This window comes from Variovorax sp. J31P207 (assembly GCF_030316965.1).
Lineage (GTDB): Bacteria > Pseudomonadota > Gammaproteobacteria > Burkholderiales > Burkholderiaceae_C > Variovorax > Variovorax ginsengisoli_B.
Window position 1 is genome coordinate 1 of sequence record NZ_JASZYN010000016.1, and the last position, 56,306, is coordinate 56,306.

Annotated in this window: 53 protein-coding genes and 1 pseudogene; 28 read left to right on the plus strand and 26 right to left on the minus strand. The window is 63.2% G+C overall.

Annotated elements, in window-relative coordinates:
* On the minus strand, window positions 1–879 hold an 879-nt coding region (locus QTI68_RS33835; RefSeq protein ID WP_286528182.1), incomplete at its 3' end, for a UxaA family hydrolase.
* Window positions 791–1,441, minus strand: a complete 651-nt coding sequence (locus tag QTI68_RS33840) for a UxaA family hydrolase (protein WP_286528184.1) — start codon at window positions 1,439–1,441, stop codon at window positions 791–793. The genes QTI68_RS33835 and QTI68_RS33840, both read right to left, overlap by 89 nt.
* A 129-nt stretch (window positions 1,442–1,570) precedes the next feature.
* Between QTI68_RS33840 and QTI68_RS33845 the strand changes: the two genes are divergently transcribed.
* Window positions 1,571–2,455, plus strand: a complete 885-nt coding sequence (locus tag QTI68_RS33845) for a LysR family transcriptional regulator (protein ID WP_286528186.1) — start codon at window positions 1,571–1,573, stop codon at window positions 2,453–2,455.
* A gap of 128 nt (window positions 2,456–2,583) precedes the next feature.
* On the opposite strand, the gene pdxR is transcribed toward QTI68_RS33845, so the two are convergent.
* Window positions 2,584–4,074, minus strand: coding sequence for a MocR-like pyridoxine biosynthesis transcription factor PdxR (gene pdxR / locus QTI68_RS33850; protein WP_286528188.1), 1,491 nt, complete (start codon window positions 4,072–4,074; stop codon window positions 2,584–2,586).
* Window positions 4,075–4,197: 123 nt separating this feature from the next.
* Between pdxR and gabT the strand changes: the two genes are divergently transcribed.
* The 6 genes from gabT to azu all read left to right on the plus strand — a co-directional run bounded on the left by gabT (window position 4,198) and on the right by azu (window position 10,800).
* Entirely contained in the window at window positions 4,198–5,466 is a 1,269-nt protein-coding gene (gabT, locus tag QTI68_RS33855) for a 4-aminobutyrate--2-oxoglutarate transaminase (protein ID WP_286528190.1), read from the plus strand.
* Complete coding sequence (locus QTI68_RS33860) at window positions 5,463–6,986, plus strand: NAD-dependent succinate-semialdehyde dehydrogenase (RefSeq protein ID WP_286528192.1); 1,524 nt, start codon at window positions 5,463–5,465, stop codon at window positions 6,984–6,986. The genes gabT and QTI68_RS33860 overlap by 4 nt, the downstream gene beginning before the upstream one ends.
* Before the next feature lie 621 nt (window positions 6,987–7,607).
* On the plus strand, window positions 7,608–9,203 hold the full coding sequence (locus QTI68_RS33865) for a flavin monoamine oxidase family protein (protein ID WP_286528193.1): 1,596 nt from the start codon (window positions 7,608–7,610) through the stop codon (window positions 9,201–9,203).
* Window positions 9,204–9,225: 22 nt separating this feature from the next.
* Window positions 9,226–9,696 carry a c-type cytochrome gene (locus tag QTI68_RS33870; protein ID WP_286528195.1) on the plus strand — a complete coding sequence of 157 codons (471 nt, stop codon included), beginning with the start codon at window positions 9,226–9,228 and terminating at the stop codon, window positions 9,694–9,696.
* Window positions 9,697–9,784: 88 nt separating this feature from the next.
* Complete coding sequence (locus QTI68_RS33875; RefSeq protein ID WP_286528197.1) at window positions 9,785–10,321, plus strand: RidA family protein; 537 nt, start codon at window positions 9,785–9,787, stop codon at window positions 10,319–10,321.
* A gap of 8 nt (window positions 10,322–10,329) precedes the next feature.
* Window positions 10,330–10,800 (plus strand): azurin, encoded by a 471-nt coding sequence (gene azu / locus QTI68_RS33880; protein ID WP_286528199.1) that lies wholly within the window; start codon window positions 10,330–10,332, stop codon window positions 10,798–10,800.
* Between the two features lie 192 nt (window positions 10,801–10,992).
* Here the strand turns inward: azu and cuyB are convergent, their stop codons facing one another.
* Window positions 10,993–11,781, minus strand: coding sequence for a cysteate racemase (cuyB, locus tag QTI68_RS33885; protein ID WP_286528201.1), 789 nt, complete (start codon window positions 11,779–11,781; stop codon window positions 10,993–10,995).
* A gap of 254 nt (window positions 11,782–12,035) precedes the next feature.
* On the opposite strand from cuyB, the gene QTI68_RS33890 reads away from it, so the two are divergent.
* The 14 genes from QTI68_RS33890 (at window position 12,036) to QTI68_RS33955 (ending at window position 27,035) form a co-directional block, all read left to right on the plus strand.
* Window positions 12,036–12,944: a LysR family transcriptional regulator gene (locus QTI68_RS33890; RefSeq protein WP_286528203.1), complete on the plus strand. Its 909-nt coding sequence runs from the start codon at window positions 12,036–12,038 to the stop codon at window positions 12,942–12,944.
* Between the two features lie 276 nt (window positions 12,945–13,220).
* Window positions 13,221–14,156 (plus strand): ABC transporter permease, encoded by a 936-nt coding sequence (locus tag QTI68_RS33895; protein ID WP_286528205.1) that lies wholly within the window; start codon window positions 13,221–13,223, stop codon window positions 14,154–14,156.
* Complete coding sequence (locus tag QTI68_RS33900) at window positions 14,153–15,067, plus strand: ABC transporter permease (RefSeq protein ID WP_286528206.1); 915 nt, start codon at window positions 14,153–14,155, stop codon at window positions 15,065–15,067. The genes QTI68_RS33895 and QTI68_RS33900 overlap by 4 nt, the downstream gene beginning before the upstream one ends.
* 35 nt (window positions 15,068–15,102) lie before the next feature.
* Complete coding sequence (locus QTI68_RS33905; protein WP_286528208.1) at window positions 15,103–16,674, plus strand: ABC transporter substrate-binding protein; 1,572 nt, start codon at window positions 15,103–15,105, stop codon at window positions 16,672–16,674.
* A 23-nt stretch (window positions 16,675–16,697) separates the two neighbouring features.
* Window positions 16,698–18,158, plus strand: a complete 1,461-nt coding sequence (locus QTI68_RS33910) for an amidohydrolase family protein (RefSeq protein WP_286528213.1) — start codon at window positions 16,698–16,700, stop codon at window positions 18,156–18,158.
* Window positions 18,155–19,933, plus strand: coding sequence for an ABC transporter ATP-binding protein (locus QTI68_RS33915; protein WP_286528215.1), 1,779 nt, complete (start codon window positions 18,155–18,157; stop codon window positions 19,931–19,933). The genes QTI68_RS33910 and QTI68_RS33915 overlap by 4 nt, the downstream gene beginning before the upstream one ends.
* A gap of 281 nt (window positions 19,934–20,214) precedes the next feature.
* Entirely contained in the window at window positions 20,215–20,862 is a 648-nt protein-coding gene (locus tag QTI68_RS33920) for a flavin reductase family protein (RefSeq protein WP_503011788.1), read from the plus strand.
* A complete protein-coding gene (locus tag QTI68_RS33925; protein WP_286528217.1) occupies window positions 20,859–21,794 on the plus strand; it encodes an N-carbamoyl-D-amino-acid hydrolase in 936 nt (311 codons plus the stop codon). Before QTI68_RS33920 ends, QTI68_RS33925 begins: the two co-directional genes overlap by 4 nt.
* A 19-nt stretch (window positions 21,795–21,813) precedes the next feature.
* Window positions 21,814–23,310 (plus strand): dihydropyrimidinase, encoded by a 1,497-nt coding sequence (hydA, locus tag QTI68_RS33930; protein ID WP_286528219.1) that lies wholly within the window; start codon window positions 21,814–21,816, stop codon window positions 23,308–23,310.
* Entirely contained in the window at window positions 23,310–23,960 is a 651-nt protein-coding gene (locus QTI68_RS33935; RefSeq protein ID WP_286528221.1) for an aspartate/glutamate racemase family protein, read from the plus strand. The genes hydA and QTI68_RS33935 overlap by 1 nt, the downstream gene beginning before the upstream one ends.
* A 28-nt stretch (window positions 23,961–23,988) precedes the next feature.
* Window positions 23,989–24,936: a bifunctional Delta(1)-pyrroline-2-carboxylate/Delta(1)-piperideine-2-carboxylate reductase gene (gene lhpI, locus QTI68_RS33940; RefSeq protein WP_286528223.1), complete on the plus strand. Its 948-nt coding sequence runs from the start codon at window positions 23,989–23,991 to the stop codon at window positions 24,934–24,936.
* Between the two features lie 46 nt (window positions 24,937–24,982).
* Complete coding sequence (locus QTI68_RS33945) at window positions 24,983–25,339, plus strand: RidA family protein (RefSeq protein ID WP_286528224.1); 357 nt, start codon at window positions 24,983–24,985, stop codon at window positions 25,337–25,339.
* A 37-nt stretch (window positions 25,340–25,376) separates the two neighbouring features.
* Window positions 25,377–26,063, plus strand: a complete 687-nt coding sequence (locus tag QTI68_RS33950) for a DUF1028 domain-containing protein (protein ID WP_286528226.1) — start codon at window positions 25,377–25,379, stop codon at window positions 26,061–26,063.
* Window positions 26,064–26,126: 63 nt separating this feature from the next.
* On the plus strand, window positions 26,127–27,035 hold the full coding sequence (locus tag QTI68_RS33955) for a LysR family transcriptional regulator (protein ID WP_286528228.1): 909 nt from the start codon (window positions 26,127–26,129) through the stop codon (window positions 27,033–27,035).
* Between the two features lie 19 nt (window positions 27,036–27,054).
* Here the strand turns inward: QTI68_RS33955 and QTI68_RS33960 are convergent, their stop codons facing one another.
* The 11 genes from QTI68_RS33960 to argH form a co-directional block, all read right to left on the minus strand.
* Window positions 27,055–28,050, minus strand: coding sequence for a Bug family tripartite tricarboxylate transporter substrate binding protein (locus QTI68_RS33960; protein ID WP_286528230.1), 996 nt, complete (start codon window positions 28,048–28,050; stop codon window positions 27,055–27,057).
* 32 nt (window positions 28,051–28,082) lie between these two features.
* Window positions 28,083–29,123 (minus strand): isopenicillin N synthase family dioxygenase, encoded by a 1,041-nt coding sequence (locus tag QTI68_RS33965; RefSeq protein ID WP_286528232.1) that lies wholly within the window; start codon window positions 29,121–29,123, stop codon window positions 28,083–28,085.
* A 446-nt stretch (window positions 29,124–29,569) separates the two neighbouring features.
* Complete coding sequence (locus QTI68_RS33970) at window positions 29,570–30,337, minus strand: class II aldolase/adducin family protein (RefSeq protein WP_286528234.1); 768 nt, start codon at window positions 30,335–30,337, stop codon at window positions 29,570–29,572.
* Window positions 30,334–31,161, minus strand: coding sequence for an ABC transporter substrate-binding protein (locus QTI68_RS33975; protein ID WP_286528236.1), 828 nt, complete (start codon window positions 31,159–31,161; stop codon window positions 30,334–30,336). The genes QTI68_RS33970 and QTI68_RS33975 overlap by 4 nt, the downstream gene beginning before the upstream one ends.
* Window positions 31,162–31,193: 32 nt before the next feature.
* Window positions 31,194–32,576 (minus strand): MmgE/PrpD family protein, encoded by a 1,383-nt coding sequence (locus QTI68_RS33980; RefSeq protein ID WP_286528239.1) that lies wholly within the window; start codon window positions 32,574–32,576, stop codon window positions 31,194–31,196.
* Entirely contained in the window at window positions 32,573–33,469 is an 897-nt protein-coding gene (locus tag QTI68_RS33985; RefSeq protein ID WP_286528241.1) for a polysaccharide deacetylase family protein, read from the minus strand. The genes QTI68_RS33980 and QTI68_RS33985 overlap by 4 nt, the downstream gene beginning before the upstream one ends.
* Window positions 33,466–34,335: a polysaccharide deacetylase family protein gene (locus tag QTI68_RS33990; protein WP_286528243.1), complete on the minus strand. Its 870-nt coding sequence runs from the start codon at window positions 34,333–34,335 to the stop codon at window positions 33,466–33,468. Before QTI68_RS33990 ends, QTI68_RS33985 begins: the two co-directional genes overlap by 4 nt.
* Window positions 34,332–35,150, minus strand: coding sequence for an ABC transporter substrate-binding protein (locus QTI68_RS33995; RefSeq protein WP_286528245.1), 819 nt, complete (start codon window positions 35,148–35,150; stop codon window positions 34,332–34,334). Before QTI68_RS33995 ends, QTI68_RS33990 begins: the two co-directional genes overlap by 4 nt.
* Before the next feature lie 33 nt (window positions 35,151–35,183).
* Window positions 35,184–35,948 (minus strand): amino acid ABC transporter ATP-binding protein, encoded by a 765-nt coding sequence (locus QTI68_RS34000; protein WP_286528247.1) that lies wholly within the window; start codon window positions 35,946–35,948, stop codon window positions 35,184–35,186.
* A 9-nt stretch (window positions 35,949–35,957) separates the two neighbouring features.
* Window positions 35,958–36,845 (minus strand): amino acid ABC transporter permease, encoded by an 888-nt coding sequence (locus tag QTI68_RS34005; RefSeq protein WP_286528435.1) that lies wholly within the window; start codon window positions 36,843–36,845, stop codon window positions 35,958–35,960.
* Between the two features lie 2 nt (window positions 36,846–36,847).
* Window positions 36,848–38,290: an argininosuccinate lyase gene (argH, locus tag QTI68_RS34010; RefSeq protein WP_286528248.1), complete on the minus strand. Its 1,443-nt coding sequence runs from the start codon at window positions 38,288–38,290 to the stop codon at window positions 36,848–36,850.
* A gap of 118 nt (window positions 38,291–38,408) precedes the next feature.
* Here argH and QTI68_RS34015 point away from each other — a divergent pair, with 118 nt between their 5' ends.
* A complete protein-coding gene (locus QTI68_RS34015) occupies window positions 38,409–39,314 on the plus strand; it encodes a LysR substrate-binding domain-containing protein (RefSeq protein WP_286528250.1) in 906 nt (301 codons plus the stop codon).
* Here QTI68_RS34015 and speB read toward each other — a convergent pair.
* Entirely contained in the window at window positions 39,302–40,261 is a 960-nt protein-coding gene (gene speB, locus QTI68_RS34020; RefSeq protein WP_286528252.1) for an agmatinase, read from the minus strand. The genes QTI68_RS34015 and speB overlap by 13 nt on opposite strands.
* Window positions 40,262–40,378: 117 nt before the next feature.
* Here speB and QTI68_RS34025 point away from each other — a divergent pair, with 117 nt between their 5' ends.
* The gene (locus tag QTI68_RS34025) at window positions 40,379–41,323 is read left to right on the plus strand and encodes a 2-hydroxyacid dehydrogenase (protein ID WP_286528254.1); all 945 of its coding nucleotides are present in this window, start codon (window positions 40,379–40,381) and stop codon (window positions 41,321–41,323) included.
* A gap of 320 nt (window positions 41,324–41,643) precedes the next feature.
* Here QTI68_RS34025 and QTI68_RS34030 read toward each other — a convergent pair whose 3' ends face one another.
* Window positions 41,644–42,414, minus strand: a complete 771-nt coding sequence (locus tag QTI68_RS34030; protein WP_286528256.1) for a hypothetical protein — start codon at window positions 42,412–42,414, stop codon at window positions 41,644–41,646.
* A 54-nt stretch (window positions 42,415–42,468) separates the two neighbouring features.
* Between QTI68_RS34030 and QTI68_RS34035 the strand changes: the two genes are divergently transcribed.
* The 3 genes from QTI68_RS34035 to QTI68_RS34045 all read left to right on the plus strand — a co-directional run bounded on the left by QTI68_RS34035 (window position 42,469) and on the right by QTI68_RS34045 (window position 46,423).
* Complete coding sequence (locus tag QTI68_RS34035) at window positions 42,469–42,879, plus strand: hypothetical protein (protein ID WP_286528258.1); 411 nt, start codon at window positions 42,469–42,471, stop codon at window positions 42,877–42,879.
* Window positions 42,876–43,832 (plus strand): ATP-binding protein, encoded by a 957-nt coding sequence (locus QTI68_RS34040; RefSeq protein WP_286528260.1) that lies wholly within the window; start codon window positions 42,876–42,878, stop codon window positions 43,830–43,832. Before QTI68_RS34035 ends, QTI68_RS34040 begins: the two co-directional genes overlap by 4 nt.
* Before the next feature lie 1,532 nt (window positions 43,833–45,364).
* Window positions 45,365–46,423: a hypothetical protein gene (locus QTI68_RS34045; protein ID WP_286528261.1), complete on the plus strand. Its 1,059-nt coding sequence runs from the start codon at window positions 45,365–45,367 to the stop codon at window positions 46,421–46,423.
* Between the two features lie 119 nt (window positions 46,424–46,542).
* Here the strand turns inward: QTI68_RS34045 and QTI68_RS34050 are convergent.
* The 3 genes and pseudogenes from QTI68_RS34050 to ocd form a co-directional block, all read right to left on the minus strand.
* Window positions 46,543–46,914, minus strand: a pseudogene (locus QTI68_RS34050) (LysR family transcriptional regulator); the annotation flags it as partial.
* 98 nt (window positions 46,915–47,012) lie between these two features.
* The gene (gene ctlX / locus QTI68_RS34055; RefSeq protein ID WP_286528263.1) at window positions 47,013–48,023 is read right to left on the minus strand and encodes a citrulline utilization hydrolase CtlX; all 1,011 of its coding nucleotides are present in this window, start codon (window positions 48,021–48,023) and stop codon (window positions 47,013–47,015) included.
* A gap of 22 nt (window positions 48,024–48,045) precedes the next feature.
* Window positions 48,046–49,095: an ornithine cyclodeaminase gene (gene ocd, locus QTI68_RS34060; protein WP_286528266.1), complete on the minus strand. Its 1,050-nt coding sequence runs from the start codon at window positions 49,093–49,095 to the stop codon at window positions 48,046–48,048.
* Between the two features lie 121 nt (window positions 49,096–49,216).
* Here ocd and QTI68_RS34065 point away from each other — a divergent pair, with 121 nt between their 5' ends.
* Window positions 49,217–49,639, plus strand: coding sequence for an Lrp/AsnC family transcriptional regulator (locus QTI68_RS34065; RefSeq protein ID WP_286528267.1), 423 nt, complete (start codon window positions 49,217–49,219; stop codon window positions 49,637–49,639).
* A gap of 19 nt (window positions 49,640–49,658) precedes the next feature.
* On the opposite strand, the gene QTI68_RS34070 is transcribed toward QTI68_RS34065, so the two are convergent.
* The 6 genes from QTI68_RS34070 to QTI68_RS34095 all read right to left on the minus strand — a co-directional run bounded on the left by QTI68_RS34070 (window position 49,659) and on the right by QTI68_RS34095 (window position 55,603).
* Window positions 49,659–50,480: an ABC transporter permease gene (locus QTI68_RS34070; RefSeq protein WP_286528269.1), complete on the minus strand. Its 822-nt coding sequence runs from the start codon at window positions 50,478–50,480 to the stop codon at window positions 49,659–49,661.
* Window positions 50,477–51,331, minus strand: a complete 855-nt coding sequence (locus QTI68_RS34075) for an ABC transporter permease (protein WP_286528271.1) — start codon at window positions 51,329–51,331, stop codon at window positions 50,477–50,479. The genes QTI68_RS34070 and QTI68_RS34075 overlap by 4 nt, the downstream gene beginning before the upstream one ends.
* A 58-nt stretch (window positions 51,332–51,389) precedes the next feature.
* The gene (locus QTI68_RS34080) at window positions 51,390–52,412 is read right to left on the minus strand and encodes an ABC transporter substrate-binding protein (protein ID WP_286528273.1); all 1,023 of its coding nucleotides are present in this window, start codon (window positions 52,410–52,412) and stop codon (window positions 51,390–51,392) included.
* Window positions 52,413–52,439: 27 nt separating this feature from the next.
* Window positions 52,440–53,618, minus strand: a complete 1,179-nt coding sequence (locus QTI68_RS34085; RefSeq protein WP_286528275.1) for an amidohydrolase family protein — start codon at window positions 53,616–53,618, stop codon at window positions 52,440–52,442.
* Complete coding sequence (locus QTI68_RS34090; RefSeq protein ID WP_286528277.1) at window positions 53,615–54,763, minus strand: ABC transporter ATP-binding protein; 1,149 nt, start codon at window positions 54,761–54,763, stop codon at window positions 53,615–53,617. Before QTI68_RS34090 ends, QTI68_RS34085 begins: the two co-directional genes overlap by 4 nt.
* 246 nt (window positions 54,764–55,009) lie before the next feature.
* Complete coding sequence (locus QTI68_RS34095) at window positions 55,010–55,603, minus strand: flavin reductase family protein (RefSeq protein WP_286528278.1); 594 nt, start codon at window positions 55,601–55,603, stop codon at window positions 55,010–55,012.
* 169 nt (window positions 55,604–55,772) lie between these two features.
* On the opposite strand from QTI68_RS34095, the gene QTI68_RS34100 reads away from it, so the two are divergent.
* On the plus strand, window positions 55,773–56,195 hold the full coding sequence (locus QTI68_RS34100; protein WP_286528280.1) for an Lrp/AsnC family transcriptional regulator: 423 nt from the start codon (window positions 55,773–55,775) through the stop codon (window positions 56,193–56,195).
* The last annotated feature ends 111 nt before the right edge of the window (window positions 56,196–56,306 follow it).

Sequence of the window (56,306 nt, forward strand, 5' to 3'; positions counted from 1 at the left end):
GGGGGCCCCGGGGGTGGGGGGGGGTTGTCTCTCTTCGCCCGCAACAACCCCCCCCGGCCCCCGACAGTCCATGTCGTCCGCCATCCGTTCGAACATGGCAGTGTTGGTGGCCAGCTTGATGGACGGGACAGGCTTGGAACCGAAGACGCTGCCACGGCCCGTCGTGAAAGCGACGAGGTTGCAGCCGCCAGCGATCTGCCCTGTGACTTGGACCGGGTCGTAGCCCGGCGCATCCATGAAGACGAAGCCTTTTTCGGTGACAGGCTCCGCGTACTCCACCACCTGGCGCAGATTGGTGTTGCCCGCCTTTGCCATGGCGCCCAAGGACTTTTCCAGGATGGTGGTCAGGCCTCCCGCCTTGTTCCCGGGCGAAGGATTGGCATTGAGTGAGACGTTCTCGCGCTTCGCGTACGCATCCCACCACTGCATGCGTTGGACAAGCTTCTCGCCGATGTCTCGCCGTTCTGCGCGACGTGTCAGCAAGTGCTCCGCACCATAGGTTTCGGGCGTCTCGGAGAGCACGATCGTGCCGCCGTTCTGCACGATCAGGTCGCTGGCGGCGCCAAGGGCGGGGTTGGCTGAAATGCCCGAGTACCCGTCCGACCCTCCGCAGATCAGCGCGACCTTGAGCTCAGAAGCTGGCATCGGCTCACGCTGCACGCCATTGGCCTCTGAAAGCGCCGCCTTCACTTCCTCGAGCAGCCGCTGCGCAGCCTTGTGGCTGCCGCCGAGCTGCTGGATCGTGAAGCCTTGCACGCGACCGGAGAGGCCTGCGGTGTTCAAGAAGCCGTCAACCTGATTCACCTCGCAGCCCAGGCCGATAACGAACACCTTCGAAAAATTGGGGTGGCGGGCGTAGCCCTCCAGCGTGCGGCGCAAGATCGTCAGCGGCTCTCCGGAACTCATGCCGCAACCCGTCTTGTGAGTCAAATGCCAGGACGCCATCGACATTGGGGTATTCGGCGAGCGGGTCATGGTCGGTCAGCGGGTTGCGCTCGAAGGCTCGTGCGACGAGATTCGCAACGTGTGCGCTGCAGTTGACAGTGGTCAGGATCCCGATGAAGTTTCGAGTGCCCACCCCTCTGTCGGCTCGGCGGATGCCCATGAAGGTTGCCGGCTGATCCACGTACTTCGTGATCACCGTCTCCTCGCTGAAGGCGTAGTCCTTCGCGAAGTCGCCCACGGTGATGTTGTGCTCGTGCACGTGCTCGCCAGCGACGATGGCCCTGGAGGAGAAACCGATGATCTGGCCGTAGCGCCGCACTTCGGCGCCCAGGGCGTGATCACGTGTGGCGACCTTGTGCCCGGCGGCGATCGGCTGCCGCGTGGTGACGCCTGCCACCACCGCCGCGCCTTCCGGGAGCGCCACGCGTGCAATGGCGACGCTGTCATCCGGGTGCAAGAAGATGAGGGGCGCAGGGCTGCTGCTTTGATGGCTCATGGTGGGGTCCTGTCAACGTGGCGGCCGGACTGGAGCCCGGCTCGATGGAACGGACTGTACGAAGCCCTCTGATTCAAGTCCAATCCATCTTAGGTATCCAGTAATTCAATACTTGTTAGATCAAATCCCATGCTCCAGATCTCTCAACTCCGATGCTTCGTAGCGGTGGCTTCGGAGCTTCACTTCGCGCGCGCGGCGGCCTCGCTTCACATGACTCAGCCTCCGCTCACCCGCCAGATCCAGCTGTTGGAGCACGAGATCGGTGTTTCGCTTCTCGACCGCAATCGCCGACATGTACGCCTGACGCCTGCGGGAAAGACGTTCTTCAAGGAAGCGCAGGACATCCTTCGACGAGTGCAATCGGCCACCCTGTCCGCGCGCCGAACGGTCGAAGGAACGGTCGGTCAGGTGCGCGCGGGGTTCATTCCCGCTGCCAGCTACAGCCTGCTGCCGCGCCTGGTCGGTGCCGCCGGACGGGCCTTGCCCGGGGTCGATCTTTCGGTGATGGAGATGCAGACCTTCGATCAGTTGGAAGCCCTGAGCGCGGGGCGGCTCGATCTTGGAATCGTCCGCCCGCTGTACCACCGACCGGACCTACAAGTCGCTTGTGTTCTTCGCGAGCCATTCGTGCTGGCAGTGCCACAGGCACATCCCCTTGCAAGGGCGCGGAAGTTCAGCGTGAAGGATCTCAACGGACAGGCGACCATCATGTATTCGCCCGCCGACGGTCAATACATGTACCAGGTGCTGACCGGTTGGCTGCGAGGCAATTCGGTTCAGCCCGACTTCGTTCACTCCATCGGCCATACCCACTCGATGCTGTCGCTTGTCGACGCGGGCCTTGGCATTGCGCTGGTTCCCCACTCTGCGCAGCGGATGCGCTTTGCGAAGATTCGCTTTCGTGAGCTACCGCCAGACACGGCACCCTTCGCGGAGTTGCACTTGGCATGGCGGAGCGAGACGGCGAATCCTGCAGCTGACCAGTTGCGTGAGCTGCTGCTGAAGGGATCCTGAAAAGATGAGTCGGACCCCCGACAATTGCACACCCGGGGCTACCTATGCCCAGCTGGCTCCCTGATCGAGGGCGAGGTTCTCGTACGGCGTGATGGCATTTTGGACCGAGTCGAATGGAGCGCGGTCAACTACTCGGTCGCGGAGGTTTTGGAACCTAACAAGGCGTGAAACGCACTCTCGATTCGTGTCTCTTCCACGCAGGCGTATCCGAGGAGTAGGCCCGGTCGACTGTCGCCGAAGCGGTAATAGCGCGACAGCGGCCTCGAGAGAACGCCTCGCGCCTCGGCGGCGCGCGCGATCGCAACATCGTTGCTGCCTTCGGGTAACCGCATGACCAGATGCAGACCGGCGTTGCTAGCTGATGAATGCAGGTAGTCAGGGCCGAGATGTTCTTGGATGAGTCCGGCCAGAGCCGCGCGCCGGCGCCCATACAGCATCCGCATACGACGGATGTGCGCGGCATAGTGGCCTTGCGCGATCAGCTCTGCCAGTGCCACCTGCGTAATCGCGTGGCCTTCGCGGTACAGGTCTGCATGCGCGGTCCGGAAGTGCTTGGCCAGCGAGCGCGGCAGGACCATGTAGCCCACACGCAAGCCCGGGAACAGGGTCTTGCTGAAGGTACCGATGTAGATCACCGGGCTGTCGTCTTCCAACCCTTGCATCGATGGAATGGGGCGGCCGGCGAAACGGAATTCGCTATCGTAGTCGTCCTCGACGATCCAGCACCCGCTTTCGCGCGCCAGTCCTATCAGCTCGCGCCTGCGCGCCAGGCTCATCACCGAGCCCAGCGGGTATTGGTGCGAGGGCGTAACGAAGATTAACCGTGGGGCGGCGCTGCCGCGCGGCCAGCCCGCCCGCGGGCCGTCACTGTCGACGTCTACGCGCAGAGGCCGGACGCGCCAGGCGCCCATGTTCAGCACCTTGTGGAAACCCCAGTAGCCCGGCTCCTCCACCCAAACCGTGTCACGCGGATCGGCCAGCATGCGTAGCGTGAGGTCGATGGCCTGGTGCACGCCCTCGGTGATCAGCACTTGGTCGGCATCGCAGCGCACCGCGCGTGCCACGCGCAGGTGGTCCGCGATCGCCGTGCGCAGGTCAGCATGGCCACCACCGTGCGAATAGGTCAGCAATTCGGGCGTTGGTTCGCGCCACAGACGCCCGAGGATTCGGCCGAACAGCCGGTGCGGGAACTGGGTCACGTCCGGCACCCCCGGCATGAACGCGCCCCACTGGCGTGGCGCGGCCGATGCGTCGTCAACCAGCGCCCTCGCGCGCCGGGCCAGGTGGACTGCCTCGTGCGGCTTTGGAGGCGCACTGGTGTTGCGGGCCTGGCCCACGGCCAAGTGGGCTTCAGGCGCGGTTTCGGCGACGAAAGTGCCGCTGCCCACTTGCGAGTGCACATAACCCTCGGCACGCAACTGCTCGTAAGCATGCAGCACGGTGTTGCGCGACAGTGAGATCTCGCGCGCCAAGTCGCGCGACGATGGCAGCGCGCTCGAGGGCGTCAGGCTGCCGTCGAGGATGGCGTTGCGCAGGCATTCGTAGAGCTGGCGGTTCAGCGCTGCGCCGGCGTCGGGCGCGAGCCGCTGCAGAACCAAGTCGGCACAGATGGATTTCATAGTAAATCTTTGAATGGCTCCATCGAAATTGAAGGAACTGGATCTTGTGAATGGAGCCAATGCCGCATTGAATCAGAACTTCCGATCCACTTCCAGTGCGCAGCCCGCGCCCTTCTTCGTGCTATGACTACCAATTCCGAACTCCAGATCCGCCGCGTTGCGGCCACTCCGCGCGGCGTGAGCGTGATGTGTAGCTTCTATGCCCAGCGAGCCGAGAACGCGAGCCTCTGGGACGTTGAGAGGCGCGAGTACATCGACTTTGCCGCCGGCATCGCCGTGCTCAACACCGGCCATCGGCACCCGAAGGTGATGGCGGCAATCGAGGCGCAGGCCAAGCTGTTCACGCACACCGCGTACCAGATCATTCCATACGAAAGCGCGGTGACGCTGGCCGAGCGCCTCAATGCGCTGGTGCCGATCTCGGGCCCGGTCAAGACGGCCTTCTTCACCACCGGTGCCGAGGCGCTGGAGAACGCGGTGAAGATCGCGCGCGTCCACACCGGCCGCGCGGGCGTGATCGCCTTCGGCGGCGCCTTCCACGGCCGCACACTGTTGGCGCTGGCGATGACCGGCAAGGTCGCGCCCTACAAGAGCGGCTTCGGCCCGTTCCCGGCCGATGTGTTCCATGCCCCATTCCCTAGCGAGACGCAGGGCGTGAGCGTCGCCGATTCGCTGGCCGGAATCGAGAAGTTGTTCAAGACCGACATCGATCCGAAGCGCGTGGCCGCGATCGTGATTGAGCCGGTGCAGGGAGAAGGCGGCTTCAACGCGACGCCGACCGAGCTGTTGCGCGGCCTGCGCCGCATCTGCGACGAGCATGCCATCGTGCTCATAGCAGATGAAGTGCAGACCGGCTTCGCGCGCACCGGCCGGATGTTTGCGATGGAGCACCACGACGTCGAGCCGGACCTGATCACCATGGCCAAGAGCCTGGCCGGCGGCATGCCGCTATCGGCCGTATCCGGCCGGGCCGCCATCATGGATGCGCCGGCGCCGGGCGGCCTGGGCGGCACCTATGCTGCCAACCCGCTGGCCGTAGCCGCTTCGCATGCGGTGCTGGACGCGATCGCCGACGAGCAGCTGTGTCAGCGTGCCGCCGCACTTGGTGAGAGGCTGGTGCAGCGCCTGCGCAAGGCACAGGTGACGAACAAGGCGCTAGCCGATGTGCGGGGACTTGGCTCAATGGTCGCGGTCGAACTGCGCGACCCGGCCACCGGCGCGCCCGACGCGCAGGCGGTTCAGCGCATTCAGGCCAAGGCGCTGGAGCAAGGTCTGCTGCTGTTGAGCTGCGGGTTGTACGGCAACGTGATCCGTTTCCTGTATCCGCTGACCATCCCCGACGCGCTGTTCGACCGCGCGCTGGGCATCCTTGACGAGGTGCTGGCAGCATGAGCCCCGCACGGCCGTCCGAAGGTGCTCGCACAGCGTCTGAAGGCAAAGATATTTCGAAGAACGACAGCGCCCTGGGCCTGCGGCGCCCCGACCTCCTGCAGTCTGCCTGCCTGATCGACGGTGCCTGGGTGGCAGCCGACGATGGCGCCACCTTCGCCGTCGACGACCCGGCCAGCGGCCGCTGCCTGGCCATGGTGCCGCGTGTGGGCCGCGCCGAGACCGAGCGCGCGATAACTGGTGCCGCGGCTGCGCTGCCAGCTTGGCGTGCGCGGAGCGCACCCGAGCGCGCCAGGATCCTGCGACGCTGGGCCGAGTTGATGCTGGCCCACCAGGAGGACCTTGCCCGTCTGATGACGCTGGAGCAGGGCAAGCCGCTGGCCGAGGCGCGCGGTGAGATCGCCTACGCGGCCTCGTTCCTGGAATGGTTTGCGGAGGAGGCCAAGCGCATCGACGGCGAGGTGCTTCAGCCGCAACGCGCTGGCCAGCGCATCCTGGTGATCAAGCAGGCCATCGGTGTGTGCGCCGCAATCACGCCCTGGAACTTCCCGGCGGCGATGATCACGCGCAAGGTGGGGCCGGCCTTGGCCGCTGGTTGCACCATCGTGGTCAAGCCGGCTGAGCTGACCCCGCTGAGCGCCTTCGCGCTGGGCGTGCTGGCTCTCGAGGCAGGTGTTCCATCCGGCGTGCTGCAGATCCTGACCGGCGACGCACCGGCGATCGGCTCCACGCTGTGCGAGAGCCCAGTGGTGCGGAAGCTCAGCTTCACCGGCTCCACTGGCGTCGGTCGGCTGCTGGCGCAGCAATGCGCGCCGACCATCAAGAAGCTGTCGCTCGAGCTCGGCGGCAATGCGCCGCTGATCGTGTTCGACGATGCCGACCCGGCGCGCGCGGTCGAGGGCATCATCGCCTCCAAGTTCCGCAACTCCGGACAGACCTGCGTATGCGCCAACCGCATCTACGTGCAGGCCGGCATCTACGACACGATTGCGGCGCGGCTGACGGAGGCGGTGTCCGCGATGCGCGTGGGAAATGGCCTGGAGACCGGCGTCGCGCAGGGGCCGCTGATCGACGCGCGTGCGGTCGCCAAAGTGCGCCAGCACATCGACGACGCGCTCTCGCAGGGCGCGCAGGTGCGTGCCGGCGGCCGGGAGCATGCGCTTGGCGGCACCTTCTTCGAGCCCACCGTGCTGACCGGCGTCACCCATTCAATGCGGGTCGCGCGCGAGGAGACCTTCGGTCCGTTGGCGCCCTTATTTCGATTCGAGACCGAGGATGAAGCGATCGCTATGGCCAACGATTCGGAGTTCGGCCTCGCCGCCTATCTGTTCACCGAGGACCGACGCCGCGTGTGGCGCGTCGGCGAGCAGCTCGAGGCCGGTATGGTCGGCATCAACACTGGACTGATCTCCAACGAGGTGGCGCCCTTCGGTGGCGTCAAGCAGTCGGGTTTGGGGCGCGAGGGCTCACGCCACGGCATCGAAGAGTACCTGGAACTCAAATACCTCTGCCTGCAGGATTGAGCGAGACGCAAGGGCTGTGGTCCTTGCGCATTGCCGAAGCGTGCTTGTTGCGGCCTAGGTCGAAGATGGCTGTTAAAAAAGCGCGCCGTGAAGCACGCTTCGTGAACGTAGCGCAGACTCAATGCACCGCTCGTTTGGCTGCATTGGACGGCGAGGGCCTATTGCCGAGTGGCATTTCTGCGGGTTAACCCGCGCCAAAACGGCCCCCGACGGCCAGGGTGTTAACACAGGGTCAAGACCAACGAAAACATCCTGACTGGACCACCTGTCACACCGTCGGAATAATTCCTTCACCCCAACGGCGCTCCGTTTCGGAGCCACGACGCAGGTGAAGTCAATCATGATTTGGCGAGGCAATTTGGATTTTGAAGCGGCTGCTTCCCAGGCTGCTGACTTCGCTGCCTGTGCTGGTTGGCTTGGTGCTAGGGGACTTCATCCTGATTCAGATCGCGTCGGGCGATCCAGCCTACGGTTGTCGGAGGCGCCAGCGCCACCCCGGTGGATTGCCACTCATCCGCCAGCAGGTGCGTCTTGACAAGCCCCTTCTGTATGGCTCGCTCTGGCCAGTCTCAATCGACATCCCAACAAATTCCCTCGGCTCTTTTCAAACTCGAATCAGCTATGCCAATAGAAACCAATGAACTAACGCGGCGCGATTTGCTCACGATGATTGGCAAAGCAGCCGGCGGTGCGGCCATGTACCAAGCCATGAGTTCCCTGGGCCACGCGGCCGAGTCCAGCTATCACGGACCGGTGCAGCTAGCCAAGGCCAAGCCTGGTTCCTCAGTCATCATCTTGGGCGCGGGTTTGGCAGGCATGGTGGCCGCCGTCGAACTGCGCAATGCCGGCTACAAGGTCGAGGTGCTGGAGTTTCAGTCCCGCGCTGGAGGCCGCTGCTGGACGCTGCGCGGCGGCGACCGGTTTACTGAATTGGACGGCACCGCGCAGACCGTCGGCTTCGCCAAAGGCAACTACTTCAATCCCGGTCCATGGCGCGTGCCCTATCACCACCATGCGATGCTGGACTACTACCGGCGCTATGGCATCAAGCTGGAAGCGTTCAACCAGGTCAACTACAACGCGTACGTTCATCACAGCAAGGCCTTCGGCGGCAAGCCGCAACGCTTTCGCCATGTGCAGGCCGACGTGCGCGGAAATGTGGCGGAATTGCTCGCAAAGGCGGCCAATCAGGGTGCCCTGGACACCGCCGTCACGAAGGAGGACAAGGAGAAACTTCTCGCCAGCCTGAAGTCGTGGGGTGTGCTGGATAAGGACTACCGCTACGTGGCGAGCACCGCCGTCAGCGACTACCGCGGATACGAGAATGACCCCGCAGGGGGACTGATGGCGCTGGCCAAGCCCTCGCAGCCCATCGGCCTGCATGAGCTGCTGCAGTCGAATCTGTGGGGCCAGATCGGCGCCGGAAACGTCTACGAGTTTCACAGCACCATCTTCCAGCCTGAAGGCGGCATGGATATGCTGGCGCAGGCCATGGCGCGCGATCTTGGGCAGGCCATCCGCTACAACGCCAAGGTGACCAAGATCGAGCAGGGCGACCGGTCGGTCACGGTGCACTACAACGATGCTCAGAAGCCTGGCGCCACCCGCCGTGCCAGCGCGGACTGGTGCGTGTGCACAATCCCGGCCTCGATCCTCGCCCAACTCGACATTCAGGTGGGCGACTCGATGCGCGCTGCCATCGATAGCTTGCCTTACGGCAGCTCGATGAAGGTGGGCCTGGAGTTCAAGCGACGTTTCTGGGAAGAGGACGAGCGCATCTATGGCGGCATCAGCTACACCGATTTGCCGATCCAGCAGATTTCCTACCCGTCCACTGGCTACATGGGCAAGGGGCCGGCCGTGCTTCTTGGCGCCTACAACTTCGAGAATACCAATTCATACCGCTTCTCGTCGCTCACGCCCAACGAGCGCATCCGCCTGGTGCTCGAGTATGGCAGCCAGCTGCATCCCCAATTCAAGGCCGAGTTCCTGAATGGCGTCTCCGTAGCTTGGCACCGAATGGGGTGGATTCTTGGCTGCTACGGCAAGTGGACAGACGAGCTGCGCGGTCAGCACTACAAGAATTTGGCCCAGGTCGATGGCCGCATCGTGCTGGCGGGCGAGCACGTCTCATATATCCCAGCTTGGCAGGAGGGTGCCGTGCTCTCCTCGCTCGACGCAATACAGCGTCTCAGCGCAAAGGCCATGAGCCTCTAATCCCGATCCCAGACCGCATCTTATGTACTCCACGACTATCAAACGATCGCTGGCCGTCGGCCTGCTAGCTGCCGCAATGGCGGGTCTGCCTGTACTCGCCGCGCCGCCGGCCACTGGCACCGCTGCCGACGTGATGGCTCTGAGTGAAGCCACGGTGTCGGGGCTCAAGGCCAACTTCTCCGACAGTCGCCTGATCCTGACTCAACGGGACGGTGCGAACATTTATCAAGCGGTGTGCCAAGGCTGCCACATGCCTCAGGCCCATGGCGCCAAGGGCGTGGGCTTCTACCCGGCGTTGGCCAGCAACCCGAAGCTTGCCGCGGGCGCCTATCCAATCGGCGTAGTTATGAACGGCCTGCACGGCATGCCCGGATTCGCAAGCCGGCTGAGCAATGAGCAGGTGGCCGAAGTTGTCAACTATGTGCGCGAGCATTTCGGGAACCAATTCACCGACAAGATCCGGCCGGAAGACGTGCAGATCTTCCGCAAGTGACCGTACCGCGGCCAGCCCTTGGGACCGCGCTGAGCCCTGAAGGCTTGACCACCCCATCCTTTTTGATCCCGACTTTACGAAGGCATCCATGTTCCAGCGTTTCCCCTTTTTAGTTTGCGGCCTGCTGGCCGCCCTGGCGCTGGGCGCCTGTACTGCTACCGGCACCACAAGCGGGCCGTTGATCCGCTACAAGCTGCCCAACTCCACCTTTCCAATCGCCAACGCCGTGGAGATCCCCCCTGGCGCCAGCACGATCTACCTGTCCGGTAAGGTGCCACCCGTCGTCGACAGCACCAAGCCCGCAACGGACCGCGAGGCCTATGGCGGCGACACCGAAGGTCAGACTGTCGCCGTGCTGAAATCCGTCGAGGTGCAGCTGAAGTCCATGAACCTCGCCATGTCCGATGTGGTCAAGATGCAAGTGTTCCTGGTCAAAGACCCGGCAAAGGGCGGCAAGATGGATTTCGCAGGCTTCATGAAGGGTTACACCCGATTCTTTGGGACGGCCGACCAGCCCAACCTGCCGGCGCGCTCCGCCTTTGAGATCGCCGCCCTGGCCAACCCTGCCTACCTCGTGGAGATCGAGGTGATCGCCGTGCGCGGCGCGAAGTCTGTTACCCAGTAGAACCCTCTATGAAGACCCCTTCTCGCGTCTTTTTCGCCCTGGTAGCGACCGCTGCGGGTTTGTTCGCTGCACCGGACGCGATGGCGGCCGACTGCACGGCTGTCGTCGAAAGCAATGACGCTATGCAGTTCAACGTGAGGGCACTTGCGGTGCCCAAAGCTTGCCAAGTCTTCGCGGTCACTCTCAAGCACGTAGGCAAACTTCCCAAAGCTGCCATGGGGCACAACTTGGTGATTACCAAGGCGGTTGACATGGGCGCCACGGCCACGGACGGCATCGTTGCCGGGGTCACCAACGACTACGTCAAGCCACAGGATGCCCGCGTCATCGCGCACTCCAAGCTGATCGGCGGCGGTGAGACGACCACAGTAGAGATTGCCGTCGCCAAGCTTGCGGCCGGGACCGACTACGTCTTTTTCTGTTCGTTCCCGGGGCACTCCGCAATCATGAAAGGGACCTTGGCGCTGAAAGGCAGTTGATCGAAGTCCGTCGAAGCCGGCGGGTGCCACCTTGCGCACGTGCGCGTCGTCCAGCCAGGCGTCGACCGCTTGGGCGTTCGGTCGTTGCGAGGCCGTCCACGCCGTCCCAGATTTGCCCACGGCAAGGTTGAGTCAAGCAGTTGATCAGTTGAAAGACCTTCGCCAAGCCATCGCTCACCCGGGCTCGAGGAGCTATGGGGCGATGCGTTCGTGTCGGTCGTCGTCGAGAAGACGAAGGCTCGGACGAAAGACGCTCAGCACTTGCTTGGCCAGCGCGTCGATGGAGTCGGTCAGCACGACGCCATCGAACTCGGCGCGGCGCTCGTGGGGAACTGCCAGAGGCAGTTCGGTGCAGCCCAGGACGATAGCGCGTGCGCCGGCAGCGAGAAGTTTGCGGATGCTGCGCGAGACCGCGGTGAATGCGGCAGGCATCTCATTAGCCTTGACGAGCGCGATGGCGTCCACGCAGTCTTGGAAGTCGTCGTCCTCGAGAACAAGTACGGGATGGCCGGCCTTCTTCAACGCGTTCTGGTACAGGCCGCACGCAAGCGTGGCCGGCGTCCCCAGGACGCCGACGGACAGCCCTCGCATGCCCTGTCGCTGCAGATCTTGGACGACCGCATCGACGATGTGGAACAGTGGGACCTTGCTAGCTTCACGTAGCTGCTTGAACCACAGGTGTGCAGTGTTGCAGGGGATCGCGATGCAGTCGGCGCCTGCGACTTGCAAGGCTGCAATTCCTTCCAGCATCGCAGGCAGCGGGTCCGCGCCGCCGGCCATCAGCGCTGCCGAGCGGTCCGGAATCCGCGGGTCGTTGCGCAACGCCAGCGGGATATGTTCTTGGTCGCACCCAGCGGGCGTGAGCTGAACGAGGCGCAACGCGAACTGCGCGCCTGCCATCGGTCCCATGCCGCCCAGAACGCCCAGACACCGCGGTGTGTCGGGTATTTGGCGGATGGTTGCAGGGCGGGTCTGAAGCATGATCCTCTTGCTTGTGGCTGTTGACTTCGGCCGCGGCGAAATCGCTTGTGGCAGGTGCGGGATGGTGCAACAGGTTCGGGCAGGAATCGATTGATATAACGTGCGCAGCTCTTAACCTGCTCACCGGCACCAAATGGGCGCACTGCGTCTTATACGGGTTGGTCTCCAGGGGCACGCGCCATGCTGGAGGCTAGGATGCCAAGCCGGTCGGGTAAGCCTTCGCCAAGCCACCGGCCCCGACGATCTCGAATTGAATGAACCTACGTCAGATTGAAGTTTTTAAGGCCGTGATGAGCACGGGTTCAGTGAGCGACGCATCGCGTCTGCTTCACGTTTCCGTGCCGGCGGTCAGCCGTGTGTTGTCCCATACGGAAACCCAGTTGGGCTTTCCGCTTTTTGAGCGCATCAAGGGGAGACTGCACCCGACGCCTGAGGCGCGTCTGCTGTTCGCTGAAGTGGAACTGGTCTACAGAGGTGTGCAACGCGTTGAACGTCTGACCCAGGAGATCGCCGAGCGCCGCCGAGGCCTGCTGAGCGTCGTCGCCAGTCCAAGCATCGGGCAGATGATCGTGCCTCAGGCGCTCAGCCATTTCCGGGTGAATCATCCCACCGTGCGGGTCAAATTTGAATGCCTCAGCTATGAACTCCTGAAAGACAGCCTGTTGCACAAGCAGGTCGATGTGGGCATCGCCATCCTGCCGGTGGACCATCCAAACCTGCGTACGATTCCGGTCGCCATCAGCCAAGTTGTCTGCGTCTGCTTGCCTGGTCATCCGCTGGCCGAGCTTGCGATGGTGGGACCGCGCGACCTGCTGGACCAGCGCCTCATCCACTACCCGTCGCACACGCCCTTCGGCATCAAGATCGCTCAGTGGTTCGAGAAGGCCGGTATCTCGCCTGACGTGTTGATGCAGGTAGGCTCACCGCAGAATGCCTGTCCCTCCGTGTTGGCCGGAAACGGCGTGGCGCTTGTCGACGAATTCTCGCTGTCGGGCACACCGAAGGGTGCGCTGGTCAGTATCCCGGTGCGAGACATCGAGCCAATCGTGGCCGACTTGGTCTATCTTCGGACAACACCGCTTACGCCGCTTGCGGAGGGCTTCATCCGCAGCTTGCGAAGCGTGCTGTTGCAGCGCAATCTGGCCGTCAAAAACGCTCCCTGACCGCCACGCTTTGGCCGCAGTGTAAATCCGATGCTGCACCGCACAATTGAATGCATGTTGTGCCAACGGTGCATTTACTTGGTGCACGTCCCCGGGTTAACCCGCACTAAATCGAATCCTGTCCGAGGGGTTGTTAACACAGGGTCAAGACCAACGAAAACATCCTGACTGGACCGGCTGTCACACCGCCGGAACAATCGCTTCACCCCCCAAGACGCTCCCACTTCGGAGCAAGAACGCAGGTGAAGACATGGTGAGTTTGACAAGGATGTTCGGATGTTGAAGCAGCTGCTATTGCGGCTGCTTACGTCGTTTCCCGTGGTGGTCGCGGTGGTGCTCGTGGGCTTCATCTTGATCCAGATCGCGCCCGCTGATCCGGCCGCTGTGGTCGGCGGCGCCAGTGCCACGCCCGAAGACCTGGCCGCGATCCGTGAGCAGATGGGCTTGGACAAACCCGTGCTTTACCAGCTTGGCCTGTACGTCTGGCGGCTGCTGCACCTGGATCTGGGCCGCTCGATGATCTCCGGGCAGCTCGTCTCGGACGAAATTGTCGGCGTGATCGGTGCCACGGTCGAACTCATGATTGCCAGTGTCATCTGGGCCGTTCCGCTGGCGATCTTCCTCGGCACGGTGGCAGCTTACCGCCGCGGCAAGCTCATCGATCGTTTGGTGATGGTGCTGTCGGTTATGGGAGTATCGCTGCCGGTCTTCTGGGTCGGCATGCTGTTGATCCAGTACATCGGCGGCGCCGGTATCCTGCCGTATCTCGGACGCTCGGGGCCGCTGTGGACGCTGGACGGATTCCTGTCCGTCTTGCTCCCCGCCATCACGCTGGGCTCCGTGCTGATCGGCCCGGTCGCGCGCATCACGCGCACGGCCGTGATCGAAACGCTGGGCTCCGACTACGTGCGCACTGCGCGTGCGAAGGGCGCACCCGAATCCGTCATCCTGCTGCGTCACGCTTTACGTAATGCGCTGCTACCCATCGTCACTCTAGTTGGCCTGCAGGTGGGCAACCTGCTGGGCGGCGCGGTCGTCACAGAGCAAATCTTTTCCTGGCCGGGCCTAGGTCGCATGGCAGTTGGCGCCATCTTCTCAAGCGACTATCCACTGGCCCAAGGCGCGATCCTCGTGACCGCGCTGGGCTTCATCGTGATCAATCTGCTGGTGGACACCCTGTATGCCTACCTGGACCCGCGAGGCGGCAAATGAGCAGCGCAGTGCAACCCTCCGATGTCCCCAGGGTCCCCGTGGTGGCACCGGCTGCCAATCCGTCGAACAACGGCTTTCTCGCGCGCGTGCGCCGTGACAAGTTGCTCATGCTCTGGCTCCTGGTCGCCACGCTGATCTTTCTGGCGGCGGCGCTGGCGCCTTGGCTGGCGCCGCACGATCCTTACGCCACACGAATGATCAACGCGCGCAAGCCGCCGGGGTGGATGTCACCCGATGGGGTGACCTTTTGGCTGGGCACCGATGTGCAGGGGCGCGACCTCCTGTCGCGCGTGCTGTACGGGCTGCGCGCCACGCTGGTAATCGGCTTCGTCAGCGTCTTTGTGGGCTCAGGAATAGGGGCGTTGCTGGGCATCCTGGCCGCCTACTACACACGTGCGACGTCGTTCATCATGCGACTTGCTGACGTGCTGCTTTCCTTCCCGGCGATCCTTTTCGGGCTAAGTCTGTCGGCCCTGATGGGGCCGGGTCTGGGTAGCCTCCTAATCGCGCTGAGCTTGGCCGCCGTGCCTGGCATGGTCCGCGTCGCGCGTTCGGCCGCGATGGTCGTGATCAAACAGGACTACATGGAAGCGGGCCGTTCGATCGGGTTCTCCGACCGCTACCTGATCACGCGCTACGTACTTCCTAACTGCGCCTCAATGCTGCTGATCTACGCCACCTTGCAGTTGGGCCACACCATCTTGCTGGCGGCTTTGCTTTCCTTCCTGGGCCTAGGACCGCTGCCGCCGTTCGCCGAACTCGGAAGCATGGCGGCCGATGGACGCAAGTATCTGGAGATATTTCCCCACATATCCACTGTGCCGACCCTCGTCATCTTCGGCGTCGTGCTCATCGTCAACCTGCTAGGTGACAGCCTCCGCGACGCATTCGACCTGCGCATTCAGGGCTGATGCCCTGCCACCTCTATCTTCCCCGAAGGATCGTCATGCTGAGCTTACGAACATTGCTTCCTTGCCTGCTGGTGGGTATCGCCGGCGCCACGGCGTCGGTCCACGCGCAGCAACCCAAGACTGTGACTATCCTGCGCGAGCTGGAGACCGACCGCTACGACCCGCACCGTACGACGGCCCGCGGCGCAGCAGAGGTCCTCTTCATGGCCGGCGACACGCTCATGGCATTGGACTACGACCTCAAGACACCGGTGCCGAGTCTTGCCAAGAGCTACGCAGTTTCCGCGGACGGTCTGACCTACACCTTCAAGCTGCGCGAGGGCGTATCGTTTTGCAGCGGCAAGAAGCTGACGGCCCAGGACGTGGTTAGCAGCTACAAGCGCTGGATGGATCCCCAGACGAAGGCGCTGGACCGCTGGCGGGCCGGCCAAGTGGACTCCATCACTGCGCCTGATCCGCTCACCGTGGTCTACAAGCTCAAGCGACCCTATGGCGACTTGCTGCGGCAAATGGCAACGCACGGGCACACCATCATCAACACCGAACAAGCTACGGCGATGGGCGCCGACTACGGCGTCAAGGGCTTTGATGGCACTGGGCCATACTGCTTCCAAAGCTGGACGCCGCGAAACGAAGTGGTGCTGACGCGTCACGAGGGCTACAACTGGGGCCCTTCAATTTACGCCGACCCGAAGCCCAAGGTCGATCGCATCGTCTGGAAGATCGTGCCTGAGGAAACCACACGACTGACCGCATTGCAGACCGGGCAGGCTGAACTCACGCGCTATCTGCCGTACTACGCCCTTTCCGAGTTGCAAAAGAGCAAGAGTGTCTCGCTGAGCAAGGCCTCCGCGTACAACTGGACCTTCTTCATCGGCTTCAAAGTCGACAAGGACCTCGTCGCGGACGAGAAGGTGCGCCAAGCCATCAACCTGGCTGTGGACCGCAAGACGCTGACTGAAGTCATCACCTTCCGCTCAGCGAGGTCTGCGACCAGCATGCTCGCCACGGACACACCCACACCGGGCAAGACGCCGTTCCGCTTTGATCCCAAGCGCGCAGAACAGTTGCTGGACGAGGCCGGCTGGGTCAAGGGGTCCGATGGAATCCGCACCAAGAACGGCGTTCGTCTGTCGCCGCTGCTCTATGGCATCTCGGGCTATTGGAAGGACATCCTGGAAGCAGTGCAGGGTGACCTGCGTCGCGTCGGCATCGACCTGCGCGTTCAGTTGTTCGACTCTACCGTGGCCTGGGGGAAGCTGGCCACGCAGGAGTTCGACATGTTCAGCATGGGCTACGGTTACGCCTCGACCGGCGAAGGCCTATCCCTCTACTTCATTTCCACCAACGTGCCGACACCGAACCGCATGAACTGGAAGGACCCAGAAACCGACCAATGGCTGGCTGCCGGCGATGCGGAGTTGGATGCGAAGAAGGCGGACGCCGAGTACGGCCAGGCGCTTGGCAAGCTCTCCAATGCAGCAGTATGGCTGCCGCTTTTCCACGATTCCATGTTCCTCGCGGCGAGCAGCAAGCTCAAGCCCGTGCGTGCCCATGGTCTGGAGGGAACCGCGGTCTACAAGGGACTGGACATCGAATGGCGCTGAGTCGCAAGCCTGTTGAGACAACGATGAGCGCGCACATCCTTCACATCAAGGGCCTCGACGTGATCGTGGGCTTCGACGCGGCCTCCCGCGAGCATGTATATCGCCATGGCCAGGACTTGGTCGTCCAAGGGGACCGTTTGCTTCAGGTCGGGGGCGCGTACGAGGGTCACGCTGACGAGATCGTCAGCGGTGCGGGCCTGATGGCAATGCCGGGCTTGATCAACATGCACGCGCACCCCTCGTCCGAGCCTGGTAACCGAGGGCTGTTGGAAGAGCTGGGCAGCCGCAAGCTGGGCCAGAGTTCGCTCTACGAGTACATGCCGATCTTCCGCGTCGGCATCGAGTTTGCGCCCTACACGACGCAGGTGGCTGTTAGCGAGATGCTAAAGAGCGGCGTGACCACCTACGTCGACATGTCGCTGCCACGTGAGGGCTGGATCGAGAACGTTGCAGCCACCGGCATCCGCGCTGTGCTGGGCCCCATGTACCGTTCAGCCGTTTGGCAGACTCGCAATGGCCACTCAGTCGAGTACACCTGGAACGAAGAAGCCGGTCGCAAGTCCTTCGAGGCTGCACTGGACATCGCTCGACGTGCCAAATCCCACGACAGCGGCCGACTCAGCGCGATGCTGTGTCCCTCGCAGATCGACACTTGCTCCGAAGAACTGCTGAAAGACAGCCGGCAAGCCGCCCTTGAGCAAGGAATGCGCCTTCAGATTCATGCGGCACAGAGCGCGGTGGAGTTCGCTGAGATGACGCGCCGGCACGGGCGAACACCGATCGAGTGGCTTAGCGACATCGGCTTGCTCGATGAGCACCTAGTCATCGGCCACGGCATCTTCTTGAACGACCATCCCTCGATCTTCTGGCCGCAGGCCGATGACTTCGGCCTGCTGGCGCGCTCCGGCGCGTCCGTAGCGCACTGTCCGACGGTGTTCGCGCGCCGTGGAATCGCATTCAACTACTATGGGCGCTACCGCGCAGCAGGCATCCGTATCGGCATCGGCACCGACACCTTCCCGCACAACTTGCTCGATGAGATGCGCACCGCGATGTACGCTTCGCGTATCGTCGCCCGCGACTACACCGCGGCGCCGACTGCGGACGTGTTTGATTCCGTCACGCTGACGGCGGCCAGTATGCTTGGCCGCGATGACATCGGCCGACTTCAGGCTGGCTGCCGGGCCGACTTCTCGCTCGTGGATTTGCGTCACCCCTACATGCGGCCCGCGCGCGAGCCGCTGCGCAGCTTGCTCTATTCGGCGAGTGACCGAGCCATCCGCGACGTATACGTCGGTGGCAAGCAGGTGGTCCGCCAAGGCGAGGTCCTGACCATCGATGTCGAGAAGGCCTGCGGCGAAGTCGAACGCGGGCAGTTGGTGACGCTCGCCAATGCACCCGGCAACGATTACGCGGGGCGAACGATCGAGCAACTTTCGCCTATGGTGTTGCGGACGGTTGCAACCGGCGGAGACGGACGGTGAGCACCGTGGGGACTCCACTGCAGCCCGTGCTGGACGTGCGCGATCTCCAGGTCACCTTCGGTAAGCGGCAGAGCCCGACGCTAGCCGTCAAGGGCGTTGGCTTCGCCATCGGCCGCGGAGAGACCGTGGCCCTCGTCGGTGAATCGGGCTCGGGCAAGTCTGTCACGGCATTCTCTATCCTGGGCCTGATCGCGCACGCGGGCGGAAAAATCTGTTCGGGTCAGATCCTGTTCTCCAGCGATGGCGGAGGAGCCAACGATCTGCGGCATATGGACGAAGCCGCGTTGCGGCGCATCCGTGGCCAGCAGATTTCCATGATCTTTCAGGAACCCATGACCTCGCTGAACCCGGTCATGACAGTCGGCGACCAAATCGCTGAGGTCTACCTGCTGCACGAGAAGATCGGCCGCGCTGAGGCTCTGATCCGCGCCCAGCACATGCTCGACGCCGTCCGCATGCCCGAGTCCGCCCGACGGATGCGCCAATACCCCGGCGAGTTGTCCGGCGGCATGCGCCAACGCGTGGTAATCGCTATGGCCATGGCCTGCAAACCGGCTCTGCTGATCGCCGACGAGCCCACCACCGCGCTGGACGTGACGGTGCAGGCGGAGATCCTTAGCCTTATCAAGGACATGCAAAAAGAGACTGGCATGTCGGTTCTGTTTATCACGCACGACATGGGCGTGGTCGCTGAAATTGCCGACAGGGTCGTCGTCATGCGTCACGGACTCGTCGTCGAGGAGGCGCCGTGCCAAACGCTCTTTGCAGCACCACAGCAGGACTACACGCGCGCCCTGCTCAAAGCGGTTCCGCGCTTAGGCGATGGTTCGCCGGAACCGCTGGCGCAGCGAGGCGCGCCCGTCATGGAAGTCCGCGGAATCAGCAAGCTGTTTCCCGTTAAGTCCGGCTTCTGGGGAAGGGCCAAGGCCAACGTGCACGCCGTCGAGGGCGTTTCCTTCGACCTCATGCCGGGTGAGACGCTAGCGCTGGTGGGCGAATCGGGATCAGGCAAGTCGACCACGGGCCGCCTGATCAGCAAGCTGTTGGATGTCAGCGAAGGCTCCATCCGCGTGCAGGGCACAGAGTTGACGAAGCTGCCAGCCGACGTCATGCGCCCACACCGCCGTGACATTCAAATGATCTTCCAGGACCCGTACGCGTCGCTCAACCCGCGCCTGCAAGCCTGGGACCTGGTCAGCGAACCGCTCAAGATCCACGGAGGACTGCCCGAAGCCGAACGGCGCGCGCGTGCGGCGGACTTGTTGGAGAAAGTTGGCTTGGACAGGACCTTTCTGGAGCGCTATGCCCATCAGTTCTCGGGTGGCCAGCGCCAGCGCCTGTGCATTGCCCGAGCACTGAGCGTCAAACCAAAGATCATCGTGGCCGATGAGCCCGTCTCCGCGCTGGACGTGTCGGTGCAGGACAAGGTGGTACGCCTGCTTCAAGACCTCCAGCGGGCCGAAGGCCTAGCCTACCTCTTCATCTCGCATGACATGGCTGTCGTCGAGCGTATCAGTCATCGCGTGGCCGTGATGTACCTGGGCGAGATTGTTGAGATCGGCCCCTGCGCCCAGGTGTTGCACCGCCCCCACCACCCGTACACGCGCAAGCTGCTGTCGGCCGTGCCGGTGCCGGACCCAACCCGCCGCAAGGAACGCGCGGTTCGCACGGCTGCTGACATTCCTAGCGCAATCTTCAAGAGTGGTGGGCGGCCTACCTCTCGGCCGCTCGTGGAAGTCGGCGAAGGACACTTCGCTCGGGTCGAGACGACTTGAGGACGATGCCGAGTGACATACCCCCGGGCTTCATCCGACAACGAGTGAGAACACGATGACTTCATACAAGACTGTTGGCGAGAACGACGTCGCCACCCATCTGCGCTCCTACCAACCTTGCTGCGCTTCAGCAGACGATGGACAGTTTCGATTGGAGTTGAACCCGTGAGCCCTCCCACCATCGTTCCTCGTGACGTCTCGCCCGGCTACATCGACCCAGAATCCGCGGCATCAAGGAGCATCTTGTGAGCTCAGGTTTGCATCGCGACCATCCCGAAGTGGTGGACACCGACATCCCGGCACTATCGCCGCATGGGCGCTACAAGCTCATGGCCGCGCTGATCGTGCCGAGACCCATCGCACTTGTTACCACCCTCGGTGCCGAGGGTGTCGTCAACGCCGCGCCTTTCAGCCTGTTCAACATGGTCGGTGAAGAGCCGCCGCTCGTGATGTTCAGCATCAACAAGCAGGCGGACGGTGTGCTCAAGGACACCGTGCGCAACATCCAGCGCTCGCACGAGTTCGTCGTGCATATCGCCGACCAGGCGATGGCCCAGGCCTTGCACGACTGCGGTCATCCGTTCGGTCCTGAGACGAGCGAGTTGGACCAAACCGGCCTCAGCACACGGCCCTCGGCAAAGGTGCGTGTGCCATCCATTGCCGAAGCGCCGGTCGCCTTCGAATGCGTGTTGCACGACACGTTGGAGTCGGCCAGCCGCTACGTATTCTTCGGCCGTGTCATTTGGCTGCGGACGCGGCCTGGGCTGGTGGACCCGAGCAACCTGCGCGTCGACCTGGCACAGCACAGTCCGCCAGGCCGCATGGGCGCTGGCCTCTACGTGAAGACCGAAGATGTCTTCCCCCTCCATTCAACCTTCGCCGGCGAGTCCGGCGTCATCGAACGCAACGACAGGAGAACCTCAACATGAACAACCATCGATCGATCGGATTGGCGGTCGCGCAACTCGGCGCCGTCCACCTCGCGGACAGCCGCGCCAGCGTCGTGCGACGCCTGGTGGAGATGATGCGCGAAGCAAAGTCGCGCGGGGCTGACTTCGTGGTCTTTCCCGAGTTGGCGTTGACCACCTTCTTCCCGCGCTACTGGATTACCGAGGAAGAGGCGCATGAGCGCTACTTCGAAGCCACAATGCCCAGCGAAGAGACACGCCCCTTGTTCGATGCGGCACGCGAACTCGGCCTGGGTTTCTACCTCGGCTATGCGGAGCTCACCGAGGACAAGCGCGGCTTCAACACCTCGATCATCGTCAGCCCGCAGGGCGAGATCGTTGGCAAGTACCGGAAGATCCACCTGCCCGGCCACTCGGACCACAAAGTCGATGCACCGTTCCAACACCTAGAGAAGAAGTTCTTCGAGGTGGGCGACCTGGGCTTTCGCGTGTTCGACACCCAGTCGGTTCGCTTTGGCATGTGCCTGTGCAATGACCGCAGATGGCCCGAGACCTATCGCGTCATGGCGTTGCAGGGCGCCGAAGTTGTGGTGCTGGGCTACAACACGCCATCGGTAAACATCCACTGGAATGAGCCGGTACACCTGCGCACGTCAACTCATTTGATCTCGTTGCAAGCCAATGCCTACCAGAATGGCGTGTGGGTCGCCGCGTCGGCCAAGTGCGGCTCGGAAGACGGGCACCACATGATCGGTAGCTCCGCCATCGTCGCGCCCACGGGCGAGATCGTGGCGCGCACGGTCACCGAGGAGGACGAAGTGATAAGCACGCGCGCCGATCTCGATCTCGGTGCAATGTTCCGCGAACATGTCTTCAACTTTGCCAAGCACCGCCGCCCGGAACACTACAAGCTCATCACCGAACGCACCGGTGTGGGCGCACCCATCGCGTGACCGTTGGAGGAACACGAGAATGTCTGAAGAGCGTTTCGATCTGACCGTTCGCAACGGCCGTGTGGTTAGCGAGGGGCAGGTGTTGCTGGCGGACGTCGGAGTGCGCCAGGGAGTCATCGCCGCGATCGGCGAGGGATTGGTGCCGGGTGTGCGCGATGTCGATGCGCGTGGGCGTTGGGTTCTTCCTGGAGGTGTGGACAGCCACTGCCATATCGAACAGTTCTCGGGCATGGGCGTGATGGGCGCCGACGACTTCTATTCCGCCACGGTGTCGGCCGCGTTCGGGGGCACCACCACGGTGATCCCGTTCGCGGCGCAGCACCGGGGAATGAAGATTCCGGCGGTGCTGGAGGACTACGCGCGTCGCGCCCGGGAGAAAGCGGTCATCGACTACGGCTTCCACCTGATCCTGACCAATCCAGACGAGGACACGCTGTCCCGGGATCTGCCGCAAGCGATACATGACGGGATCACGTCGATCAAGGTCTACATGACCTACGACCGGATGAAGCTCGATGACCACCAGCTTCTGGATGTGCTCGCAATGGCCCAGCGAGAGGGTGCTCTGGTGATGGTGCATGCCGAGAACCACGACATGATCAAGTGGCTCGCGCAAAAACTCGTCGACAGTGGCCACACCAGGCCTAAATATCACGCGATCGCGCACGATCCGCTCGCAGAGACGGAAGCCACCAACCGTGCCATCGCTCTGGGGCGCTTGATCGACACGCCGATTCTGATCGTCCACGTGGCCGGCGGCGAGACCGTCGACCTGATTCGCCATGCGCGCACGCTGGGCGCCAAAGTGTTCGCGGAAAGCTGCCCGCAGTACCTGTTCCTCACAGCCGAGGACCTAGACCGGACCGGGCTGGAAGGAGCCAAGTTCTGTTGCTCTCCCCCGCCCCGGGATGGCGCCTCGCAAGAGGCGATCTGGCGCGGCTTCCAGGACGGCACGCTGGTGACCTATTCGTCGGACCACGCTCCCTATCGCTTCGACGAAACAGGGAAGCTGCCCAAGGGCGAAAAGACTACCTTCAAGGACATGGCCAATGGCGTGCCAGGCCTGGAACTGCGCGTTCCGCTGCTGTTCAGCGAAGGTTTCCTGAAGGGGCGGCTTGACATCCACCAGTTCGTCGAGTTGACCGCCACCAATCATGCGCGTATGTATGGCATCTTCCCGCGCAAGGGCGTGATCCGTGTTGGCTCGGACGCCGATCTGGCCATCTGGGATGAAGATCGAGAGACGGTTGTGCGGCACGAGATGCTGCACGACCAAGTAGGCTACACGCCTTACGAAGGCCGCTTGGTGCGCGGTTGGCCGACGGTGGTCGTGAGCCGGGGTCGGATCGTGGTCGAGGACGGCATGCTGCACGCCGCGCGCGGCACGGGCAAGTATCTCGCGCGTGGTACGCCGGATGTCAGCAGGAACGCACCGGCGCCTAGCGAGCGAATGCATGAGCGGCCGCAGGCCGGTTTCATTCAGTCGCTGCTTCGGCGCGACGCGAAGGCTGCTTGATGCTGCCGGTTCACGTCATCAATCCCAACAGCCTGGTACACGTGACGGCAAGCATTCAAGCGGCCGTTCTGGGAACGCGCGCGCTCGACCGCGATTGCGCCTTCGCCACGCTGCACGCCGGGCCAGCCGGTATTACCACCCAGGCACATGCCGACCTGGCAGCAACGCTGGTGGCGCAGTATGTCGCCGAGCATGCAGAGCAAGCCGCGGCGTTCGTGGTGGCCTGTTTCAGCGACCCTGGGGTGTTCGCGGCGCGTGAGGTCACACGTCGGCCCGTCATCGGCATTGGCCACGCCGGCCTGATGCATGCGTTGTCGCTGGGCCGCCGCGTCGGCGTCATCGCCATTGCGTCGTCGGCCGTGCCGCGGCATTGGCGCTACTGGCGGGCACTCCAGCTGGACACCCACGTTGTGCAAGAGCGCGCACTAGACCTGTCAGTAGGTCAGTCCGGAGACCCGGCCATCGCCCTGGAGAAGATGGTCCAAGTCGGACGGCAATTGGTGGTCGACGACGAGGCCGACGTGCTTGTGCTCGGTTGCGCCGGCATGGCCGCGCTGCGCAAGCCTCTGCAGGATGCGGTGGGTGTCCCGGTCGTCGATCCCTGTCAGGCCGCGGCCTTCGCCACGGCGGCACAACTCGGTGCTCTCTGAGTTGCCGTCGGCACCAAATAGGACAGGCATGCGGCACTACACGCAAGAACAGACGCGCCGGGCGCTCGATTTCGCCGTGCTCATCGACCGGCTCGACACGTGGTTCCGAGAAGACGTGAACGTGCCGCTTCGCCACACCCATCGCATCGCGTGCGGCACTGCGCATGGAACTTCACTGATCATGCCCGCATGGAGCGAGCGCGGTTACTACGGGCTCAAGGTCATCAACATCTTTGATGGCAACGCCGCCGTCGGTCGACCCGGGCTCCATGCGGTCTACACGCTGTTCGATGCACGGACGGGGGTGCCGCTCGCGACGCTCGACGGCGACGTCCTGACAGCCTGGCGCACCGCTGCCGCTTCGGCCTTGGGAGCCAGGTTCCTGGCCCCTGCCGATGCCAGCACATTGCTGGTCGTCGGCGCAGGCCGTATCGCACAATTGCTGCCGTCGGCCATAAAAGCGGTGCGGCCAATCGAGCGGGTCCTGGTCTGGGCGCGCGACGCGAGCAAGGCCAAGGCTCTGGCTGCACAGCTGCGCGATGGGGGCCATGGGGCCGAGGTCTGCCAAGACCTTGAAGCGGGGGTGCGACGCGCCGACATCGTGAGCGCCGCTACCCTTTCGTGCGAGCCCTTGATTCAGGGCGCCTGGCTCCAGCCGGGCTCGCACCTGGACCTGATCGGCTCCTTCAATCCACAGATGACCGAGGCCGATCCCAGTTGCTTCAATGATGCCGACGTTTATGTCGACACGACCGAGGCACCCACGAAGTCAGGTGACCTGCTCAATGCCCTTGCTGGTGGTGCGCTCCTGCAGGAAGACATCCTGGGTACTCTGGCCGCGCTGTGCCGGGCCGAATGCCCCGTTCCGCCGACCGATCCGCAGTCCCGCGTTCGGCGGACCGTCTTCAAGGCGGTTGGCTCCGCACTCGAAGACTTGGCAGCGGCCACGCTGGTGCACGAGTGCAGCCAGGCCTAGACACGTCCCAACACCTTTCTTTCTCAAAACGGAGTTTCAAGAGACCATGGTCATCCTACGCAGCCAAACCGGTCCGCGCATGTCGCAGGCGGTCACCTACAACGGCACGGTCTACTTGGCCGGACAGGTCGCTGAAGACATATCCCTGGATGCCGCCGGTCAGACACGTCAGGCACTGGCAAGCATCGACAGCCTTCTCAAGGCTGCCGGCAGTGATCGAACGAGACTCCTGAGCTCCCAGATCTTCCTGCGATCCATGGTGGACTTCGACGCAATGAACAAAGTCTGGGACGCTTGGATAGGAGAGGTGTCCGGGGATGCCCCGGCGCGCGCAACCGTTCAGGCGCAGTTGGCGGCCCCGGAGTACCTCGTCGAGATTGTCGTGGTAGCCGCACTGGCCTGATGCCTAGCAAACCCAAGTCAATCAAGGAGAGCATGCAATGACATTTTCAATTGGTGGGCTGTGCCGCGAGAGCGGGCAGTTCGGATTCGCACTGGTCACGTCCAGCATGGCGGTCGGAGGACGCGCTGGCTTGGCGGCGCCGGGTGCAGGCGTGGTGTTCTCACAGGCCCGATCGGACCCGCGGCTAGGCACGGTCGGCATCCAGTCGCTGGTGCGCGGCCGCTCTGCGCAGGAGGCGCTGACCGACATGGTCGAGGCGACACCACATGCCGCTTGGCGGCAGCTGGCCGTGATCGACACAGCCGGCAACGTGGCCTCGTTCACGGGTGAAAAGTGTGTGTCGGGCAAAGGAGCCGAACACGGTGAAGCCGCCGTCGCGGTCGGCAATGGACTGGTCAACGACGCCGTGCCAACTGCGATGATGCGTGGCTACGAGGCCGCGCGCGGTGAACTACTGGCCGAGCGACTGGTTCGTGGCCTTGAGGCGGGCGTAGCAGCTGGAGGAGAGTCCTTTCCGCTGCGTTCTGCCTACCTTCGCGTTGTGTACCCGAGCGTTCCATTTGCGCCTGTGGATCTACGCGTAGACCTGGCGGAAGACCCGATCGTCGAACTGCGCAAGCTTTGGGAAATGTGGCAGCCCATGGCCGATGCCTATGTGCAGCGAGCACTGGATCCTGACAATTCCCCATCCTCTTCAGCAATCGAAAATCACGCGGCTAGGTGACGCCGCCGCCCCCTTCCACGTCGGACAGGGGCGGGGGGCATCTCAATTCCGCCAAGGACTTTCGTGAACCTGCGCCAAATCGAAGTGTTTCGTTCGATCATGTCCTCCGGCTCTGTGAGTTCGGCGGCGCAGCTTATGCATGTGTCGGTGCCCGCCGTAAGCAAGGCGCTGTCGCACGCGGAGTCACAACTAGGCTTTCCGCTGTTCGAGCGCAGCAAAGGTCGACTCGTGCCGACTACTGAGGCACGCAAGCTGTACCGAGAAGTGGAGTCTGTTCACCGCGGCGTGCAGCGCATCAAGGAACTGAGTCACCAGCTGTCCAAGCTTCGACACGGATTGGTATCGGTGGTGACCAGCCCCAGCATTGGCCAGATGTTGATTCCTCAGGCCATCGCGCACTTCAAGAGCGGCAACCCGGATGTGCATGTGCACTTCCACTGCCTCTCACATGCACTGCTCGAAGAGCGCCTGGTCAATCGGCTTTGCGATTTAGGCGTGTCTATGCTGCCGATGCAGCATCCAGACCTGTTGTCGGTGCCGATCGCGCGCAGTCGGATAGTCTGCATTTGCCCGCGAGGCCACGCGTTTGCCGGCCGCCTCAGCATCAGCATCGAAGAGCTGGTGACGATGCCGATGATTACCTACCCCCCCGACTCGCCGTTCGGCGAAAGAGTGGAGAGAATGCTCGCGGCGCGCAACGCATTCCCAAAATCCCAGATCGAGGTTGGCTCTCCGCAGAACGCCTGCGCGATTGTGCACGCTGGCGCGGGCATGGCTTTGGTCGACGAGTTCTCGCTGCAATCATGGCTGGACGCCCGCTTCAGCGTCGTGCCGCTGGACCAGGTCGACCCCATCGTTGCGAGCTTGGTGTATCCGCGATCCGAGCCGCTTTCGGAGGCTGCGCAGTCCCTAGTGCGCTCATTCAAGAGCGTCCTTCTCCAGGCCGGGCTGCCGGTCCTGGATAAGGTCTGACAGGCAAGCCTCACTTCAACTACTCTGCCCGGATCTTGTAGCGACGCACCATGTCGCCCCAGATCTTTTGCTCAGCAAGCACGAACTCCCGGAACTTTGGAATGCTTCCGCCGACGGGAGTCGAGCCGTTTGCCTTCATCCATTCCGTGACGGCAGGCGCCTTAAGAGCCTCGTTAAAGGCAGCGTTGAGCTTCTCGGAAATTGCCGTAGGCAGGCCGGGCGGCCCGAACATGCCCTGCCAGGAATTCAGTGCATGCGGTGAGGCGTTGACTTCCATCATGGTCGGTGTGTCGGGCAGCAGCGCGCTGCGCTTGGAGCCGCTCACCAGCAACGGCTTGAACTTTCCCGCGGTGATGTTGGCCATGGCATCGACGATGTTGAACGACGCAATCTTGATATTCCCCGCCAGCAGGTCCATGGTGATGGCAGCTGCTCCCTTGTACGGCACATGCGTGAGGCCAAGGCCGAAGGCGCTCGAGAGCTGCTCGCCCGAGACATGGTTGGTGGTGCCTACGCCAACCGTGCCATAGCCTTCGCCCGGGTTCTTCTTGCACCAGGCGATGAAATCCTGCAACGAGTGGGTAGGCACGCTGGGGTGGACCACGAAGATGTTCGGCTGGTCGGAGAGCAACACGATGGGCGTGAGGTCCTTGACGGGGTCGAACGGCATCTTGCTGCCTTCCATGGCCGGGAAGATCGAGGTTGGTCCCGCTGCCGTCATGACCAACGAGTATCCGTCCGGGGGCGACTTGACGACGTTGTCGACGCCGATCAGGCCGCCGGCGCCGGGGCGATTGTCGACCCACATGTTTTGGCCGAGGATGCCGGAAATCGGATCGGCCAGAAGTCGGGCGAAGACGCTGGTGGAGCCCCCCGCTGCAAACGTGACGACGTAGCGGATCGGCTTGGAAGGCCAACTCGTCTGCGCACGGGATACCGTTGTGTGCGCCAGCCACGGTGCGGCGATGAGGGAGGCGACGGCGCGGCGGCGCGTCAGACGGAAGTGGGCAGTCATGATGGGGCTGAGCGTTGGTAGTGGGGAGGGGATTAATAGGCGGAGAGTTGCACGCCGTCTTTCGTGGGCTTGTCCGCGTAGTTCTGGGCGCGGTACCAGGCCAAGTACTCAGGGTAGGCAATGGGCGGATAGCTGGGCTTGCCGTCGGCGGGGAGGCAGGTGGGAATGCAAGCCATCGACCAGTCGTAGTTGCAGTCAAGGAAGAAGGGGGCGGCATAGCGCTCCTGCCCCGATCTGTTGATGACCCTGTGGGGCGTGGCTAGGAAGCGATCGTTGGTCCAGCGGCGCATGAGATCACCACCATTGACCAGAAAGGAGCCCGGCATCGCGGGAGCGTTGACCCAAACGCCATTCGGCAGCCGTACCGACAGGCCTTGCACCTTGTTCTGGGGCAATAGCGTCATGAAACTCGTGTCCGTGTGTGGTGCCAGGCCGAAGGTGTCGTCAGAGGCCGGTGGCTGTTGCGGATAGTGCGACAGCCGCAGCGTGAACATCGGCTCGGAGAACGCTGGGGCGAACCAGTCGCGGGGCAGGTCTAGGGCGCCGGCGTACAACGGCAGGAGCGAGACCCCCAGGCGCTCGGCAGCCGCTGCGTAGGCCATGGCCAGGGTGCGTACTTCGGGGTGCGCCTGCGGCCACAGGTTTTGGCCGCGGAAGCGCTTGCCGGCCACTACGTCGGGATGATCTGCGTTCAGATCGCGCTTGACGAAAAACGACTCGACGAGATTGGGCTTGTTGTTCGTGTTGAGCGCAGAATGCCGTGTCGTCGAACCCTTCAGAGGAACATAGCCTACGTTGTGCTCATTGAAGGCCAAGCCCATCTTCTGCTCCAGCGGAAGCGCGTGGAAGATTCTCGCGGATTCGAATACGCCATCGATCAAGTTCTGGGAGATGCCGTGGTTGACGACGAAGTAGAACCCGATGTTCTCGAGCGCGTAGCGCATCTCCTTGACAAGCTGTTCGTAGGCATCGGGAACGCCGGCCAAGTAGGGTCCGATGTCCAGCACCGGGATCTCTTCCTTTGCGTTCGGTCGAATGGCCGCCAAGCTCGGCGCGTAAATGGTCTGGCTCACGGTAGAGATCTCCTTTTATGGTTGCTGTGCGCGGCTGCATCGGCTAGGCACGGACACCCATTGTTCGGGGATCAGCGCTGCTTGTCGTTTGGCAAATGCATCGCCGGGTTTAACTGAAAGTTAAGCCTTCGCACGCTTGCAGCGCGTGAACCGCGACGGTGCAGCGCGAGCGTACGAACTTTGTGCAGCCTCGGATGTACCATGCAGGCTGGTCGACCTGGGCGGCCGCTTCGGAGGATCATGAGGGCGGCGAATAGAACCGCGAGGGCGTGCGCAGAGCGATGAAGCAACAGCCCGATGATTGCGCGCTGGCTGTTGCTTCCGGGAGCCAGCCCGTCCTGTCCTACAGCCCTGGCGAAAGGAGGCGACCTGACATTCAGCACGTCCTCGATGACGGCGTCGGTCCGGGTCTGCCGCTCGTCCGGCAGGAAGTGGCGGCGTCTTCGCTACCGCCGGATCGCGTCCTGCTGTCCTTCGAGAAGTGTCAGTGCCGCGTTCCAAGTGAGTTGGACGATCGCTTGGGATTCCGGTGTCCTGTATTGCTCAGCGGTGTGGCGCCGAATATCGACGGAAGGAGTAAGGACTTCTCGCCCGCCTCCCAGCGCGGCAATTTGGATTTGACAAGCCCGCTCCAAGAACCAGATCTCATGGAAAGCATCGCCTGCGGTCGAACCCACGACGAGCAACCCATGATTGCGAAGAATCATCGCATTGCACGATCCCAGGTCGCGCACGAGCCTATCCCGTTCCCCAAGATCGAGTGCGATCCCTTCGTAGTCGTGGTATGCCAGGCAGTCGTTGAACTTGAGGGCGTGCTGGCTGATGGGAAGAAGGCCACAGCTCTGCGCGGACACCGCAGAGCCCGCCGCCGTGTGGGTGTGGATCACCCAATGGGCATCCGGCCTCGTAGCATGAATCGCGGAGTGGATGGTAAAGCCGGCGCGGTTCACCAAAAGATCCGCGGCCCCGCGCTCGTCAATGACGTTGCCTTGCAGGTCAATCTTCACGAGGTCGGATGCGGTCATATGATCGAACAGCACACCGTATCGGTTGATCAAGAACTCCCCGCTCGTCCCAGGTACGCGCGCTGTCAGGTGCGTGTCGATCAGGTCCGTCATGCGGAAATGGGCGAGCAGGCGGTAAAGCGCCGCGAGCTCGCAGCGTGCGGCCCACTCTTCCTCAGACACGGCCCCTGGGTCAACGGACGGCCTCATGGCTGGGGCGCACCGTTCAGCCCAACTTGCTTGACCGCGCTGGTCTGCAGGTTCCACTTCACGATGATGTCTTGATAGGTACCGTTGGCGACCAGCTTCCTCATTGCGGCCAGGATGGCGTCGCGAAGTTGTGGATCATTCTTCGCGATCGCGATGCCGTGCTGTGCACCTCCGAACGGTAGTCCAAGTGTCTTGTACGTGTTGGGTTCGAGCGAGGAGGTGATATAGGAAACGGTCTCGCTACCTTGGGCCACGGCGTCATAGCGTCCCTGCTTCAATCCGGCGCGAGCTGCATTGTTGTCCTGGGTGCCCTCGACATTGATCGCAGCCTTGCCTGCAGCAACACAGTTCTTGTCGCTCCACTCCTTGATCTCGGCGGGAAAGGAGGTGCTGCGACTCGTTGCGATCGTCTTGCCACACAGGTCCGTCGCATCCTTCAGCTCTGCACGCGAAAGCTGAGTGAAGAACTGCACCCCTGAGTTGAGGTAGTTGACGAAGTCCGCTTGCTCACGCCGAGCTGGTCGGTCATACAGACCGCTGAGGATGATGTCCGCGCGGCCGGTCGTGAGGGCCGGCATCATCTGCTCGAACGCTGAATCTTGGTACTCCAGCTTCACGCCGAGCTCCTTGGCGAGGGCCGCACCCAAGTCAATATCGAAGCCGACGAGGTTTCCGCTCGCGGGATCCTTTGACTCCATCGGTGGGTAGATCGGGTTGACCGCAACCTTGATGGTCTTCGTCTTGGCAACTCGCTCGGGCAGCGTCTGCGCGCCGGCAGTCGCGGAAATGGCGAAAGCAGTGAGGACAAGGGACAAGCGTTTCATTTTCATATTCCGTTTGTGTATGAAAGAGTGGACTAGGCAATCAGTGCGTGTTCATCTGCGTGGCCCGGCATCAGTTCCAGCAAGTCCCGCAGGTCACGAACCTCCTCGAGCTTGAGCACGATCTGGGCCAGCGCGGAAGCGCGGTCAAGTGGCTGCGACACCTTTGCCAGATCATGAAACTTGGCGAGAAGCTGCTCGCTCGAGAGAGGATTCGTAGGCGCACCCAAGGCCACGGCTACACGGTGGGTAAGAGAAGGACGCCCTTCGCTATGAACAGTCACCTCCGGTTCGTCGAGGTCTGCCATGGCATCGTCAGGGTGGAGGCGAACGAGGGACATCGCCGCAACAAGCCGCCCGTCATTGCGTGTCGGGGTCAGGTACCGCTCCAGGTTCGCGTCTCCGAACACCCAAGCGGAGGCCATTCCATACGCCATGCTCATTTGGGCGCTCGTGAGGGTTGCCAGATCGCGACCGCCGCACATGCTCATTACGAACTTGCTCAAGCGGACATCGACGCTCCCGATGCGCTGCGCCAATCCTTCGTGCTGCGCACGCAGATGCAAGAGAGCGTCGATGGCGCCATGGTTGCTCCGGCAGGAGGCGTGCGGCTTGATCGAACAGCGCAAGAGCTTCCACGTCTGGCCGAGATCAGCCGTCAGCGCCTCGGGCTGCTGACCCTTGGGAACGAATGTATTAAAGAAGCCGCCCCATACATCCTCGAATACCTTGGAAGCCCCGGTGACGCCGTTGCGTGCAAGCAGGGCCGCCATCAGGCCACCTTCCGCTGCCTTGCCTGTGTGAAGGCGCTTCGTCTGCGAGCCATCATGGACGAAGGCCCAGAGGCCCGAACTGTAGCTCGCCGCATGGCCCAAGGCCCACAGGGTCTGTTCCGGCGAAAGCCGAAGGATCCGTGCGGCAGCCGCGGCGGACCCGAACGCACCGCAAGTGCCGGTCGAGTGCCAGCCTGTCCCGTTGTGAGTTGCGTAGCCGCCACAAGCTTCGAGCACCCGCCGTCCCACGTCATAGCCGGCCACGACCGCCGCTACCAGGTCCGATCCCGTGACGGGTTGCTCGGCGAGGCCGCAGGCCGCCAAGGCCGCGGGAAGGACAACCGCACCGGAGTGGTCACAACCTCCGGTGTCATCGAGTTCGAGCGCATGCGCCGATACGCCATTTACCAACGCAGCGTCCCGCGCAGTCAGCCGCGCGTGCTCGCCCCATATGGCGCAGTTGCCGCCAGCGCCTTGGTCGCGCAATGTCTTGAGTACCGCGCGCGTCTCTGCAGATGCACTGCCGGCGAAAGCCGCACCCAGCGTGTCGAGGATGTGTCGCTTGGTCCTCTCGATGACTTCACCGGGAAGGTCTGCGGTGGAAATGCCGGCAATGAAGCCGGCCAAAGTCTGCATGGAGTTCATGGAAGCGATCTGGGCTGGAGTGCCGCGAATACATCGACAGGATGACCTTCCGCGTTACACGCGCGGTTCGATCGCCACCATTCGGAGACTTCGCTGCCGGTAGCGATCCAGTTCTCCGATACTGAAGTCAGGTGCTGGAGAAGCTCGGAGAGCATTCCGATGCGGCCCACTGTGCCAATGATCTCGGGATGCAACCGCAGCGTGTAGCAGAGGCCGAATCGACGGAAGCCCGCGAAGTCCTGCTTCCAGCCTTCCAAGACCTGACCATAGGACGCGATGCGGGACTGCCCCGAAGGAACCGGGGGATAGAGATTGAACGCGAAGAAGGGCGCGTCTTCCAGTTCGTAGTGGAGTGGTATCTCGACGAGGCGCGCGCCACTATGGTGGTGAAAATAGGGCAAGTCGTCCCCGCGCCAGGAGGACGACCAAGTCAGCCCGCAATCTGCGATCGTGCATTCCAACGCGCGAGGCCAGTTCTCGAACGGCGCGCGGAACCCGCAAGGCATTGATCCAGTCAGTTCCGCGAGCGCTTCCTGCGCTGCCAAGATCGAAGCTCGTGCCTCTTCATCGCTCAGTTTCATGAGGTCGTCGCAAGCATCCGTCGCGTTGGCCACCTCGTGGCCGGCGGCGGCGATCTCCTTGACAAGCCCGGGATGGCGACGAGCGACCACGCCAGGGATGAACCACGAGGCTTTGATTCCCGCGTCGTCGAATGCCCGCAACATGCGCTCGACGCCCCGCGTCGCGCCGTACTGCCACACCGACAGGCTCTTCTCGCGGCCGGCCATGGCGGGGATCTGGCGCAGGATCTGCGTGTCGTCGAAAAAGTCGACGGTCACGACGGTCGACATTGATCGACCCACTGGCCAACGCTTCGTCATGTCATCGCTCACTGTGCGCTCCTCCGCTCTGCCGTTCCTGCGATTTCGCGCCACCAATGGGCGACTTGTGCGCAAGTTGCGAACCAGACGTCCTGCTGTTCCTGCATGTGCATGAACCATTTCTCAAGCAGTAAGAGGCGTCCCGGCCGGGCGCTTACCTTGGGATGGAAGATGCTCGTCAGGCACAGGCCTTCTCGGTGCGACCCATCGAATTCGCGGCACCAGTTGTCGAGTGTCGTTTGGTAGGAGGCGCTGCGGTCGCCGCCGATCGGATAGTCAGGGTTACGCTGGTAGGCCAGCATCGCGTAGTCGTCCAAATCCCACCGACTTGGAATCTCAACGATGCTGCGGCTGCCTTCAGAGCCCGAAATGAAGTATGGACGGTCGTCGCCGCGCATTGAGCTCGAATAGGTGACGCCAGCGTCAAGCAGTATGTCCACGGTTTCTGCAGTCCAATCCCCCGAGGGCGTGCGGAAGCCGATAGGAGAAACGCCGAGGTGGTTGCGATACAGATCGCGGGAACGCTGCATCACCTCGCGTTGTTCGCCGGGGTTCAAACGCCAGAAGGCTTCGTGCTGCCACCCGTGGTACGCGATCTCGTGTCCGTGCTCGACAATGGCACTGCACTGTTTCGGCCAAACGGAGAGCAACCAGGACGGCACGAAAAAGGTTGCGGGCAATCCGCGCTCGCGCAGCAGACCGAGCAGATACGGAAGGGCGCGCCAAGGGTCATAGCTGCCCAGTGTGAAGAAGCTCGGATTGCTCCAGATGCTTCCGTCCATCAACGCGACACCCGTCGGCCCGTCAAGGTCGAATGCCAGGGCGACGGCGGAGCGGTGCCCCTCAGGCCAGCGCGGCAAGGACTTGTCTGGCTTCATTCGGCGCTGTCGATCAGTACAGAGGACACGGCATAGCTCGAGAGTCCCCATTTGGAAGCGATTGCGGCATACGTCCCGTCCTTCAACATCTTGTCGAGGCCCGTGGCAATTGCCTTGGCTAGGCCTTCATTGGAACGGCCGACGGCGATGCCCATGTAGACGTACGTGATAGGTGTGCCAATGGCCACGAAGGCGTTCGGCTCGATCTTCTGAAGGTACGGGAGCGTCTCGGCGCCCTGCACAGCGGCGTCTAGGCGCCCTTGGCGAAGCTGGGTTCTGGCATCGGCCGATCCGTCGGTGCCCAGAACGATCACGGCAGGCAACCCCTTCTTGACGCATTCAGCCTCACTCCAAGCCGCGATGTCGCTAGGGAAGGCGGTGCGACGGCTCGCGCCTACCTTTTTTCCGCACAGATCCGACATCTTCTTGATGTCGTTCGAACGAGAACTCAGAGTAAAAAACTGGGGCCCCGCCTTCAGATAGTCGACGAAGCGAAGGCGGTCGCGACGAGATGGAAGGTCGTTCATCCCCGAGATGACCACGTCGACGCGGCCTGTGGCAACGGCGCTCATCATTTGGTCAAAACTCGTCTCCTCGAAGCGAATCTTCAAGCCCAGTTTGGCCGCGATAGCCTCGGCCAGTTCCACGTCGAAGCCGGTCAGCTTGCCAGTCCCCGGGTCCTTGAACTCCATTGGCGCGTAGTTCGCCACCACGGCGACTGTGAACTCCCCCTTGTTGACGACCGTCTGTGCGGAGGTCGCAATGGCCGAGACGGCGAGACCTGCGCCAACGAGCGCGGCAAAGATTTGCTTCATGATGGAACGGTTTGGCAGCTTCAGGTTTAGGATTCAGCCCAGAACGGCAGAGATGAACTCTCGCGTACGGGGGTGGCTGGGGGAACTGAGGAGTTCGTGAGGCGCTCCCGTTTCGACGATTTGGCCGTTGTCCATGAAGACGATGCGATCGGAAACTTCACGCGCGAAGCCGAGTTCATGCGTTACGACCACCATCGTCATTCCGGTCTTGGCAACGTCCTTCATCACTGCGAGCACCTCTCCGACCAACTCGGGGTCGAGCGCCGAGGTCGGCTCGTCGAACAGCATGATCTCGGGCTTCATCGCCAGTGCCCGTGCGATCGCAACTCGCTGCTGCTGTCCACCAGAAAGTTCGATCGGATAGGCATCTGCCTTTTGAGCCAGGCCCACGCGGGCCAGCAGTTCGTTCGCCTCGACGATCGCATCCTTCCGGCGGCGCTTGAGCACCTGAACGGGCCCTTCGATGACGTTTTCCAGTGCTGTCATGTGCGGAAACAGGTTGAACCGCTGGAACACCATGCCGGTCTTGAGCCGCTGACGGGCCACTTGCGTCTCGCTGAGTGGGTGCAAGGAGTTGCCCGACACGCGATAGCCGAGCAGTTCCCCGTCGACCGCTAGCGCGCCTTCAGAAATGGTCTCGAGTTGGTTCAGGCAACGCAGAAGCGTGCTCTTTCCAGAACCGGAAGGTCCGATGATGCACAGCACTTCCCCGGATGCCACTTCGAGGTTGATCCCCTTGAGTGCCTGGAATTCTCCGAAGTTCTTGCGAACCTCGATAGCCTTGACGATGGGTTTCATGCTGCTTCCTTACTGACGGGCGGCGGCGCGGCCTGCGCCCTTGGAATAGTGCCGCTCGACGCGGGCCTGCAGGAACGAAAGCACAGTGACCGCCACGAGGTACCAGATGGCCGCGACAATCAGTAGCTCGATGACACGTGCATTTGCGTAGTAGATGCTTTGCGCGCTGTGCAGGATCTCGGCGAACTGGATGACGCTTGCCAGCGAGGTCAGTTTGATCATGCCGACGAACTCGTTACCAATCGGTGGGACGATGACGCGCATCGCTTGCGGAAGGATGATTCGTCGTAGTGCCAGCCCGCGTGGCATTCCCACAGCCTTCGCCGCCTCATACTGCCCCACGTCAACGGAGAGAAGACCAGCTCGCACGACCTCCGACGTGTAGGCGCCCTGGTTGATACCGAGACCAAGCAGCGCAGCGAGGAACGGCGTCATGACGTCCACTGTCTTGTACTCGAACAAACCGGGGATGCCGAGCGTAGGGAAGATCAGCGCCAGGTTGAACCAGAGCAAAAGCTGCAGGATGATGGGTGAACCGCGGAACAACCAGACGTAGCCACGCGCCACGGAGTTAAGGACCGGATTCGTGGACAGGCGCATGACGGCGGTCACGATTCCGAGCGCGACGCCAAGAGCCATGGCCAGCACACTCATGAGGATCGTGTTGCCCAGGCCTATCAGGATCGTTTTCGCCATAACGAACTGGGCGACCACCTTCCAGTCGATCTGTCCGCGAGCGAAGGAGACCGCAAGGAAGATGAGGAAGCAGGCGATCAGCGTGGCCGACAGGTAACGGCCCCAGTAGCGACGCGGGACGTGCACGTAGTGCGAAATCCTCGCGAGATCGATTTCTTCCCGCTTTTGCGGGGGGCGTCCATATTCGGCGCCGAGAGTCATCTTCAGCATTGTGGTCCCCTGTATTCGGAAGCCCAGTTGGTGTGGGCGGCAATGCGCGCGTCAAATCGCTCGAGCTGTTCGGCAACGCGCTCCGGCGCGGTACCGCCATAGCCGGTACGCGCAGCGATGGCCGCCTCGAGCGAGAGTCGCTCCAGGATTGCGGGTTTGAGCCGGGTGTCCACGTCAGCCAAGTGCTGCGCGGTGACATCTTCCAAGCCGATGTCGTGGGCTTCGCAGAATTTCACGAGTGCCCCGGTGATCTCGTGCGCTTCGCTGAAGGGAATTCCGTTGAGCGCGAGCCAGTCCGCTACTTCGGTGGCGAGCGTGAAGCCGCTGGTGGCGTCTCGACGCACGCGCTCCACATTCACCTTCATCGTTGCAATCATCCCTGCCATCGCAGGAAGGACGAGCGCCAGAGTGTCGATCGTGTCGAACGATGCGGCCTTGTCTTCGGCGAGATCGCGGTTGTATGAAAGCGGCAGCGACTTGATGGCCGAAAGCATCGTGACAAGGTTGCCGATGAGGCGCCCGGCCTTGCCACGGGTCAGTTCAGCAATGTCGGGGTTTTTCTTCTGGGGCATGATCGAGCTGCCCGTGCAATAGCCGTCGTCGAGCTCTACCCACCGGAACTGCGCCGAGGACCACAGCACCGTTTCCTCGGCGAGCCGCGAGAGTTCTACGGCCAGCATGCACGTGGCGAACAGAAATTCGGCAACATGGTCGCGGGCGGCCACCGCGTCGATGGAGTTTTCGCAGGCCGCGTCGTAGCCGAGTTCGGCGGCGGAAAGCTCCGGATTGCGACAGATGGCCGAACCTGCGAGCGCCGCTGCGCCAAGCGGGGAGCGGGCCGCCCGACGATCCCAGTCAGCAAGGCGCCCGAGATTGCGGTCGATGGCCTGTGCGTGCGCCATCAGTTGCTGCGCAAAGAGTACTGGTTGCGCGGGCTGCAAGTGAGTGAAGCCGGATGCGATGGTCCCCAGATGCTCGCGGGCTTGGGCAACCAGCGCCTTCTGCAGTTCCAAGGCTTGCCCTGTGATCACTCGAGCCCGGTCGCGAAGGTACAGGCGAAGGTCGTTTGCAGCCTGATCGTTGCGCGAGCGCCCCGCGCGGAGTTTTCCTCCCAGCGCGCCGAGCCGCTCAGTCAGTATGCGTTCGAGGAAGGTGTGGACATCTTCGTCCGCAGCCACGGGCTGGATCGCTCCGGACTTGAACCCGGACTCCACCGCATCGATCTCGCGCAGCAAGGCCTGCAATTCGTCGGCATCGAGGATGCCGGCGCGCTTGAGTTCACCCGCGTGGGCGCGCGAGCCGGCGAGGTCGTAGGGAACGAGCCGGAAGAAGCTCGGCTCGCTGCGAGAAAGTGCCTTCAAGGCATCGGAGGGCAGTGCCTTGAAGCGGGCGCCCCAGAGCCGCTCGGTAGCGGCGGGTTTGTCTCGGTTTTCCATCTTAAAGCCCATGTTGTTGCAGGTGATTGAACAGCATGGTAGGCGCGTGACGTATTAATGAAAAGAGAGATTAAAATCATCAAGGAATGCAATTTTTCTCAGCATCTCGGAAGGCCCCATGAGCCGAACGCGCCTGCCCCCGTTGAATGCCCTGCGAGCGTTCGATGCCGTCGCGCGGCACGAAACGGTGGTCCGAGCGGCCGATGAGCTGAACGTCACGCCGAGCGCCGTGAGCCATCAGTTGCGTATCCTCGAAGAGTCATTGGGCGTGCAGCTTTTCGCAAGACACAAGGCCCGGTTGAAGCTGACGGCGCATGGGAATTCCCTGCTGCCTGCGGTTCGGACAGCGTTCCAGCAGATCGCGAACGCCGCGGCGCGAATAGGGGACGCGGTCATGGTCGGCGACCTGGTCGTGTCAACCCCAGTTGGCCTGACCTCGCGTTGGCTTGCCCGCCATATCCGCGACTTTGTGCAGACGTACCCGGACATCAACCTTCGACTCATTGCATCGAACGATGGCAAGGAGGTGTATTCGCCGAAAGTTGATGTTTGCATCCGGTATGGCACAGGCGTCTGGCCGGACCGTTCCGTCTCCTTGTTGAGCCATGTCGAGATCTTTCCGGTTTGCAGCCCCGCGATGATCAGTGGCGCCAATGTGAAGTCAGTGGCCGACTTGCAGTCGCATCCGCTCTTGTGCGAGGACGATGGCTCGGAGTGGACAAGATGGCTGCTCGCCAGCCGCAGCACCAGGGACGGATTCCGAATGGTGGAGATGGGGAATGCGCACGTCGCCATCGAGGCTGCCGTTCACGGCCAAGGTCTGGCTCTCGCAGACAGTCTCCTGGTGCAAGATGATTTGGCGAAAGGCCGACTGGTGCGTTTGATGCAAAAGAGCATCCCCGCACAGCATTCTTACCATGTGGTATGCCGCAGCGAGGTGCGCGACATGCCCTTGGCGGCGGCGTTCATCGCGTGGGTCGAACACGGAATTCGCACCGACGACGAAGCCGTTCAGGTGCGATAGTTGACCCCGGGGAGCACGCAAAGCATCTCGAAAGCAAGGTTTGCTCCCACAAGCGCCGTGGTTCCCTGCGCGTCGTACGGCGGAGAAACCTCCACGAGGTCGGCGCCAACGACGTCGAGCCCGCGCATGCCGCGGATGATCTCGAGGCCCTGCATGACGGTGAGTCCCCCGATTTCCGGGGTGCCAGTGCCGGGGGCGTACGACGGGTCGAGGCCGTCGATGTCGAACGTCAGATAGACGGGTCCGGCCCCCACCTTCTCTCGAACCTCTCTCATCAGAGGCTCCAGGCTGCGGTTCCAGCACTCTTCGGCCTGTACGACTCGGAAGCCCTGCTCGCGACACCAGTCGAAGTCATCCGCGTGATAGCCCGTTCCCCGCAGTCCGATTTGGACAACGCGATCGCAGTCGAGCAGACCTTCTTCCACTGCACGGCGGAACGGCGTGCCGTGCGCAATCTTTTCCCCGAACATGGTGTCGTTGACGTCGGCGTGGGCGTCGACATGCACCAGGCCGACCGGGCCCCATCGTTTTGCGATGGCTCTGAGAATTGGAAGGGTGATTGTGTGGTCGCCGCCCAGGGTGATCGGCTTGCAGCCGTGCTGGAGGATATTGTCGTAGGCGCCGGTGATGATGTCGACGCTCGCCAGCAGGCTGTACGGGTTGATGGCGACATCACCGATGTCTGCGACGCGGATGGAGTCGAAGGGGGCGGCCCGAGTTGCCATGTTGTAGGGCCGCATGAGGACGGACTCGGTGCGGATTTGGCGTGGACCGAAGCGGGCGCCTGTCCGATTCGACGTCCCCAGATCGAACGGCACGCCAACGAAGCAGGCGTCGAGGCCCTTCGCGTCTTGCGCATGCGGCAGACGCATCATGGTTGCGATTCCGCCGAAGCGGGGCATTTCGTTGCCGCCGAGCGGCTGGAAGAAGTTGTCCGTGGATGTCATGTTGTGTGGCCTTTCGGAAATACTAAGCACGGGCGGAGACCGGGCATTTCATAAATTTCAGCTTCCGCAGTGAGTTTTTTTCCGCGCGCCTGCCTCCATCCACTTAGCATTTCGCGGATGAGCACTGCCCGTCCCTTCGTCTTTTTCTCCAGCTCGCTCGATTCACCCGAAGCATGGCGTCGGGCCTTAGACCAGGAACTCGGTGAGTTCGACTTCGTGGTCGGGCCGGAATGCGCGGATCCTGCGAAGGTGGACGTTGCGCTCGTTTACAGCGTGCCACGCGGCGGGCTTCGTCGCTTCGAAAACCTGAAGGCGGTGGTGTCGCTGTCGGCAGGCGTGAACCAATTCAGGAGGCAGGATCTCCCGCCCTTTGCACGTTTGTGCCGTTCGGTAGACCGATCGCTTACGCAGCATATGGTCGTGTATGCGCGGGCAGCAGTTCTTCGCTACCTGAGACGCTTCGACCACTTCGAGCGGTCCTCGCGTGAAGCACTCTGGCGTTTTGAGGCGCCTCAAAGGCCGCAAGACATGTCGGTGGGTGTGCTGGGCTTGGGTGAACTGGGCTCCGCGATTGCGCTCGCTCTCGGACAGGATGGATTCCAGGTTCACGGCTGGAGCCGCAGCACGCGCACTCTTAATGGTGTGATAGGGCACACTGGGGAAGCGGGACTTCGTGCATTGGCCGGCGCCGTGGAAATCGTATTGAACGTATTGCCCCTCAATACGCAAACGCGCGGCATCCTGAATCGGGATCTGTTCAGCGCCATGCGAGACGGAAGCTATCTGATCAACATGGGCCGTGGTGCACACTTAGTTGAATACGATCTGCTGGACGCGCTCGGAACTGGGAAAATCGCTGGCGCAACACTCGACGTCGCCTCCGTCGAACCGTTGCCGAGCGAGCATGCGCTGTGGCGCCAGCCAAGCGTGCTTATCACGCCCCACGTCGCGGGCTTAACCGAAACGAGAACTGCGGCCACTGCCGTCGCGCAGAATATCCGGCGCGCCATGAGCGGTGCCCCCTTGCACAACGAAGTCGAAGTGTCATCGCTAGAACCTTGAGCGAAAGCCTTGTTTCGTCAGGGTTCAGCGGACGTCCTGACGGGTCTGCACCAACTTCGACAGGGCTTGTCGCCGGTCGACGAACCAATTTGGCGCGATCGAGGGTGAACCCCGTCGATGGAGACATCGTCGAGGGGGGTGACGAGTATGCGAATTTGCCGCCGCAGTGGCAACCCTGTCTCATCGGGTCATCGGGATCCGCTCCGCGTCTGCGACGCCATTGATGCACGATGCACGGAGGATGCCTCCGGTCGACCGCACTGCGGTCGCAAGCAGTCGTCAATCTGACTTCCCAGCACGCTTACGGTGAAGTCCCTCGTTTAGAACTTGATCAGGCCGTGCGTCTTCAGATAGTTGTCGGTCGCGACGTAGTTCGCAGGCAGCGGAACCTGGCCCTTGCTCAGGATGGACCGGATGTGATCGTTACGCTTGGCGCGACTCGCGCCCGGAACGCGACCGATGGCCGTGCTGGCGGCGGTCAGCTTGCCCAGCATGTACGTCTCGCAGGCCGGCGAATGGCACAGCAGCGCGTCGAACGCGTTCGCGAGACGGCTGACCACGGCCAGGCCGAGCAGCGCGTTCCTCATGCCCATCGTGGCCGCCTGGCCCTTTACCGGAGCGTGCGAGAGCGCTATGTCACGGCTCAAGCCGCACGTCTTCAGGTTGGTGACCTTGGCCGCGTTGTACGCCTTCACTGAGGCCTCGGTGTGAAGACCGCCGGCATGCACCCGGGTGTTCCTGCATTCCTTGAAAAATCGGTACCACTTCAGCAGTGGTTCGATCTTCAGGATCACTGGGCCGTAGCGAGCCAGCAACCCGGGCTGGAATTCGTTGGCGATCAGGGCCGACGGGTGCGCATCGATGGCGCTCTTCCACGCCTTCCATGTCTTGATGGCCAGGTGCTTACGCGGCTTCGATGCCGGGAACTGCAGCAGGTCGGCGGCTCCGTCGAAATGGGGGTCGACTAGCTCGCAGACACTGGTCGCCCACTCCTCGTAGAGCACGGACTGTTGGCGCCGGTCGGCATCTGCAAGGTCACGATCCGCGGCAGCGAGAGGAAGGGCGTTCCTCCCTACATCGAACTTGATCATGCCAAGTACACGAGCGACATGCTCCATTGTGCTTGGCACCTGATCGGAACCCCGATGATCGCCCTGCTTCAGAGGGATCATCGCCTCATTCAGATCAGGTACCCCAATGGCTCAAGCTTCGGCCCCGTCAATGTCACAGGACACTGGTCGCACAGCTTTCACGATCGGGCGACGCGACAGGAAATCGTTCGCCTTCACAAGCAACGGGCCATTCAGTACGCGGGCTCGGACGATCCAATCGAGGTCTTCAAGGCGCACAAGGTGGAGCAGATACGTGCCCATGCCAACAGAAACCCAGGCAAGGTCGTTCGGGGCTCCAACAAGGTCCTTGCCACCCTGAGCGGCGGCGCCCCGATCGGGCCGATTTCGAGCGCGCCCGCGGCACCCTTCGCATCCGCACACGCCCCGGACACGACCGATCTTTGGACCAGCACCCGGCTGGCAGCGCAGGAGAGCCTGAAATGATCGAGGAACTTGCCTACCGTCAGGCCCACCAGGCCAAACACCCGATCGCCAGACGGAACGGGTATCTGCTCTCAACGACGATGCTCGAGGTCGCCCGGAAGCTCATCTTCACCTGGGTCGAACTCGGCAAAAGCGGCCTCGCTTTCGCTGGCTCGTCGCGGGCAGGGAAGTCGACAGCGCTGCGTGCCATCTCGGCTGCACTGCGCCAAGCATTCCCGGACCTTCTGTTCGTGGACTTCAGTTCCGAAACGCAGACCCCTACGGACCGCTATGAGCGCCTGTTCACCCAGTTCATGGAACAGCTTGCCAGGGGCAGTTCTCTGCGGCGTCGCACCCAGGACTGCCACGCGTTGGCCAACTGCCTGATGTCGATGTGTCGCGATAGTGGCGCGGCCCACTGCGTCGTCCCGCTGGACGAGGCCCAAAGACTCGGCGTGCACCAATGGGAGGCACTCTCCATTCTGTGGAACCGCCTCGAGATGAACTCCTTCGGGATGTGCGTCTTCTCATTCGGCAGCGAGGAGCTGCGCCACAAGTCCAAGCTCATCCAGGACGGGGCTGGCTCGCAGGGGGTAGCGGGACGCATCTTCGTGAAGGTGTTCGACTTTGATGGCTTGCGTACGCGCGACGAACTCAAGTTGCTCTTGGCGCAGTTTGACGAAAAGCTCCAGTTTCCGGATGCGCAGTGGCCGTTCACGCGATATTTCGCTCAGGCGGCCTACGACGGCGGTTGGCGCCTTGCCACCGAAGCGGACTCGTACTGGCAGGCACTCTGCACCCACTCGTGCATCGACAACCTTGGAAACGGACGCGGAATCTGCATGGAGTGGGTGGTCGATCCGATCCACTATGTCCTGAAGGACTGCCTGAACAACCCGCAGTGCATACCCGGAACCACCCCACTGGATTGGGCCAAGGGCCTGGAGTTGCTGTGCCCCAAGAAGATCTATTGAAGCATTCGATCTGGATCTGGCCAAGTTCGTACTGGCGGCCGTCGGAGAGCGCCTGGCTGACAGCGCACAAGTTCGGGTTCGTGAACGGGATCCACGGGAGAGTCCTCGGTCGTGTGTTGGTGAGCGTCGACCCGAGCGGGGAGCAACTACCAAGGAGTGCCCCGGTACGGCTGTTCAACCGCATCGCCGAAGAACGACGACACGGCAACAGGCCCGGTGGGCGGTTCGATGTGCTACGGGCTCATACGCTGGATGAGCTCTTCGGACCACATCGGCGCGGGATCTGCGCACCCTACCTGCGATTTTGTCCTGCATGCATCAAAAGGTGGTTTCATTCGAGCATCCATCAGATCGAAGGACTGCGATCGTGCCCGCTTCACGGGGTCGACCTCGTTGCTTCCTGTCCGCGCTGCGGAGCGAAGATCTTTCTGGACGATCCACCCGACTGCCTTCGGTATCCTCTCTGCTGCCATAGGTGCGGGCGACCTTTCGCAGGTCGCGAGCCACGTTTTTATGAGCTTTTTGCTGAGAGGGAGGAGGGGGCTTCGAGAGCGGCAACTCGCATCCAGAACAAGATCGCGATGATCCGTCGATCGAGGTCAGTGTTCGGCGTGGCTTCGAACGGAGTCTTGCCAATGGTCGACGCGGTTTACCTTGAAGCCCTATTGGATGGGACGCCTGTTCGGCAGCGCCTCGAACTGACGCGATCGCTACAGGTCCAGGTACACAAGCCGCCCTCGCTGAGCCTTCAATTCGCGGCCTTGGAGTCGGAGCTCCCTGCAACCATCGCTTGGCTTCGCTCTATGGGGCGGCGGCGCGAAGGCGATCGACCTGCGTGAGCGGACGTTGGATAGATTGCTGGCCCCGCCAAGCCAGCGCGGGCTACAGTCGGCCAAGTGCCGACGTTCAGCGCAGATTGTGAAAAAGTGCCGTGCCGGCGACGGACCGTGGCGCTACGCTCGCGGCATGAAAAAAACTGGCGTGGTTCAAGTCGGGGTTCCACTTCCGTGATCGGCGCCGCGGGGCCGGAAGGCGCTGGGCGAGCGTGAACGAATGCGCGGGAGGCCGACGCCGGTTGGCGATACTGGCGGGCTTTGCAACCTGTTCGCGTCCGGCGAGTTCCCCATGACCCCATTCCGTGCCCTCGCTCTGTGCGCCGCCTCCCGCAAACGACTGGGCATCACGGCCCTGTCGGGAGCTGAACCCGTGGCGCACCTGGCCCGCCGGCACGGCACGAGTCGCAAGTTCGTGCGGGCGCAACGAGAGCGGGCGCGCGAGGCGATCGATGTGGCGTTTTCTGAGCCATCTGCAGCGCCGCTTGTCGAGACATTCCCGCGCGTGAGTGAGGCCTGGGTGCGGCGCTTCGCGCTGGCCGTCATCCTGATCGTGCACGGCTCGTATCGCCAGGTGGTGGAACTGCTGCGCGACCTGTTCGGTCTGTCGCTCAGCATCGGGACGATTCACTCCTGGGTCGAGCAGGCCGCGCAGCGCGCCGAGATGATCAACCGCGCGCAGGATCTGTCGGGGTTCGCATGGGCCTGCACGACGAAATCTTCCAAGGCAACCAGCCGGTGCTCGCCGGCATCGATGCCGCCTCGACCTACTGCTATCTGCTGCAGGGCGTTGAGCAGCGCGACGCCGACACCTGGGGCGTGCACCTGCTGGACGCTGCCCAGCAAGGGCTCGATCCCGACTACACGGTGGCCGACGCGGGCACCGGGCTGCGTGCGGGCCAGGTCGCTGCCTGGGGCGACAAGCCCTGCCACGGCGACGTGTTCCACGTTCGCCAGCAGTGCGAGGCGGTGACCAATGTGCTCACACGCCTGGCCAAGGGCAGCGCGTCTCGACGCGAGGCCCTCGAGCTCGAGATGAGCGCTGCCAAGGACGGCGGCGACGGCGGCCAGCTGTCCGCGCGCCTGGGCCGGGCCCGGCAAGCCGAAGTGCAGACGCGCCACCTGGATGCCGACGTCGCGACCTTGACCCGCTGGCTGGGTCACGACGTGCTGTCGCTGGCCGGCCCGCATGTCGAGGAACGTCGCGAACTGTTCGACTTCATCGTCGCGCAGCTGCGGCTGCGGGAGGCGCTCGCTCCCCACCGGATTCGTCCGCTGCGCGTGGCCCTGCAGCGCCAGCGCGACGACGTGCTAGGCTTCGCGAGAGTGCTCGACGGCAAGCTCGCGTCCATCGCGCAGCGGCGCAACATGCCGCTCTACTGGGTGCGGCAGGTGTGCCGCTTGCACCGCCAGAAGCCGACGTCGACGGCCTACTGGCAGCGCTGGAACGAACTGCATGCCCGGCTGGGCGCGGGGTTCGTGGCCGTCGTCGCCGACGTGCGATCGGCCCTGGACGACACGCCGCGATCGAGCTCGATGGTGGAGAACCTGAACTCGCGGCTGCGCCGCTACTTCTTCCTGCGCCGCCATCTGGGCGACGCCTACCTGAGCTTGCTGCAGTTTTTCCTGAACCACCGCGCGTTCATGCGCAGTCGCCGCGTCGAGCGCGTCGGAAAGACGCCCAAGCAACTCCTGACGGGTCAGGTCCATGCGCACTGGCTCGAGCTGCTGGGCTTCGAGCGCCTCGGGCCGGCCTGACCTGCGTCGCCGAAGGACGGCACTGCGCGTCCTTCGGCACTCGTCCTACGACATCCCCTGACCGCCGACTCCGACGGTCGGCTCGCGCTCGCCCCTGTTACCCACAAAGGGCAGAAACTGAACCACGCCCGAACTTCGGCATTGCCGCTTCGAAAATTCGCGATCGCCTCCGGGATGATCATCTGGCCGATGCTGGGGCTCGACGCCAGGTTCAGGATGGTCTGGCGGCGGTCCGCCAGTTCATGCGTCAACTCGTCGACGCGTTGTACGCCGCGATACACCAACTCCACTTCATGGAACAGCGTGCGTGCTTCGGCCGTCGGGTGGAGGCGACCTTTGACGCGCTCGAACAATGGAAACTGAAGCCGGCTCTCCGTCAGGGAAAGCACGCGGCTGACCGCGGGCACGGATACATGCAGCAATCGGGCCGCGTCGCTGACGGAGCCCGTGGTCATGACTGCCCTGAAAACCTCGATCTGGACGATGTTCATCGACTGATTCTCAGATGAATGAGTCGCGTCCGATAAGGCTGGTGGCGCAAATTCATTTGGTGCACCGAACAGCTGCCTTCGAATCGCCAGCGCATGGGTCAGCATGTCGAGCTCAAGGGCGAGGATGCAGGCCGTCGGACCTGCAACCGGGAAGCTTCGACACATTCGGACTCGTGGCGCCGAGAAGCGAGATGAATGCCCGCGATCATGCAGCGCACCGAACCGCCGGCCATTTCGATCGTCGGGACTGCGAGCGGCACGAGGCGCGCCGACCGATGGATCGCGGCCTTCTGCGCCTTGTCCAGGCTGTCATAGGCGCGTTTCGACAGTGCCAGGATTCGGCCGTCCCTGCCCGAGAGCTCGATCGCATTGCCCGCAAACTCCGCAACCTGCGCCATACTGAGCGCGATCACCTCGCGCCCTGATTCCTCCAGTCTCGCCCTCACCTGCGACGCACGCTGCGCATCCGGAATCAAATCGAACCCGACCATCGCGAATTCGGTCGCCACGCACATCAGCACGTTGGTGTGATAGACCTGCCGGCCGGCCGCGTCGGCGGTATCGAACACGATCGGCTCGAAGTTGAAGTGCGTGCTGAAACGCTCCAGTGCCACTGGATCGGCCCGGTTCGACCGCGCCGTATAGGCCACGCGGGCGACGTGGTCTAGCACCATCGCGCCTGTGCCCTCGAGGAACAGGCCATCCTGCTCCAGGCCGGAATAGTCGATCACGTCCTGCACGCGGTACTCGGCCTTCAGCATCTCGATCACCTCGGCGCGGCGTTCACGCCGGCGGCTCGGCGAGTACATCGGATAAACCGCCACATGGCCGCCGGGATGAGTGGAGAACCAGTTGTTCGGGAATACGGAGTCCGGCGTATCGCGCTGACCGTCGTCCTCGAACAGGTGGACGCGTACGCCCTCCATTTCGAGGCGCTGCGCGGCGCCCGTCACCTCGTCATAGGCCGCCTGTGCGATGGCTTCAGCCGCCGCTTCCTGCGCGGAAGTCTGATAAGTGTTGTCCGCGGCGGTCTCGGGGTTCGGCGTGAAGGCATGCGGACGGATCATCACGACCGCGCGAGGTGCCTGGATGGAGCGAATGCTGGGCATGGCTGTCTTCCCGGGTGCAGAGTCAAGCCACGCGACGCATTGCCGCGCGCGTGCCGCCGGACCGGGTGTGCCTGAACAGGTCCTTCGGATCGTCGGCCTCGGGCACCAGTTCCACGTCCACGCCGAGCTTGTGCCGGGTTGCCTGCTCGAGAACGTAGCGGAGCGTCGAATAGTCTTCCAGCGCGAAGCCGACCGAGTCGAACACCGTCACCTGCTCATCGTTCTGCCGACCCGCCGCGGTGCCGGCCAGCACGCGCCACAGGTCGACCACCGGGAAGTCCGCCGGCAATTGCTGGATGTCGCCCTCGACGCGCGTCTGCGGTTCGTACTCGACGAACACGCGCGCGCCGCGCAGCACGCCGGCATGCAGTTCGGTCTTGCCCGGGCAGTCGCCGCCGACCGCATTGATGTGCATGCCAGGTTCGATCATCTCGGGCGTGAGGATGGTGGCGTAGGCCTTGTCGGCCGTCACCGTGGTCACGATGTCGGCGCCGCGCACGGCATCGGCGGTGGATGAGGCGCGCACGATCTTCAGCGCCGGCCAAGCGGCGAGGTTGCGCATCAGCTTGTCGGTGGCGCGTGGGTCGACGTCGTACACCGCGATCTCTTCGATGCCCAGGTGGTGGTGGAAAGCCAGCGCCTGGAATTCGCTCTGCGCGCCATTGCCGATCAGCGCCATGCGACGGGCGCCGGGGCGCGCCAACGCGCGCGCGGCCATCAGCGAGGTCGCGCAGGTGCGCAGCGCTGTCGCGAGCGTCAACTCCGAGAGCAGCACCGGATAGCCGGTCTCGACGTCCGCCAGGACGCCGAAGGCCATCACGGTGTACAGGCCCTGTGACGTGTTGCTCGGGTGGCCGTTGACGTACTTGAAGGCGTAGTTCTTGGCGTTCGATACTGGCATGAGTTCGATCACGCCGATCTCGGAATGGCTGGCTACTCGCGCCGACTTGTCGAAGTCGGCCCAGCGCACGAAGTCGTCGCGTATGGCGTCGGCGAGCTCGCCGATGAAGGGGGCCACGCCGATGGACTGGACGAGGCGGGACATGGTCGGGACATCGACAAAGCGGGTCATGAGGTTCTCCTTGGGATGTTCAATTGTTCCGCGTGCTGCTGTCAGATTGAAGTGTTCAAGCTGGCATATCTGCTGCAGAACCTTGCATTTCGCCAAGCTGATGGATCACAATGTGCAAATCATGGACGACGTCGACCGCCAACTGCTCTCGCTGCTTCGCGACAACTCGCGCCTATCGGTGGTCGCGCTCGCACAGAAGCTGCGCGTGGCGCGCGCCACTGTGCAGAACCGGATCGCCCGGCTGGAGCACGAAGGCACCATCGTCGGCTACACGGTTCGCCTCAAGCCCGAGGTCGAAGGCCACCGGATCCGCGCGATCACCAGCATCGAGATCGAGGGACACCATGGCGAGGCGGTGCGCCGCGCGTTGCGGGGGCAGCCAAGCGTGGTTGCGCTGCACACCACGAACGGCCGCTGGGACTTGATGGCCGAACTGCGCGCCGACACGCTGGAGGCCTTCGACCAGTTGCTCAACGCGATCCGCTCGATCCCCGGGATCTCGAACACCGAGACCAACATCCTGCTGTCCACGCACAAGCTGTAGCTGCACGCCGGCTGCAAGGTCAGCCGTGGGACGGATCCAGAAAGCTGTCAAGGCCGAGCAGCCACTCGATCGCGAAGACCACGCCGACGCTCATCAGGATCAGCAGCGTCGCCATCGCGGCGACCGTCGGGTCGTCGATGTCGCGGATGTAGCTGTAGGCCTCGACCGGCAGCGTCGTCGTGTTGATGTTCGTCAGGAAGACCGTGATGGAGAAGTTGTCCATGGCCTCGACGAAGGCGAAGGTGCCGCCGGCGACGAGGCCGGGGGCGAGCTGAGGCGCCGTCACCTTCCAGAAGGCCGCCATGGGACTGGCGCCGAGATTGCGCGCCGCCTTCTCCAGGTCAGGGCTCAGGCCGGAGAGATTGGCGACCAGGGGACGCAGCACCAGCGGCAGGGTGAAGCAGATCATCGCGACCGTGATCGGCCAGAAGCCCGGGCCGATGCCGGTTCGCGCCACGAAGCTCAGCGCGGCGGTTCCGCTGATCACGCCGGGCACGAGGATGGGGGCCGAGATCAGCGCCATCAGCAGGTCGCGCCCGGGAAAGCGGTGCCTGACCGCGACGATCGCCGTCGGTACCGCGATGGCGAGGGCGACGATGGTGGTGATGGCGGAAATCATCAACGAATTGCGCAGCGCCGCCATGAAGCGGTCATTGGCGAAGAAGTTCCTGAACCACTCGAGCGTCAGCCCATCCGAGGACAGCAGCGCATAGCTGTTCTTGCTCAGCGAATAGACAACGATGAACGGCAGCGGCAGCAGCACGAAGGCGAGCGTGGCCAGCCCCAGTGCCGTCACGGCCGGGGAAACCGGCCGGGTGTGGTCGACGGTGAGCGGCTTCATGTCGGCTCTCCCGCGAATCGCGCCGGGGCGAGGCGGCGCAGCCCGGCGGCGATGCCCAGCATGAGCAAGACCAGTGCGAAGAAGAACACCGCCAGTGCCGAGGCAGCCGGGATGTCGTAGCTGGCCTGGATTCGCTCGTAGATCGCGGTCGCCAGCACCTGGACGCGGCCGCCGCCGAGAACCTGCGGGAACAGAAACGCGCCGAGGGACAGCGCGAAGCACAGCGATGTCGCCGCCGCGAGACCCGAGAAGGACAAGGGCAGCGTCACGGCGATGAAGCTGCGCAGGCGCGAGGCGCCGAGATTGCGAGCCGCGTGCTCGAGCGATTCGGGTATCGTGCGCAGGGCGCCGAAGAGCGTGAGAACGAAGAAGGGCAGCACGAAGTTCAGCATTGCGATGAAGACCGCGAACTCGTTGTTCATCAATGACAGGCGCGGCAGCTGGAGCGCGCCGAGCAGTTGGTTGATCAGGCCCTGGTTGCCCAGGATGATCAGCCAGGCATAGGCGCGCGTGACGCCGCCGGAGAGAAAGGTCGCGACCAGGCAGAACAGGATGATCCGGCGCAGCTTCTGGGAGTGCGAGCGCGCCAGCACGCGCGCGAGGGGATAGCCCAGCAGCACGCAGGCGAAGGTGACCTGCGCCGACAGGCGCAAGGTGGTGAGCACCGCGCGCCATGCGCCCTCCGACGCCAGCAGCTTTGTGTAGTTCGCCAGCGTCGGCGGCCCATGGAAGACCGCGCTGCCGGGAGACACGACCTGCAGGCTCACGCTGGCGAAGGAGACCAGCACGAGGGCGAAGAGCGCCAGCACGAGCAGCGCCGGCAGCGAGAGCAGGAAAGCGGCGCGGCTCATGGGATGGTTGCCGGGCGATGGCTCGCTAAGAGGATGGCGGACATTCCGGTCGGGCCGCTCAGTTGGCGATTGCCTTGTTGAACTCTTCGGTCCACTCGCCGAGGTGCTGGTTGATCTTCGCCTCGTCGAAGGTCACGGCATCCCCGGGTTTGGGCAGGACGTTCACCAGCGCGTCGGCCGGCTTCACATCCTTGTTGACCGGTCCGAGGTTGTAGACGTCGGTCATGTGCTTTTGCCAGTCGGCGGCGAGCGCGCGGTTGATGAACGTGGCTGCAGCTTCGGCGTTGCCGTTGTTGACCATCATCATGCCCTCGAAGATGAGTGGTGTCGGCTTCGGGCTGACCATAGCGACCGGGATCTTCTGGTCGGCCAACTCCTTGACGGCCGAAGGCGAGCCGATCATGGCCATGATCTCGCCTCGCGCGAGCGCGCGTCTCGCGTTGGTATCGGAGGAGTGGAACATCGCGACCTGATCGCGCATCTTCCCGAGGAACTCGATGCCGGGCTTCACGTTGTCGATCGAGCCGCCGTTGAGCAGCGAGGCGATGAGGATGGTGCGGCCGGGGTACACGGTCGGTGCCGGCAGGGCGATGGCCTTCTTGAAGGCCGGCTGGAAGATGTCGTTCCAGGAAGTCACCTTGCCTCCGGGCACCAGGTCCGGGCGATACACGATGCCAGTCGGGAAGTACCAGAAGGCAACGAACATGTCGCTGTGGGCGCCGGGGATCAGCTTGCCCAGGTTGGGAATCTTGTCGACCGGCAGAGGCAGGAACAGGCCCGTGTCGGTTGCCGCGCGCATGGCGATGGCCTCGCCGGTGAACCAGACGTCGACCCCGGGGCTGCTGCGCGAAGCCTGGAGCTTGGACAGGCCTTCGGCTGAACTGTTCTCGATGACCGGCACGATCTCGATGCCCGTCTCCTGCTTGAAGGCGGGCGCCAGCGGCTTGAGCACGCGTTCCCAGGTCGAGCCGAAGGTCATGACCTTCACCTGCTTTTGTTGCGCGCCGGCGCCTGAGCAGGCGACCAGGGCAGCGGTGGCAATCGCGAGTCCGCGCAGAAAGAATTTCAAGTTCGACTTCATGATGAGCTCCTTAGGATTCGTGACGGGTCAGTTGCGTGAGAGAGAGGTGGCCTTGTCGAAGACGATGCGTCCCCGGCTCATGGTCCAGGCGATCTGGTCGTCGTCACCGACGAGCACCAGGTCGGCATCCATCCCGGGCGCGATGGCGCCCTTGTGCCGACTCAAGCCGAGTGCGCGCGCGACGTTGCAGGTGAAGAAGGGCAGGGCCTGCGACCAGCCGAGCCCGCCCTGGATGCACAGGCGCGACAAGTCGCGAAATAGGATTGAGGGCGGCACCGCGCGAGCCCCGCCTTGTCCGTCCGGCACGGCCACACCGGCATCGGAGGACAGCGTAATGTTGCCCGCCGGCGCGCCCGCATCGAGCGCGCGCAGCACGGCCTCCATCGGATCGATTCCCGAGGGCAGGCCGTCGAGCGGTCCGAGGCAGCAGGAGAAATCGATGAAGCCGCCGTCCTTCGCGAAGCGGATGCCCTGCTCGAAGACGGGCGAGATGCCCGGCGCGCGGTTGATGTGGCTGGGCACGGCCTGCGACGGCGGAAAACCGATGCGGTCGATGAGTTCGAACAGCGGCTCCAGGCCGGTGCGCAGCCGGCCCACGTGAAGGTGCAGGACGGCGGCCTTGCCACTCGTTCCTTTGGCCTGCACCAGTGATCCTGCCAGCGCCGCGAAGGCCGCGAAGTCGAGGTTGGGAAACGAACGCTCGGAGATGGCGCTCTTGGCGCCGATGACTTTGTCGATCTGAATGATGTCCGACGCCGGACTTTGCGTCATATGGGGCGCGGGCAAGGGCATCCCGCCCGTGTAGATGTGAGCTGACATGCCGGCGCGGTCGAGCTCGTGCGCCTTGCGCAGCAGCAGGCCGAGCGTCTTCGCCTCCACATCGCTGCCGAGCAGTCCCGCGGCAGTCGTGATGCCGGCCGATGCGAAGTCCTCGAAGCGCAATTCCGGCATGCGCGCGCCGTCGCCTTCCCCGCCACCGATGAAATGCACGTGCTGATCGATCAGCCCGGGAATGAGCTTGCCGGGCGGCATCGTGACGACTTCGACGAGGCCGGCAAGCGCATCCGCGGTGCCGAGCGCGCGGCCGACGGCCAGGATCTTGCCGCCGCCGACCAGGATCTCCTGGGCGCCCATCGAGGCAGGCGCATATACGTCCGCGGCGCGCAGCAGCCGCAGGGGGATGGGTTGTGGCGACGTCGGCGTCATGCGGCCTCCGCCGGCACGAGCGCGCAGTGCGAAGGCGAGAAGCGCAGCCCGACGCGCGCGCCCACCTCGAACATGCGGCCTTCGCGCCGATGCGCGGAGATCGTCAGCGCGCGGCCGCTGTCGCCCGTCACTTCGTACACGATGCTGGAACCCAGAGCACGCGCGAAGCTCACCGTGCCTTGCACGCCGGCACCCGCGGGCGCGAGCTCGAGCGATTCCGCGCGCACTGCCAGCTCCGCCTGCGCGCCGACCGGCATGGCGGCCGCGGCCGGCATCGGCACGCCTTGCAGCGCAACACCTTCGAAGCTCACGTCGGCCGTGCCGCCGGCGCACGCGAGCACTCGCACAGGCAAGAGGTTCTCGACGCCGGTGAAACGGGCCACGAAGCCGGTGCGCGGCCGGTCGTAGATGTCGAGCGGCGAACCGATCTGCTCGATGCGGCCGCGGTTCATGACGGCGATGAAATCGGAGAGCGCGATGGCTTCCTTCTGGTCGTGGGTCACGATCAGGCTCGTGATGCCGACGCTCTGCTGCAGCTTGCGAAGCTCCACCTGCATGGCCTCCCGCAGGTTCTGATCCAGCGCGCCGAGCGGCTCGTCGAGCAGCAGGACTTTCGGGCGGGTGACCAGGGCGCGGGCCAGGGCCACGCGCTGCTTTTGGCCGCCCGAGAGTTGTCCGGGATAGCGGTTGGCGAATTCGCCGATGCGCACCAGCTCCATCACCTCCCGTACCGCCTTGCCGATTTCGTCGCGCGACCAGCGCTGCATCTTCGGTCCGAACCCGATGTTGTCGCCGACGGTCATGTGCGGAAAGAGAGCGTATTGCTGGAAGAGCATCGCGGTCTCGCGTTTCTCGGGTGGCTTCGACAGGACCGAGACCCCGTTGATGCGCACGTCGCCCTGGTCCGGCATCACGAAGCCTGCGATCGACTGGAGAATCGTGGTCTTGCCGCAACCCGACGGCCCGAGCAGTGAAAGCAGCTTGCCGGGCGGGACGCAGAGATCGACGCCGTCGACGGCCGTGACGCCGTTGTAGCGCTTGACCAATTGCGTGATCTGGAGATCGCAGCCGGCCGGGGCCGGACCGGCCACCGCGATGCGCTCGCTGGCCGCCGATAAAGAAGAGTATTTGGTGAGCCTATTCATGTTTGCTCTCGCAGTTCGGGGCACGGTACAGGGCGGCATCGGGCGAGCGTCGGAATGCGCTGCAAAGTGGTTTCTCGATATTCAACTTCGGTACCTGGGTGTCAGCAAAATCCATGCCGCTGGTGAACATTAGTTTTCTATTAGTACACAAACGATCTTCCTGTGTACCTGTAGGAAACCCTGCTTCATTCGGGTGCCGTGTGCACCCTCTGCGATCGTGGTGCACCACCAGCGGGCGGCAAGCGCTCAGGCCTTCAGGCCGAAACGTTCGCGCGTTCGCACGTAAAGCGTCGAACCGAAACGGCCCACGGGAAAGTAATCGGCGTGCAGGACGTGGTACCGCTCGATGTCGAGGAGTCCGTCACGGGCATGCAGGTAGAGCACCCGCCCGATGAACACGTGGCGGCTGCCCGTTTCCATCACTTCTGCGAGCACGCATTCGAAGGCCGCCGGCGCCTCGACGATGCGCGGTGGCGCGATGGCGGTGGACGGGGCTGTCCGGAGCGCGTTGGCCTCCACCTCGCTGACGTGCGGCGGGAGTTCCGCGCAGCAGTCGTGCATGGCCTGCGCTATCGCCTCGTCTGCGATATGCACGACGAATTCCTTGCGCGCCAGAATGTTCGCGGCCGTGTCCTTGAGTGCGCCGCCCGGGCCTCTGTTGATGCTGATCATCACTAGCGGTGGATCCTCGCCAATCATGTTGAAGAGGCTGAACGGCGCTGCATTCACAGTGCCGTCGCCGCCGAGCGTGGTGACCAGGGCGATGGGCCGCGGCACGATCAAGCTCGCCATCAGTTTGTAGCGCTCGTAGGCATCGAGCGTCTCGAAGTTGACTTCCATACGGTATGGGGTGGCCTTGGCCGAGGTTAAGGAATGGGCATGAAAGCTGCTCAGGCAGCCGGCGATGCGCTAAAGTTTCGCATTACGAATCTTCAACGGGAAGTGCCCAGGTGGCTTGCTTGGCCGCGAACCCTTCCAGTCCGCCCATGCACCTTGACGATCTGCACAAATGAACGACACAGACATCGGCCTCCTGGCGCTCTTGCGCGCCAACGCCCGCGAGCCGGCGGCCGTGTTGGCCAAGAAGCTTCGCGTATCGCGCGGCACGGTACTGAACCGCTTGACCAAGCTCGAGGCGACCGGGGTGATCGTGGGCTACACGGTGCGCCTCAAGCCGGCCGCCGGGGCTCAGCGCATTCGCGCCATCGCGAGCATGGCGGTCGACGGCAACGCCACTTCCGCGGTGCTTCAGTCGCTGCGGGGCGACCCCAATGTCGAGGCACTGCACACGACGAATGGGCGATGGGATCTGGTGGTGGAGTTGCAGGCTGACGACCTGGCTGCATTCGACAAGGTGCTCAACCGCCTGCGGCTGATTCCGGGCATTGCCACGTCGGAGACCAGCATTCTGTTGTCTACGCAGAAACTTTGATGCCTCGAGGGGGTGGCCATGGGCTCTCGCATCAAAAGGCCAGAAAAGTTGCCTATTAGGAAACTTGTCGCTTGCGAAGAAGGTTGTTCATAAATACACTAATGTTTCTGA

Excerpts from the sequence above, each read along its gene's own strand:
- QTI68_RS34100 (WP_286528280.1), top strand. The coding sequence starts at position 55,773 with ATGAACGACACAGACATCGGCCTCCTGGCGCTCTTGCGCGCCAACGCC.
- ctlX (WP_286528263.1), bottom strand. The coding sequence starts at position 48,023 with ATGCCCAGCATTCGCTCCATCCAGGCACCTCGCGCGGTCGTGATGATC.
- QTI68_RS33890 (WP_286528203.1), top strand. The coding sequence starts at position 12,036 with ATGAACCTACGTCAGATTGAAGTTTTTAAGGCCGTGATGAGCACGGGT.
- ocd (WP_286528266.1), bottom strand. The coding sequence starts at position 49,095 with ATGACCCGCTTTGTCGATGTCCCGACCATGTCCCGCCTCGTCCAGTCC.
- gabT (WP_286528190.1), top strand. The coding sequence starts at position 4,198 with ATGACTACCAATTCCGAACTCCAGATCCGCCGCGTTGCGGCCACTCCG.
- QTI68_RS33970 (WP_286528234.1), bottom strand. The coding sequence starts at position 30,337 with ATGAGGCCGTCCGTTGACCCAGGGGCCGTGTCTGAGGAAGAGTGGGCC.
- QTI68_RS33900 (WP_286528206.1), top strand. The coding sequence starts at position 14,153 with ATGAGCAGCGCAGTGCAACCCTCCGATGTCCCCAGGGTCCCCGTGGTG.
- argH (WP_286528248.1), bottom strand. The coding sequence starts at position 38,290 with ATGGAAAACCGAGACAAACCCGCCGCTACCGAGCGGCTCTGGGGCGCC.
- QTI68_RS33945 (WP_286528224.1), top strand. The coding sequence starts at position 24,983 with ATGGTCATCCTACGCAGCCAAACCGGTCCGCGCATGTCGCAGGCGGTC.
- QTI68_RS34080 (WP_286528273.1), bottom strand. The coding sequence starts at position 52,412 with ATGAAGTCGAACTTGAAATTCTTTCTGCGCGGACTCGCGATTGCCACC.
- QTI68_RS33910 (WP_286528213.1), top strand. The coding sequence starts at position 16,698 with ATGAGCGCGCACATCCTTCACATCAAGGGCCTCGACGTGATCGTGGGC.
- QTI68_RS34025 (WP_286528254.1), top strand. The coding sequence starts at position 40,379 with ATGAGCACTGCCCGTCCCTTCGTCTTTTTCTCCAGCTCGCTCGATTCA.
- QTI68_RS34070 (WP_286528269.1), bottom strand. The coding sequence starts at position 50,480 with ATGAAGCCGCTCACCGTCGACCACACCCGGCCGGTTTCCCCGGCCGTG.
- QTI68_RS34030 (WP_286528256.1), bottom strand. The coding sequence starts at position 42,414 with ATGATCAAGTTCGATGTAGGGAGGAACGCCCTTCCTCTCGCTGCCGCG.
- QTI68_RS34040 (WP_286528260.1), top strand. The coding sequence starts at position 42,876 with ATGATCGAGGAACTTGCCTACCGTCAGGCCCACCAGGCCAAACACCCG.
- QTI68_RS34015 (WP_286528250.1), top strand. The coding sequence starts at position 38,409 with ATGAGCCGAACGCGCCTGCCCCCGTTGAATGCCCTGCGAGCGTTCGAT.
- QTI68_RS34090 (WP_286528277.1), bottom strand. The coding sequence starts at position 54,763 with ATGAATAGGCTCACCAAATACTCTTCTTTATCGGCGGCCAGCGAGCGC.
- QTI68_RS33950 (WP_286528226.1), top strand. The coding sequence starts at position 25,377 with ATGACATTTTCAATTGGTGGGCTGTGCCGCGAGAGCGGGCAGTTCGGA.
- QTI68_RS34045 (WP_286528261.1), top strand. The coding sequence starts at position 45,365 with ATGGGCCTGCACGACGAAATCTTCCAAGGCAACCAGCCGGTGCTCGCC.
- QTI68_RS33860 (WP_286528192.1), top strand. The coding sequence starts at position 5,463 with ATGAGCCCCGCACGGCCGTCCGAAGGTGCTCGCACAGCGTCTGAAGGC.
- QTI68_RS33905 (WP_286528208.1), top strand. The coding sequence starts at position 15,103 with ATGCTGAGCTTACGAACATTGCTTCCTTGCCTGCTGGTGGGTATCGCC.
- QTI68_RS34095 (WP_286528278.1), bottom strand. The coding sequence starts at position 55,603 with ATGGAAGTCAACTTCGAGACGCTCGATGCCTACGAGCGCTACAAACTG.
- speB (WP_286528252.1), bottom strand. The coding sequence starts at position 40,261 with ATGACATCCACGGACAACTTCTTCCAGCCGCTCGGCGGCAACGAAATG.
- hydA (WP_286528219.1), top strand. The coding sequence starts at position 21,814 with ATGTCTGAAGAGCGTTTCGATCTGACCGTTCGCAACGGCCGTGTGGTT.
- cuyB (WP_286528201.1), bottom strand. The coding sequence starts at position 11,781 with ATGCTTCAGACCCGCCCTGCAACCATCCGCCAAATACCCGACACACCG.
- QTI68_RS34075 (WP_286528271.1), bottom strand. The coding sequence starts at position 51,331 with ATGAGCCGCGCCGCTTTCCTGCTCTCGCTGCCGGCGCTGCTCGTGCTG.
- QTI68_RS34085 (WP_286528275.1), bottom strand. The coding sequence starts at position 53,618 with ATGACGCCGACGTCGCCACAACCCATCCCCCTGCGGCTGCTGCGCGCC.
- QTI68_RS33960 (WP_286528230.1), bottom strand. The coding sequence starts at position 28,050 with ATGACTGCCCACTTCCGTCTGACGCGCCGCCGCGCCGTCGCCTCCCTC.
- QTI68_RS33935 (WP_286528221.1), top strand. The coding sequence starts at position 23,310 with ATGCTGCCGGTTCACGTCATCAATCCCAACAGCCTGGTACACGTGACG.
- QTI68_RS34005 (WP_286528435.1), bottom strand. The coding sequence starts at position 36,845 with ATGACTCTCGGCGCCGAATATGGACGCCCCCCGCAAAAGCGGGAAGAA.
- QTI68_RS34065 (WP_286528267.1), top strand. The coding sequence starts at position 49,217 with ATGGACGACGTCGACCGCCAACTGCTCTCGCTGCTTCGCGACAACTCG.
- QTI68_RS33840 (WP_286528184.1), bottom strand. The coding sequence starts at position 1,441 with ATGAGCCATCAAAGCAGCAGCCCTGCGCCCCTCATCTTCTTGCACCCG.
- QTI68_RS33925 (WP_286528217.1), top strand. The coding sequence starts at position 20,859 with ATGAACAACCATCGATCGATCGGATTGGCGGTCGCGCAACTCGGCGCC.
- pdxR (WP_286528188.1), bottom strand. The coding sequence starts at position 4,074 with ATGAAATCCATCTGTGCCGACTTGGTTCTGCAGCGGCTCGCGCCCGAC.
- QTI68_RS33980 (WP_286528239.1), bottom strand. The coding sequence starts at position 32,576 with ATGAACTCCATGCAGACTTTGGCCGGCTTCATTGCCGGCATTTCCACC.
- QTI68_RS33845 (WP_286528186.1), top strand. The coding sequence starts at position 1,571 with ATGCTCCAGATCTCTCAACTCCGATGCTTCGTAGCGGTGGCTTCGGAG.
- QTI68_RS33875 (WP_286528197.1), top strand. The coding sequence starts at position 9,785 with ATGTTCCAGCGTTTCCCCTTTTTAGTTTGCGGCCTGCTGGCCGCCCTG.
- QTI68_RS33990 (WP_286528243.1), bottom strand. The coding sequence starts at position 34,335 with ATGAAGCCAGACAAGTCCTTGCCGCGCTGGCCTGAGGGGCACCGCTCC.
- QTI68_RS33975 (WP_286528236.1), bottom strand. The coding sequence starts at position 31,161 with ATGAAACGCTTGTCCCTTGTCCTCACTGCTTTCGCCATTTCCGCGACT.
- lhpI (WP_286528223.1), top strand. The coding sequence starts at position 23,989 with ATGCGGCACTACACGCAAGAACAGACGCGCCGGGCGCTCGATTTCGCC.
- QTI68_RS33870 (WP_286528195.1), top strand. The coding sequence starts at position 9,226 with ATGTACTCCACGACTATCAAACGATCGCTGGCCGTCGGCCTGCTAGCT.
- QTI68_RS34000 (WP_286528247.1), bottom strand. The coding sequence starts at position 35,948 with ATGAAACCCATCGTCAAGGCTATCGAGGTTCGCAAGAACTTCGGAGAA.
- azu (WP_286528199.1), top strand. The coding sequence starts at position 10,330 with ATGAAGACCCCTTCTCGCGTCTTTTTCGCCCTGGTAGCGACCGCTGCG.
- QTI68_RS34035 (WP_286528258.1), top strand. The coding sequence starts at position 42,469 with ATGATCGCCCTGCTTCAGAGGGATCATCGCCTCATTCAGATCAGGTAC.
- QTI68_RS33865 (WP_286528193.1), top strand. The coding sequence starts at position 7,608 with ATGCCAATAGAAACCAATGAACTAACGCGGCGCGATTTGCTCACGATG.
- QTI68_RS33995 (WP_286528245.1), bottom strand. The coding sequence starts at position 35,150 with ATGAAGCAAATCTTTGCCGCGCTCGTTGGCGCAGGTCTCGCCGTCTCG.
- QTI68_RS33895 (WP_286528205.1), top strand. The coding sequence starts at position 13,221 with ATGTTGAAGCAGCTGCTATTGCGGCTGCTTACGTCGTTTCCCGTGGTG.